Raw genomic sequence first — 57671 nt, 5'->3', positions numbered from 1 at the left:
CCATGACACTCTGTGGCTTGAGGAGAAACCTCTTCCATGGCCAATTCGGGGAAGGTGGACTGGAAAACATGGCGCAGTGGACTTCGGCGGTGGGAGCCGCCCAGCTTGCCCGGCTGCTCAACTCCCAGCAGGAGCGCCCCGCGGGCCCCGGCACGCGCCGCCCGCCCGCCTACCGTGCCCTCGCCGACGGTATCCGGCTGCTCGTCCTCGAAGGCCGGGTCCCCGTGGCCGCGCGACTGCCCGCCGAGCGCGAACTGGCCCTCTCCCTGTCCGTCAGCCGCACCACCGTGGCGGCGGCCTACGAGGCACTGCGCGCCGAAGGCTTCCTGGAGTCCCGCAGGGGCGCGGGCAGCTGGACCGCCGTACCGGCCGGGAACCCCCTGCCCGCGCGCGGCCTCGAACCCCTGCCGCCCGAGACCCTCGGCTCCATGATCGACCTGGGCTGCGCGGCCCTGCCCGCCCCCGAACCCTGGCTCACCCGCGCCGTCCAGGGCGCCCTGGAGGAGCTGCCGCCGTACGCCCACACGCACGGCGACTATCCGGCGGGGCTGCCCGCGCTGCGCCAGACCCTCGCAGACCGGTACACCCGGCGCGGCATTCCGACCATGCCCGAGCAGATCATGGTGACCACCGGGGCCATGGGGGCCATCGACGCCATCTGCCACCTCTTCGCCGGCCGCGGGGAGCGCATCGCCGTCGAGTCGCCCTCGTACGCCAACATCCTTCAGCTGATGCGTGAGGCCGGGGCCCGGCTGGTGCCCGTCGCCATGGCCGAGGGGCTCGCGGGCTGGGACATGGACCGCTGGCGCCAGGTGCTGCGCGACGCGGCACCCCGGCTCGCCTATGTCGTCGCCGACTTCCACAACCCGACCGGCGCGCTCGCCGACGAGGACCAGCGGCGGCAGCTCGTCGACGCCGCGCGGTCGGCCGGGACCGTGCTGGTCGTGGACGAGACCATGAGCGAGCTGCATCTGGACGAGGGCCTCGAACTGCCGCGTCCCGTCTGCGGGTTCGACCCGGCCGGATCGACGGTCGTCACGGTCGGCTCGGCCAGCAAGGCCTTCTGGGCCGGTATGCGGATCGGCTGGGTCCGTGCCGCGCCCGACGTGATCCGCAGTCTCGTCGCGGCGCGCGCGTACGCCGACCTCGGCACGCCCGTCCTTGAGCAGCTGGCCGTGAACTGGCTGCTCAGCACGGGCGGCTGGGAGCAGGCCGTGGACGTGCGGCGCGACCAGGCCCGGGAGAACCGGGACGCGCTGGTGGGGGCGCTGCGCCGGGAACTCCCGGACTGGGAGTTCGACGTGCCGCGCGGCGGGCTCACGCTGTGGGTGCGCACGGGGGGTCTGTCCGGGTCGCGGCTCGCGGAGGTGGGCGAACGGGTGGGTGTACGGGTGCCGTCCGGGCCGCGGTTCGGCGTGGACGGGGCCTTCGAGGGGTACGTGCGGCTTCCGTTCACCGTCGGCGGCGCGGTGGCCGATGAGGCGGCTGCGCGGTTGGGGGCGGCGGCGCGGATGGTTGCGACGGGGGTGAACGGGGGAGTGGAGGCGCCCCGCACCTTTGTGGCGTGACGCCTGTGTGTTGAGACGGGGTGCTCCCGGGCTCGCTCGTCGGCTGCGGGTCCGTCGTGGCTGGTCGCGCAGTTCCCCGCGCCCCTCAGAAGGGGCTGCGCCCCATCAGGGGCGCGGGGAACGGCGCAGTCTTTTCGCTTTTGGGGGCGCGGGGAACTGCGCAATCTGTTGTCTTTAGGGGCGCCGGGAACTGCGCGGTCCGCCACGACGGACCGCAGCGTGATGTCCGGCGGTCAGCCCTCCGCGGCCACGCCCACCTGGCCCGGTGACGTGACGCGTACCGGGTCCGCCGGAGGCGCGGGCGGCGCGTCCGCCGGGAGCAGCGCCAGGACCGCCCGGCGATGCGTCTCGCTCGTCGCCTCGTCGTACGGGTCCGGCGTGGCAGGCACCTGGAGGCGATGGACGGGGCCCGAGCCCAGCCGGGCGTACCCCCGCCCGGCCGGCACCTCGGGCGCGGGAGTCGTGTGCGGCGGCACCCCCAGCACCGCTTCGAGCTGCCTCGTCGAGGCCGGCCCGAGCACGACACGCGCGCGTGTGTGCCCCAGTACCGCCTCGCCGAGCGACTCCACGGTGTCGAACTGCTCGGCCACCACCACCGTGACCCCGGCGGCGCGGCCGTGACGCAACGGCACCTGGAGCAGCGTCTGCGGATCACTGCGGCTGTCGGCCGCCGCGAGATGGCCGAGCGCGGTCGGCCGGTCCAGGAGGAGCCACAGCGGACGCCGAGTGTCCTCCGGCGGGGTCAGCCCCGCCTGCCGGGACCGGTTCGCCGTGATGAGACGCCGCTCCGTCTCGTGCGCCGCCCATTCGAGGGCGGCCAGCGCGCCCGACAGACCGCATTCGATGCCCAGAACACCGTCGCGTCCCGTCAGGCACGCGTACTCGCCCGTACCGCCGCCCTCGACGATCAGTACGTCACCGTGCCGCAGGGCCTGCAGCGCGATCGAGCGCAGGAGCGTGGTCGTGCCGCTGCCGGGTCCGCCGACCGCGAGCAGGTGCGGCTCGGTGGAGCGCGCGCCGGTGCGCCAGACCACCGGGGGGACGTCCCGCTGTTCCTGGCCGAAGTCGAGGGGGAGGGTGCGCTGGACGCCGGCCGGGTCGGTGAAGCCGAGGACGGTCTCGCCCGGTGCCGTGACGAACCGCTGGGCGGCGATGTCGGTGGGCAGCGGAGGCAGGACGGCGACCGAGAGCTGGTTGCTCTCCTCGTCCCACGCGAAGCGGTACTCCCGGCCGCGGCCCGACTTGGCGTGCAGCAACTGCTCGATACGGGCCCGGGAGTCGGCCTCCCCGTCCCGGAAGTAGGCGGGGTAGCGCACGGAGAGCTGCGAGACCCGGCCGGTGTCGTCGAACTCGTACGCGTCGAAGGCCTTGCCCCACTCGCCGCCGTGGGCGTAGAGCGGGGCGGGGTCCTCGGGGACGGAGAAGTACGGAACGAGCGCCTCGTAGAGGGACTCCAGGCGCTTGCTCTGTGAGTCGTCGGGGCCGGTGGGCACGGCCGGGGCGCGGTCCCTGCCCTGCCAGGCGGCCGCCGCCATCAGGCTGATGACGGCGAGCAGCGGCCCGTACGGGATGAGGGCCACGATCAGGACGACCGAGGCCACCAGGAACAGCAGTGGACCGCGCCGGTCCTTGGGGGTCTCCGCCCATTTGCGCCGGCCGGCGGCCGCCAGCCGGCGCAGTCCACGGCTGATGGTGATCAGCGGGTGGAGGACGTCGGTGGCGCTGTCGGCGGCCGTCCGGGCCAGGTCCCTGCTGCGGGCGATCTGCGCGCTGCCGGTACTCAGAATGCGGGGGAGGGGGCGGCGGGCCACTGCTGTCTCCTGGAGGTGCGTGCGAACGGGGTGGAGGTCAGAACTTGATCCCGCCGAGCAGACCGGCCAGGCTCGCGCCGCCCGCCGTGATGCTCGGCGCGATGGCCGTGCCGGCGAGGTAGAACCCGAAGAGGGCGCTGACCATCGCGTGCGAGGCCTTGAGGCCGTCCTTGCGGAAGAAGAGGAAGACGATGATGCCGAGCAGGACCACGCCTGACATGGACAGGATCATGATTGTTTCTCCTGGATCGATGGGGACAGTCACCATGAGTACTTCCAGGCTCACAGGATGTATCCATACGATAAAAGGTGCAACTGGGTGAAATTCTGCTTATTTCACCCTGATGGGCCCGCTCGGCGGGGTCCCTGAGTGGCCCTCTCGATGATTTGTCGGTTTCGTGGTGATCTTTGCCTCGCGTGGGCCAGGTCATGTGCCCGCGAAGCCAGTACTCTGGCGATTCACCCGTACGGTCGCACCGCTATGGCCGCACGTCCCCGCAGTCCCGTTCTTCCAGTCCCGTTCTTCGTCGCACCGTTCCCGCGGTGCGAGTCCCCCAGTGAGAGGCGGTCCCGTCGATGAGTGAAGCGCCCGACCCCGAGGTCGTGGAGCTGGCGACCAAGATCTTCGATCTGGCCCGGCAGGGGCGGACCGAGGCGCTCGTGGCGTATGTCGACGCGGGTGTTCCGGCCAACCTCACGAACGACCGCGGCGACTCGCTCCTGATGCTTGCCGCCTATCACGGCCACGCCGACGCCGTGAGCGCCCTCATGGAGCGCGGCGCGGAGGCGGACCGCATCAACGACCGGGGCCAGACCCCGCTCGCCGGAGCCGTCTTCAAGGGCGAGGACGCCGTCATCCGCGTCCTCCTGACCGCGGGCGCGGACCCCTCGGCGGGGACGCCGTCCGCCGTCGACACGGCCCGGATGTTCGCCAAGGCCGAACTGCTCGACCTGTTCGGAGCACACTGAACCATCCGCCTTGACCAGGCGAAACAGCTTTTTTGGGGGAGGCGGAACGGGGCCGCCGGAAATGCGGTCGCGGCAGCGAGAACCGCTGGGTCATCATGACGTCGTGATTCACGGACGCGATGGCTGGGCAGGTGTTGCCGCACCGCGCGGACCGTGATGCGGCCCGCACGGGCCACCGACGAGAGGCAGAGGAAGATGGTCTACAGCAAGCAGGAAACGGCGGGCGCCCCGACGTGTTGTCACGCGGCCAGGTAGAGCAGGACCCCGGTTGCGTCGACGCTTGATGTGAGGCTGTTTCCCATGTTCGATCCGGTCATAGCGCCCAGCGGAACGCTGCTCGGCCTGCTCCAGAGGGGCCGCGGCGACGGCACGCTGCACGCGCTCACCGCACCGCGGGCCGAAGCGCTCGCGGCACTCGACCACTGTGTGCTGAGCGACCCCCGCCACGACTGGCAGGTGGAGAACCGCTCGCTCTACTACGCCCGTCTCCACCTCGACCTGGGTGGCGGCCTCGACGCGATCGAGGCCCACCTCTTCGACGCGGCGGACGTACTCGACACCGACGAGTCCCGTACGGGCCTCGCGCTCGCCGTCCTCGGCCACCTCGCCTCGTACGGCAGGCGGGACGCCCTGGAGCTGCTGCGGCGGTACGCCGCCCACGGCGCCAACTGGGCCTGGGCCCTCGACGAGCTGGCGCTGCGCGACGACGACGCCGGGCTGCGCGCGCTCGCGGCCCCCGTCCTCGCCCGCTTCCCCACCGATCCCGAGGGCGAGGCCGAGCTGGCCGCCGTCGTGCGGGACTCCTTCGAGCCGCGGCCCTGGCGGCTGTGGGCCGACGATCCGCGTGAATCCATCGGCACGCGCGTGCGTGCCGCCCGGGAAAGCGGTTCCTTCGATCGCTGGCAGCAACAGATGCGACCGTCCGGGCCCCGCCCCGGATGGAGCGTGCGGGCCGTCTTCGAATGGGCCCAGCAGGGCATCGAGCGCGGTGCCGCGCTCCATGTGCCCGCCGCGCGCTGCCTCACGGCCGTCGCAGGACCCGAGGACCGCCCCGAGATCGTCGAGGCCGCCCGCACCGGGGACGACGGCGCACGCTGCACCGCCCTGCGCTATCTCGCCGACAGCCACGATCCCGACGTACTGGATCTGGTGGAGGCCGCCCAGGCCGCCGGTTCACCCCTCGTGGTGGAAGCCGCCGTGGACGCCTTCGAACGGATGCGAAGCGTCGCCGCCGTGCAGCGGGCCCGCGGCTGGGCCCACCGGCCCGACGCCCTGGGAGAGGCCGCCGGACGCGTCCTCGCCTGCCGGGGCGGCGCACAGGACAGCGAACTGGTCCTGGGCGCCCTGCGCGAGGCCGTACGGGGCGAGGGGCCCGACGCGCAGACCCTGTGGACCCTCGTCGACGGCGCCGGACGGCTCGGCATCGCGGGAGCGGCGCCCGTCCTGCGGCACGTCTACCGCGAGACCGCCTCCTCCCATCTCCGCGGCCGGGCGGCCCGCGCCCTGGCCGCCACCGACCCCTCCTTCGCCGCGGGATTCGCCGTCGAATGCCTGTGGGACTGCGAGGAGACCACCCGCGAGGTGGCCGCACGGCACGCCGAGACCGGGGACGCCCGCGTGGTCGACCAGCTCCGCCGGCTCGCCGCCGACCCGGCCGAGGAGGCCGACGTACAGACCGCGGTCCGCAGCCGCATCGGACCGGACGCGTCCGCCGTGTGACACCGGCCCGCGGGTCGGACCGCGTGGAAGCAGCCAGGGGCGCGCGGAGTGGGACCGCGCCCGGTGACCCCCGAGCGCGCGGAGTGGGACCGCGCGCGGTGATCGTGGAGAGGCGCGGTGAGCGCCGTGCGCGCCGGTGTGCGCGACCGGCGTGTGAGCGTTCCGTCGTCGGCCCGTATCCCGTTGGTACGGGCCCGGACGCCGGAGCGTGACCGCTTCGTGATGAGAGGGCCCGCGGAGCCCAACGCTCATGGGACGTTCCTCATCCGGAAAGATCCACGTTGACGCGGCCACGTCCAGCACGACGACAACACCCGTATGCGTGTCGTCATCGTCACCGAGTCCTTTCCCCCCGATGTGAACGGCGTGGCCCACTGCGCGCTCCAGACCGCCCGGCATCTCGTCGAGCGCGGTCACACCCCCGTTGTCGTCGCTCCGGCAACCTCCCCCAAGCTCTCGACCCCCTCCGAACAGTCGGGCGCCTCCTTCGGGACCGCGTCCGAGTCCCTCGCGCCGTGCCCCGTCGTCCGCATCCCGTCCCTGCCGCTCCCCGGCTACCCCCAGGTCCGCGTCGCCCTCCCCAGCCGACGCGTCGCCGCCGCGATCACCGCACACCGCGCCGACATCGTGCACCTGGCCAGCCCCTTCGTCCTCGGCGTCCGCGGCATGGCCGCCGCCGGCCGCCTCGGCATCCCCGCCGTGGCCGTCTACCAGACCGACCTCGCCGGCTACGCCCGTACGTACATCAGCACGGGCGGGGCCACCGCTTGGCGCCGTATCCGCTCCGTCCACGCCGCCGCCGACCGCACGCTCGCCCCGTCCACCGCCGCCCTCCACGACCTGGAGGCGCACGGCGTGCCCCGGGTGCGGCTGTGGCCGCGGGGCGTCGACACCGTCCGCTTCCGGCCGCAGCACCGGGACGACGCCCTCCGCCGCGAACTCGCCCCGAACGGCGAGCTGATCGTCGGATACGTGGGCCGGCTCGCCCCCGAGAAGCAGATCGAACTCCTCGCCGGAGCCTGCGGTCTGCCGGGCGTACGCGTGGTCGTCGTCGGTGACGGCCCGAGCCGGCCGAGCCTCGACCAGGCACTGCCGGGGGCCGTCTTCCTCGGCCGCCGCACCGGCGACGAACTCGCCCGGATCTTCGCCTCCCTGGACGTCTTCGTGCACACCGGTCCGTTCGAGACCTTCTGCCAGACCGTCCAGGAGGCGATGGCCAGCGGCGTACCGGTCGTCGCCCCCGCCGCGGGCGGTCCGCTTGACCTCGTGGCGCACGGGCGCACCGGGCTGCTCGTCCCGCCGCGCGACGAGGCCGCCGTGCGCGACGCCGTCTGGTCGCTCGCCGCCGACCCCGCCCTGCGGGCCGCCTACGGCGCCGAGGCACGGCGTACCGTCGAAGGCCGCACCTGGGCCGCCGTCGGGGACGCGCTCATCGAGCACTACACGGACGTCCTCGCCGGACGGGCGGTGGTGGCGGCATGAACGAGTCCCTGAGCATCGTGCGGCTCGCCAACTTCGTCGCCCCCTCCTCGGGGGGCCTGCGGACCGCGCTGCGCGAACTGGGCGCCGGTTACCTGGCGGCCGGACACCGGCCCGTCCTGATCGTGCCCGGCGAACGCGCCTCCGACCGCGAGACCGAACAGGGCCGCGTCATCACCCTGCCGGGCCCGCTGCTGCCCGGCACCGGCGGCTACCGCGTCCTCACCGACAGGCGGCGCGTGGCGGCGCTCCTGGAGACGCTGGCCCCCGACCGTCTTGAGGTCTCCGACCGTACGACGCTGCGCTGGACCGGCGTCTGGGCGCGGCGCGCCCGGGTGCCCGCGGTGATGGTCTCCCACGAGACCGCCGACGGAGTGCTGCGCACCTGGGGCATGTCGCCGGGCCTGGCCCGGCGCACCTCCGACGCCATCAACCTCCGTACCGCGCACCACTACGCGCGGATCGTGTGCACCACGGAGTTCGCGGAGCGCGAGTTCGTCCGCATCGGCGCCCGCAATGTCGTACGCGCCCCGCTGGGCGTCGACCTGGAGGGGCGCCACCCCGCGCTGCGGGACCCGGCGATCCGGGCCCGGTACGCGCGCGTGGACCAGACCCTGCTGGTGATGTGCTCCAGGCTGTCCGTCGAGAAGCGGCCCGGTACGGCACTGGACGCGCTGGAGGCGCTGCTGCGGGGCGGGCGGCGCGCCGTGCTCGTCGTGGCCGGCGACGGACCGCTGCGGGCCCGGCTCGAACAGCGGGCGCGTGAACGGCGGCTGCCCGTCACCTTCCTCGGGCACGTCGCCGACCGTGCGCTGCTCGGCGGTCTGCAGGCCTCCGCCGACATCTGCCTGGCTCCCGGGCCCGCCGAGACCTTCGGGCTCGCCGCGCTGGAGGCCATGGCCTGCGGCACGCCCGTCGTCGCCAGCGCCACCTCCGCCCTCCCCGAGGTCATCGGCTCCGCCGGAGCCACCGCCGCGGACACCGGTACGGCCTTCGGCGCCGCGATCAGGATGCTCCTGGACCGGCCCGAGGACGAACGCCGGGAGGCCGCACGCGCGCGTGCCGCCTGTTTCGGGTGGCCGGCCGCCGTGGAGGCGTTCCTCGCCGCGCACGACGCGGCCGTCCGGGTGGGGGCGCCGCGGGAACCGCTCCCCACGACCGCTCTGCGTGCCGTGCCACGGCCCAGGGAGGGCGTCGTATGAGACCCCTGCGGTTCGTGGCGCTGGGCGACTCCCTGACGGAAGGGGTGGGCGATCCCGTGGGCGACGGGTGGCGCGGCTGGGCCGCGCTGCTCGCCGCGGGGCTGGCCCCGTCCGGGGCGTCGGTGGAGTTCCGCAATCTCGCGGTCAGCGGCGCGCAGACGCGTGACGTCCTGGAGCGCCAGCTGCCCGTGGCGCTCGCCGAGCGGCCCGACCTCGCCTCGGTCGTCATCGGTGTGAACGACACCCTGCGCTGCACCTTCGACATCCACGCCGTGGCCGAGCGGCTCGACGAGGTGTACGCGGCCCTCACCGGACAGGGCGCCGTCCTCCTCACCGCCTGCCTGCCCGACCCCGGGACGATGCTGGGGCTTCCCGGGGCGCTCGCGCGGCCGCTGGCACGGCGTCAGCGGGCCGTGAACGCGGTCGTGCACGCGCTGTCCGAGCGGTACGGGGCCGTTCATCTGCATGCCGCCGAGGGCGACTGGGTCGCGGAGCGGGGCATGTGGAGCGCGGACCGGTTGCATCCGGGCGAGCGGGGGCATCGGCAGCTCGCGCTGCACTTCCACGCGTTGCTGGTGGAGGCGGGGGTCGCCTCGGGGCCGGTGCCGAGCGCCGTGGCCGAGTTTCCCGGGCCCTCGCGGGCGGCCAGTCTTCGGTGGCTGGCGACGTCCGGGACCGGGTGGGTGGCTCGGCGGTGCACCGATCTGCTGCCGCAGCTTCTCGGGCTGGCCGCTTCCGAGGTGCGGCATCGGGTGCGGGGCACTGGCGTGCGGCTTGATCTTGCGGCTTCTCGGGCTGTGGCTTCCGCGTTGGCGGGGGTTGCGGTGGATTCCGCGGATGCGGCGTGAGGTTCTGAGGGTGGCTTCGCCTGGGGCGCGTTGTGGGGTGCGGGTTCGCTGTGGCTGGCCGCGCCGTTCCCCGCGCCCCTGAAAGGCAAAAGACTGCGCCGTTCTCCGCGCCCCCAACAGACGTAAAGATTGCGCCGTTCTCCGCGCCCCTGAAAGGCGAAAGATTGCGCAGTTCCCCGCGCCCCTGGGGGGCTCGCGGTCCTAGGTGTGGCTGGGGATGAAACGTACCGGGGTGCCCGGGGTGGACTGGGCTGTGGTGGGGAGGTCTTCGGGGTGGACCACCGCGATGACCGGGTAGCCGCCGGTGGTCGGGTGGTCGGCCAGGAAGACGACCGGGTGTCCGTCCGGGGGGACCTGGACGGCGCCCAGGACCATGCCCTCGCTGGGGAGTTCGCCGCCGATCGCCCTCTCCAGGGCGGGCCCCTCCGTGCGCAGGCCGATGCGGTTGCTGGCCGAGGACACCCGGTAGGTGTGCGTGGTGAACGTGCGCCAGGCAGCCGCCGTGAACCAGTCGTCACGCGGGCCCGGTGTCACCCGCAGGACCAGTTCGGCCGGCGGGGACGGCTGCGGAACGACGTCCACGCGCGCGGGGAGGCCGTACGGCTTCCCCAGGGGGAGGACGGTTCCGGCGGTGAGGGGCGGTGGGCCGAGGCCCGAGAGGAGGTCGGTCGAGCGGCTGCCCAGAACCTGTTCGACGGTCACCCCGCCCGAGACGGCCACATAGGCGCGTACTCCGGAGACGGCCGTTCCCACCGACAGCAGCGCTCCGGCGGGCACGCGCACCGGGGCGCCCCAGGGGGCCGGGCGGCCGTCCACGGAGACGGGGCACGGGGCGCCTCCCACGGCCACCGTGACCGCCGAACGCGACCGCAGGTCGCAGCCGTCGAGGGTCGTCTCCAGGAGGGCCGCCTCGGGCGGATTGCCGACGAGCCGGTTCATCAGGGCGGCGGCGGGCGCGTCCAGCACGCCGGAGCGCGGCACACCGAGGTGCGCGTGGCCCGGCCGCCCCCGGTCCTGCACGGTGGTCAGCGCCCCGGCCCGTACGACGACCAGCGCGCGGTCCGTCATCAGGAGTCCACCGGCACGAAGCGGACCGGTGTACCCGGCGACAGCAGCGCGGCCGGCACGCGCGCGTGGTCCCACAGGACGGCGTCCGTCGTGCCGATCAGCTGCCAGCCGCCCGGCGACGAGCGCGGGTACACGCCCGTGTACGGGCCCGCGAGGCCCACCGAGCCAGCCGGGACCGTCGTACGGGGTGTCGCGCGCCGGGGCGCCTCGTAGCGGGCCGGAAGCCCGGTCAGATAGCCGAAGCCGGGAGCGAACCCGCAGAAGGCGACCCGGAAGTCGGCCGCCGCGTGGATGCGCGCCACCTCGTCCGGGGACACGCCCCAGAGTCCGGCGACGTCCGCCAGGTCGGGGCCGTCGTAGCGCACGGAGATCTCCACGACCTCCGCGACGGGCGGGGGAACGGACGGGAGCCGTGTGCCGGACAGCTGCGCGGCCAGCCGGGACGGGTCGTCGAGGCCGTCCAGGAGGACCGTGCGGGCCGCGGGGACGATCTCGCGCACGGAGAGCGAGCCCTCCGCGCGACGGCGGAGCAGATCGGCGTGCAGGGCCTGTGCCTCCTCGTCCGTGGACACCTCGACGAGCAGAGCGCGGTCGCCGACCGGCAGTGCCCTCATACGAACGCCTCCACGCGGACGCCCGCCTCCTCCAGCCGTGCCCGGACCCGGCGGGCCAGGTCGACCGCGCCGGGCGTGTCGCCGTGCAGGCACAGGGAGCGGGCCCGTACGGGGATGTCACGGCCCGAATGGGACGTGACGACACCAGAACGGGCGAGGCCCACCGAGCGTTCCACGACGTCGTCCGGACGGGTGATGACCGCGCCCTCCCGGCCACGTGGCACGAGCGTGCCCTCGTCGGTGTACGCGCGGTCCGCGAACGCCTCGGTGACGACCGCCAGTCCGGCCTTCTCGGCCACGTCGAGGAACCGGGAGCCGGGCAGCCCGAGCACCGGCAGCGCGGCGTCGGCGAGCCGCACCCCGTCGACGACCGCCCTCGCCTGTTCCTCGTCGCGCACGATGCGGTTGTAGAGCGCGCCGTGCGGTTTCACGTACGCCACGCGCGCGCCCGCCGCGCGCGCGAAGACCTCCAGGGCACCGATCTGGTACGCCACCTCGGCCGCCAGTTCGTCGGGCGGCACGTCCATCGCGCGCCGCCCGAAGCCCGCCAGGTCCCGGTAGGAGACCTGGGCGCCGATCCGTACCCCGCGCCCGGCGGCGAGATCGCACACCCGCCGCATGGTGGAGGGGTCCCCGGCATGGAAGCCGCAGGCCACGTTGGCGCTGGTGACGACCGACAGCAGCTGTTCGTCGTCGGTCAGGTGCCAGCGGCCGAACCCCTCGCCGAGATCGGCGTTGAGATCGATCGGGGTACCGACGGGGGTACCGGTGGGGGTGCCGGTGGAGGTCATGGAGTGTCCGTTCTCCGGTCGGGCGGCTCTGGTGACTCACGCGACGCGGTACTGCTCGTCGCGGGCGTCGGTGAGGAACATCTGGCCCGGCGCGTGGGTGATCGCGAACGGCGGGCGCGAGGCCATCACCGCGGCCTGCGGCGTCACACCGCAGGCCCAGAACACCGGGATGTCGTCCGGCTCGAAGTCCACCGGATCACCGAAGTCGGGGCGGCCCAGGTCCTCGATGCCGAGGGTGCCCGGATCGCCGCAGTACACCGGGCTGCCGTGCACCGCGGGCAGCAGACTGGTCTCCCGGATCGCCACGGGCAGATGCTCGGGCGGCACCGGACGCATGGACACCACCATGGGCCCGTGCAGCCGCCCCGCGGGACGGCACTGGCGGCCGGTCACGTACATGGAGACGTTGCGTCCCTGCTCGATGTGGCGCATCGGGACGCCCGCCTCGGTCAGCGCCCACTCGAAGGTGAAGCTGCACCCGATGAGGAACGACACGAGGTCGTCGCGCCAGTGCGCCACCACGTCCGTGGGCTCCTCCGCCAGTTCGCCGTGCTCCCACACCCGGTAGCGCGGCAGATCGGTGCGCAGATCGGCGCCCTCGGCCAGGACGGTCGTCCAGGAACCGGCGTCGGTGACGTCCAGCACCGGGCAGGGCTTCGGGTTGCGCTGGCAGAACAGGAGCATGTCGTACGCCCAGTCGGCCGGCACCGAGATCAGGTTCGCCTGGGTGTGGCCCGCCGAGCAGCCCGCGGTGGGACCCGACACACCCGCACGGAAGCGGGAACGTGCCTCTGCCGGGCTCCACGCGTGCGCGTGGTCGTCGAGAAGGTTGAGCGGGCGGTGCCGAGTGCTCTGGGACCGGGTCACAGGAGCTCCTTCCCACGGGTCTCGGGCAGACCGATCAGGGCCAGTGCCGCGAGACCGTATCCGATCGCGCCGAAGACCAGCGCGCCCCCGACACCCCAACTGTCGGCCAGGAAGCCGACCAGGGTCGGGAAGACCGCGCCCACGGCACGGCCCGTGTTGTACGTGAAGCCCTGTCCGGTGCCGCGTACGGCCGTCGGATACAGCTCGCTGAGGAACGAGCCGAAGCCGCTGAAGATCGCCGACATGCAGAACCCGAGCGGGAAGCCGAGCACGAGGACGAGGGTGTTGGCGCCGCTCGGGATGTTCGCGTAGGCCAGGATGCAGATCGCCGAGAGGATCGCGAAGAGCAGGATGTTGCGTTTGCGGCCCAGTTTGTCGGTGAGATAACCGCCGGTCAGGTAGCCGATGAAGGCTCCGGAGATCAGGAACGTCAGATAGCCGCCGGTGCCGACGACGGACAGTCCGCGGTCCGTCTTCAGATACGTCGGTACCCAGGTGGCCAGCGTGTAGTAGCCGCCCTGGACGCCTGTGGAGAGCAGTACGGCGAAGATCGTCGTCTTCAGGAGTCCGGGTCGGGTGGCCGTGCCCCGCTTGAAGATCGTGGCGAAGGAACCCTTCTCGGGGCTCTCCTTGCGGCGCTCGGCCGCCTCCGGGGCGTCCTTGACCTGCCGGCGCACCCAGACGACCAGCAGGGCCGGCAGGGCGCCGGTCCAGAACATCACGCGCCAGGCGATGTCGTCGTCGAGGAACTGGAAGACCAGCGTGTAGACGACCACGGCGAGTCCCCAGCCGACGGCCCAGGCGCTCTGGACCGCGCCGAGCGTACGGCCCCGGTGCTTGGGGCTCGCGTACTCGGCGACCAGGATCGCGCCGACCGCCCACTCACCGCCGAAACCGAGCCCCTGGAGAGCGCGGAAGACCAGCAGGGTCTCGTAGTTGGGCGCGAAACCGCAGGCCACGGTGAAGACCGCGTACGTGATGACGGTGATCATCAGTGCCTTGACGCGCCCGATCCGGTCCGCGATGACACCCGCCGCGGCGCCGCCGATCGCGGACACGACGAGCGTGACGGTCGTGAACAGCCCGGTCTGGCCGCTGCTGAGACCGAAGTACGCGGCCAGGGCCACCATGCTCAGCGGCAGCGTGAAGTAGTCGTAGGAGTCCAGGCCGTAGCCGCCGAACGCGCCGCCGAAGGCGCGGCGGCCCCGCGGCCCTAGGGCCCGCAGCCAGGCGAACGCACCCTCGTCGGTGGTGGGTTCACCCGCTCCGGGGCGCGTTGCGGTGGGCAGGGCCTGCGGTGGAGGGGTCGTGCTCATGGGCACCTCGCAGATGAGGGACGGGAGGGTGCTTGGGGACTGAGCCGTGCCATGCCGTGCGGAAGCCGTCGGCGCCGGGACGAACGGGCGGTGCCCGGACGAGAGGGCGGTGCCGGGAAAACCGGCGCCTGACAAGCAAGGTAGAGGATCGTTGAACGATCCTTCAATACCCATGTTGTTTCGTTCTTGTATCTGCGGTTGAATTCGGGCGTGGCCGAACTGAACGGACTGGCGGACGACCGCGCGCTGCTGGGCCGCACCAGCACCGCCGAGCGGGTCTCGGACATCCTGCGGAGCCGGATCGCCGACGGGTACTTCCCGCCCGGCAAGCGCCTGTCCGAGGACAGCATCGGCGGCGCGCTCGGCGTCTCCCGCAACACCCTGCGCGAGGCGTTCCGGCTGCTCACGCATGAACGGCTGCTGGTCCACCAGCTCAACCGGGGTGTCTTCGTGCGGGTGCTGACCGTCGAGGACGTCGAGGACATCTACCGCACCCGCAGCCTCGTCGAATGCGCGGTCGTCCGCGGACTCGGCAAGCCTCCCTACGCGGTGGACGGCCTCGCCGGGTCGGTCGCGGACGGGCGGCGGGCGGCCCACGAGGGCGACTGGAAGGGCGTGGGCACGGCCAACATCCACTTCCACCAGGAACTGGTCGCCCTCGCCGCCAGCGCCCGCACCGACGAGCTGATGCGCAGCGTTTTCGCCGAACTCCGCCTCGCCTTCCACCTGGTGGACGACCCGAAGCGCCTCCACGAGCCGTACCTGGCCCGCAACGGCCAGATCCTCCAGGCCCTCCAGGACGGCGACCGCGAGGAGGCGGAGAACCTGCTCGCGGTCTATCTGGACGACTCCCGCCGACGGGTCACGGAGGTGTACGGCCGCAGAGTGGCGGAGCCCCTTTAGGGGTGCGGGGCTGTCTCATGTGCGGCTCCGCCGCGTGGGCGCAACCAGCCGTATCCGGCGCGTACCGGACATTCGAGCTGAAGTGCCCCACCGCACACAACGGAGCGTTTCGGTGGTTGTCAGACCAAGGACCTAGTCTGTGCACCGTGACTTCGCCTGCATCGACGGACAGCGTTCCGCCCCAGCTCAGCGCGGGGCCGCGCCCCGCGCCGGGCCCGGCCGCCGACGAAGGCCTGGCGCGCCGCCTGCGCGCGCTCGCCTGCACCGCGCCGCTGCACGACCTCGATGTGCGCAAGGCGAACCTCGCGGGTGAGTACTCGGTGTACGGCATGGCGGAGGTCGCCCTCGCCTCCATCGACCTCATCACACTGAACATGGACTTCGACACGGGCGCCGACCACGACCAGATAGTGGCCAGGCTCATCCCGCGCATCGCCGCCCAGGCCCCGCGCCGGCCCGTCGCCGAGCACGAGCGGGTGGCCCGCTGGGTCCTGGAGAACCTGATCAACGTCGGCAGCGTCGACCGCGGCTTCCGCGCCGTCTACGGCACGTTCGCGCCCGACGGCTCGTACGTGCGCCGCGACTACGACTTCAAGCTGATCGAGGAGGTCGCGGGCTACGGAGGGAGCGTGTACCTCCGTACGACGGACGAGGCGGTCAACGTCCTCGTGGGCGCCCTCGACACCGACGTCACCAGCGCGCAGATCGCCGCCGAGGTCAAGCTGGAGGTGCTGATCAGCCGGGGCCGTCTCGCGGACGCCCAGCTCGCCGCCGAGCAGGCCCGCTACCGCACCGTGCAGTACTCGGAGACGCTCCGCAGGGCCCTGGACGCGACCCGGCGCAACGTCCGGGCGGTGGACTGGCTGCAGGCCGTACCCGACATGATCGCCGAGGCCCTCGACCACGTGGCCGACCGCTACCGCCACGAGAACGCGATCCTCACCAACATCCGCAAGGCGCGCGACGAGTCGGAGGACCCCGAGCAGAAGCGCCGGGCCGCCGAGCTCGTCGACATCGTGAAGGACTGCATCCGGCGCCACACGCAGTTGCAGTCCCGGCTCCTGGAGGCCGGGCCGCTGTTCCGCGCCGAGCAGGACCGGCAGGCCTTCGCGACCCCGATGACGACCTCCGGGATAGACCTCTACGGCCATCTCGTCGCCCCCGTGCTGCCGCTGCCCCTGGAGCAGGCACTGCGGGTGACCGACGCCTTCTTCGCGCGCGGGACGGGGCTGCGCACCCCGGCGTCCGTCCGGGTCGGGGACCTCGTCGACCTGCTGCTGACGCCGCCGGTGGAGCGGGAGCACCTGGGCGCCGAGATGCCCGAACCGGATCTGATCGCCACGCCGGACGACAGCCGGTTCAGCGAGGAACAGCTCGGCGCCGCGATGGAGTTGCTCGACCTGCCGGCCGACGCGCCGCGCCGGCTGTCCGGGCTGCTCGCCGACGCGCGGCGGCAGGATCCTGAACTGCCCTATCTGGTCGCCCTGCTGGCGGTGCACGCGGCCAGCCCGCCGGTCGGCACCGCGTATCGGCAGGGCGAGGAGCGGCTGCTGTTCGCCGTGGACGACGGGGTCGAGCTGGACGATCCGGAGTTCGGCGGGGCGGATCTGATCGTGGGGATGGCTCTGCTGGACGTGGTCGGGATGACCGCGGGTCGGTCGGAGGTCGCGTGATGCCCCACCGGCCGTCGTTCCACTGCGGGCCGTCCGTGGCCGGTCGCGCAGTTCCCCGCGCCCCCGAGGGCGCCCCTGGCCCCGCCGATGAGTCGAAGGAGTTGCAGCAGTCGTGAGTGAGCAGGTCGAGTGGAGTGAGCCGGAGGCGGTCGCCGCGGCGGTGAGCGCCCCCGTCACCCCTGCCGACACCGCGGACGCGGCCCGGCTCGTGGCCTTCGGGCTGCAGCCCAAGACACAGCCCGCGCGGGACCAGGAGTACGCCGAGCTGCTGCGGCGGTACCGCGAGGATCCCCCCTTTGCGCGGCTCGCCGACGCCGTGGCCACCGGGCTCGGACTCGTCGTCCTTGAGGTGTCCCCCCGGGCCGGCATGGCGGTGACCGCCGCCGAGGACTCGGTGTTCGCCGTGCGTATGGGCGACTACGCGCGACGGGCGTCCGCCGACTCCGGCGACCGGTTCCTGCACGGCCTCGCCCACCTCTCCGTCGCCGCCCTGGCCTTCCCGCGGCCCGAGGACCTCGCGGACGACGGATACATCGGGCGCGTCTCGGTCAACGGCGTCGACGCGTTCGTACGGCAGGCCTGCCGGCGTCTGGAGGAGCGGGCCGAGGAGCAGGGGGAGAACACCGACCCGGCCACGGACGCGCCGGGTCTTGAGGCCGCCTGGCGGATCTGGGCGCGGCGCAGCTCCGCCGGGGCCACCAAGGACGCCCGAAGACTGGCCGGTTCCACCACCGGCATCGTCGGCAAGGCGGCAGCGTTCCTCACCGACTCCGGGTTCCTTCAGCGCACCGGGGACGACGCCGGGGGCACGTACCGCACGACCGCCCGCTATCAGCTCCAGGTGCGGGACATGGCGGGCAGCGCCGCCCTGGCCGAGCTGCTGGAGCTGGGGGTCGTGCCGGTGACCGACGGCACCGCGAGCCTGATGCCCGCGGACGACACCGACGATCTGGAGCTGGCCGCCGACGCCGGGCTGCCGTTCCACTCGTAACCGACCCGACCCGACCCGACTCCTCGACCCCCTCGCCCCCCGTCCCCTCACATCCCCCACACCGCTTACGACTACGAGAGTCCGCCATGTACGAGCTGTCCCGGGTCCGCCTCTACTCCATCGGGCCGGCCGGTGCGCGCTACGCCGACACCGTGCTGGACCTGCGCGGAGTCGGCGGGCTCGTGCCCGACCCCGCGCCCACGCAGGCGGAGTTCTTCCAGGAGGAGCCCGTCGGGCCGCCGCGCCGCCCCGCACCCGCCGGTGTGCTCTTCCTGGAGAACGGCGGCGGCAAGTCCGTACTGCTCAAGCTGATCTTCTCGGTGATGCTGCCCGGCCACCGCAACACCCTGGGCGGCGCCAGCTCCGGTGTGCTGCGCAAGTTCCTGCTCGCGGACGACTGCGGGCATGTGGCGCTGGAGTGGCAGCACACGATCACCGGCGAATGCGTCGTGGTCGGCAAGGTCAGTGAGTGGCGCGGGCGGCAGGTCTCCAACGACCCGCGGAAGTTCGCCGAGGCCTGGTACTCCTTCCGGCCCGGACCCGGGCTGAGCCTGGACAACCTGCCGGTCGCCGAGGGCACCGCCGTCCGGCCGCCCGTCGAGGGCGCCTCGGGCGCGCAGGGCCGGCGGCGCACCATGAAGGGCTTCAGGGACGCTCTCACCGAGGCCGGCAAGGCGTACCCGCACCTCGAAGTGCACTGGGAGGAGATCCACGACCGCTGGATCGAACACCTCGGCGACCTCGGCCTCGACCCCGAACTCTTCCGCTACCAGCGCGAGATGAACGCCGACGAGGGCGAGGCCGCCGGCCTCTTCGCCGTCAAGAAGGACTCCGACTTCACCGACCTGCTGCTGCGCGCGGTCACCGACACCCGCGACACCGACGGACTCGCCGACCTGGTGGGCGGATTCGGCAACAAGCTGGGACGACGGGCCGAGCTGATCGCCGAGCGCGAGTTCACCGCCGGGTCCGCGGACCTGCTCGGGCGGATCGTCGAGGCGGCCGGGGCGCGCTCCCGCGCGCGCGACATCCACACGGCCGCCGAGCGGCGTACGCGCACGCTGGCCAGGCGGCTCTCCGCCCGCGCCGTGCGGGAGCGGGGCCGCACCGGCGACCTCGCCCAGCAGGTCACCACCGCCGCCCACCGCGTCACCGAGGCGGAGGGCTCCCGGGAGCGCAGTGCGCTGATCGCGGCCGAACTGGCCTACCGGCACGCCTCGTTGGCGCTCGCCGCCGCCGAGAAGGGCGCCGCCGCGCAGAAGAAGGAACTCGCCGACGCGCGCACCCTGCACTCCGCGTGGCAGGCGGCGGAAGCCGTGCTGCGCCACCGCGCGGCGGCCGACCGCTCCACCCGCGTGGCCGCCGCGATCCTGGAGGCCGAGCGGGACGCCGCTCCCGCCCTCGCCGCCCGGGCCAGGGCCGCCGTCGACCTCGTACGCGCCCTGCACGCCGCCGCCGAAGGGGCCGAGTCGGTCGCCAACGAGCAGGAGGAGCGGTCCAGTTCGCTGCAGGAGGTCGGGGAGGCCGCCCACCGGGACGCGACGTCCGCCGCCACCGAGGCGCAGCGCGCCCGCAGCGAGGTCGGCCATCTGCGCCAGCGCCTCGGCGAGGTCGAGCAGGAGACCGCCGAGGCGGTGCGGGCCGGCTGGCTCGACGACACCGCCCCCGACGCCGACCCCGCCCGCGCCGCGCTCGCCGCGAGCGACGCCGAGAAGACGGCCGTCGCCGCCTGGGACACCGCGCGCGAGGCCTCCGGCCGCACCGCGGACCACGCCCGTGAGGCCGCGTCCACCGAGTCCCGGGCCGAGCTGACGGCGGCCCGCGCGGCCGACGCGGCCACGGCGGCCGAGCACGCGTACGACGCGGAACGGCGGATCGCCCAGGCCCTGGCGGGGGAGGAGCGGCTCGCCGAACTGCTCGGCCTGCCGGGAGCCTCCGGCGGCCCGGGAAACCCCGGGCGCCCGTCGCTGCCGGGGCCCCGGCACTCGGCCCCCACGGACACGAGCGCCGACAGCAGGGCGATCACCACCACGGCAACCGACGGCGGCGGGGAGGGCGACGGCCCCCTCACCCCCCGGGAGCTGGACCACTACGCCGACGAGCTCCGGCAGCTCCTCGACGACACCGTCACCTCCGCCGAACGACAGCTCTTCGAACTGCGGACCGCCGCCGCCGACGACTCCCGCATCCTCGGCGCGCTCGGTGACGGCGGGCTGCTGCCGCCCGGCCCCGACGTGCTCGCCACCGTGGAGTACCTGGGCGAGCACGGCATCCCCGCGCTGCCCGGCTGGCGCTACCTCGCGCAGGCCGTCGACCCCGTCGACCACGCGCGCGTGCTGGCCGCCCGGCCCGAACTGGTCGACGGCGTGATCATCACGGACCCGGACACCCACGCCAGGGCCCGCGACGCCCTCACCGACGCCGCGCTGCTCCCGCGCTCCACGGTGGCCGTCGGCACGGCCGCCGCGCTGCTCGCCCCGACCCCGGCCCCCGGCGCGGGCGGGGACGACGTCTTCCTCGTACCACCGAACCCGGCCATGCACGACGAGCACGCCGCCGACGAGGAGCGGCAGGCGCTGCGCAGGCGCGCGGCCGAGCGGGACGACGAGATCCGCGAGTCGGCGGCCCGGCTCGCCAAGGACCGGGAACTGGCCGCACGGCTCGCCTCCTGGCGCACGGGCTGCCCGGCGGGGCGGCTCACCGAACTCGCCACGGCGGCCGGTGACGCGCGCACGTTCGCCGAGGAGGCCGAGGCCGAGCTGGCCGAGGCCCGTGCCGTGCGGACCGAGGCCGACGAGGAGGCCGCCGAGGCGGCCCTCGTCCGGGACGAACGGCAGGAAGCCGCCCAGCGGGCCCGGCGCGCGGCCGACGCGCTCGCCGGACTCGCCTTCCGGCTGCGCGAGCGCGCCGGCTGGCAGGTCAAGGTACGTGAACTCGCCGACGACGCCGCCGAGTCGGAGGCCCGCGCCCAGTCCTGTCTGGAGCGGGCCCGCGCCGCCGACGAGGACCGGCGCGGCACCCAGCGCGCCGCCGACGACGCCCGGCGCACCGCCCGTGCGCTGCGCGCCGAGCGCGCGGAGATCGCGGGCGCCCCCGACGATCTCCCGGAGGAGGAGTCGGGAGCCGCGAAGTCGTCGCTGCCCGCCCTCCGTGAGGCCTACCGGGCCGCTTCCCAGCTGTACGAGAAGGTCGGGGTCGGCGCCGACCTGCGCGCCGAGCAGTCCCGGGCCGAGAGCGACGAGAGCACCGCGCTCACCGAGCTGAACCGGCTGACCAACAAGGTGCGCACCCGGGCCGCCCAGCTCCTGGAGTCCACCGACGGCTCCGACGGACCGTCCCGGCAGGCCGCCGTGGCCCGCGCCGAGGAACTGGTCCAGCTCCTCGAAGGCCGGGTGTCGACCGCGAGCGAACAGCTCGGCCGGCTGCGCGGCGAGGCCGAGCGGCACGCGCCCGAGGACGCCGACGCCCACACCGAGCTGCCCGACGACCTCGTGCCGCGCGACGCCGAGCACGCGCAGAGCCTGCTGCGCACCGCCACCGGCGAACTCGCCTCCCGTACCGACGCGTTGAGCCAGGCGCGCGCCGCGCACACCGAACTGCTCGACGCCCACCACGCCGCCGAGGACGCGGCCGGCGGCTTCGACGAGACGGCCGCCCTGCTCCGGGACCTCCTGCGGGAGCACACGGACGACGAACAGGAGGAGACCGAGCCCTACCCCGGCACGCTCGAAGAGGCCAGGCAGTCCGCCGCCGAGGCCCGCCGCTCCCTGCGCGGCTGCGCGGCCGACCTGTCCGCCGCCGAGGCGGCCGTGCGCGAGGCGAGCGACATCCTCGTACGGCACGCCAACTCCACGCGGTACGAGCAGGTGCGCACGCCCGCGCGTCAGCAGATCCGGGAGCTGCCCGCGTCCGCGCTGCCCGAGCACGCGCAGAAGTGGGCGGACGCCTTCGCGCCCCGACTGCGGGTCCTCACCGACGAGTTGGCGCAGCTGGAGCGCAACCGAGACTCGATCGTGGACCGGCTGCGCGGTCTGGTCGAGTCCGCGCTCGCCACCCTGCGGTCGGCCCAGCGGCTGTCCCGGCTCCCCGAAGGGCTGGGGGAGTGGTCGGGGCAGGAGTTCCTGCGGATCCGCTTCGAGGAGCCCGATCAGGCCACGCTCGCCGAACGCCTCGGCGAGGTCGTCGACGAGGCGACCAGGGCGGCCGTCAAGAAGAATTCCGACCTGCGCCGCGACGGGATGTCCCTGCTGCTCAGAGGGGTGGCCGCGGCGCTCCAGCCCAAGGGTGTCGCCGTCGAGATCCTCAAGCCCGACGCCGTGCTGCGCGCCGAGCGCGTCCCCGTCGGACAGATGGGCGACGTGTTCTCCGGTGGCCAGCTGCTCACCGCGGCGATCGCGTTGTACTGCACGATGGCGGCCCTGCGCTCGAACGACCGCGGCCGGGACAAGCACCGTCACGCCGGCACGCTGTTCCTGGACAATCCCATCGGGCGTGCCAACGCGACGTATCTGCTGGAGCTGCAGCGGGCCGTGTCCGACGCGCTCGGTGTGCAACTCCTGTACACCACGGGACTGTTCGATACGACGGCGCTCGCGGAGTTCCCGCTGGTGATCCGCCTGCGCAACGACGCGGATCTGCGGGCGGGGCTCAAGTACATCAGCGTGGAGGAACATCTCCGGCCGGGCCTGCCCCGGGAGGTTCCCGCGGGGGAGGCGGCCCACACGGAGATCACGGCGACCCGCATGTACAAGCGGCCCGCGCCGAGTGCCCCTTGAGGGGCGCGGGGAACTGCGCGACCGGCCCCCACCGGCCGTCAGTTTCCCCACCATCGCGCGGTTGCGGGTCACTGCGGGTCCGTTGTGGCTGGTCGCGCAGTTCCCCGCGCCCCTACGGGGCCCTTGAAGGGGCCCCTGACGGGGCCTACAGGGCGTCCTCCTTCAGGAGGTCCGCGCACTTTTCGCCGATCATCATCGTCGTGATGCACGGATTCACGCTGACAAGATCCGGCATCACCGACCCGTCCGCGACCCGCAGCCGCTCCACCCCCTTGACCCGCAACCGCGGGTCCAGCGGGGCGGAAGCGTCCCCCTCCGCACCCATCTTCACCGTGCACGACGGGTGGTAGACGGTGTTGTGGGTCTTGTGGATGTAGTCGAGCAGCTCGTCGTCCGTCCGGACGTCGGGCCCCGGGGCCAGCTCGGCCCCCGCCCACCCGCTCAGCGCGGGCTGCGAGGCGATCCGCCGGGCCAGTTTCAGCCCGTACGTCATCACGCGCGCGTCGTGCTCGTGCGTGAAGTACCGCGGATCGACCCTCGGCTTGTCCCGGTAGTCGCGGGTCCGCAGCCGTACCGTGCCCCGCGACTTCGCACGGGTGACGTTCGGCGTGAGACAGAACGCGTTCTCGGAGGTCGGATAGCCCCACCGCGCGGTGTTCATGTCGAACGGCACCGATCCGTAGTGGAACATCAGGTCGGGCCGGTCGAGGCCCGGTTCGGTGTCGTAGAAGATGCCCGCCTCCCACCACTGGCTCGAAGTGGTCGTCATGGGCTGCTTGGCGTCCCACATGATGACGCCCTCGGGATGGTCCTGAAGGTTCTCGCCGACGCCTGCCGCGTCCACCACCACGTCGACGCCGACCTCGCGCAGATGTCCGGCGGGCCCGATGCCCGACAGCATCAGCAGTTTCGCGCTGTCGATCGAGCCGCAGGACACGATCACCTCGCGCCTGGCCCGTACCGTCCGGGTGTGGATCAGGTCGGGGTCCAGGTACTCGGCGCCCACGCAGCGCCGCCCGTCCAGCACCAGTCTCTTGGCGCGCACCCCGGTGCGTACATCGAGGTTCGGGCGCTTGCCGAGGATCGGGTGCAGATACGCGACCGACGAGGACTGCCGGATGTTGTTCTCGTCGGAGTTGATCTGGAACCAGCTCGCGCCCCGGACGACGGTCCTGCCCGAGTTGAAGGGCGTCGTCGGGATGCCCTCCTGGACGCAGGCCTCCAGCAGGGCCGTCCCGCACGGGTCGTCGCTCTTGAGCGTACGGAGCTTCACCGGGCCGGTGCGGCCGTGGTGCTCGCCGGGGGCGTCGTTGTTCTCCAGCCGCCGGTAGAGCGGGAAGAGCTCCGCCGAACTCCAGCCCGTACAGCCCGCGGCGGCCCAGTCGTCCAGGTCCTCCGCGGGTGCCCAGAAGGCGATACAGGAGTTGTGCGAGGAGCAGCCGCCGAGCACCCTGGCGCGGGCGTGCCGCATGAAGCTGTTGCCGCTGGGCTGCGGCTCGACCGGGTAGTCCCAGTCGTAGCCGGACTCCAGCAGCCCCATCCAGCGCTCCAGCTTCATGACGGCGTCGTCGCCGACGTCACTGGGTCCGGCCTCCAGGACGCAGACCGTGACGGCCGGGTCCTCGGAGAGCCGGGCCGCGACCACATTGCCCGCGGTGCCCCCGCCCACCACGACATAGTCGAACTCGTCTTCCTGCATGGTGAGTTGACCTCCTTGGAGTCCTGGAGTCCTAGCACTTCTTGAGGAGTTGCGATCGTCGGTAGTCGGTAGTCGGTAGTCGGTCGTGGAGCGTGGGTCGTCAGTCGGCCGTGGGCGTGGCCGCCGGAGAGGCGGGCGGAAGCGGTGTGTCGGCGGCCTTGTACTGGTGCTCCGCGAGCACTCCGGTGCGGTGCCGCTGCACGAACCAGTAGTAGGCGAAGCCGCCACCCATCACGATGCCGACGAACAGGACGGCGCCCCACCGCAGATACCAGTGGTACGGGGCGGCGGCGTTGTAGACCGCGGCGCGCGGCCAGATCAGGTTGATCATCATGGCCGTGCCCCACACCACGGCGACGATGTTGACGGGCAGCCCCCAGCGGCCGAGCGAGAACCGGCCCTCGCCCGCGGGCTGCCACTTGCCGCGCAGCCTGGCCACCAGCATGGGCCCGGTGACCAGCAGATACGCGAGATAGATCAGGATGATGCCGATACTGGTGACCACGGTGAAGATCTGCGGCTGGCGGATGTTGACCACCAGGATCGCCAGCGCCAGGACCCCGATGATCACCGCGGGCAGGATCGGGGTCTGGAAGCGCGGGTGCACCTTGGCCAGCTTGGAGGAGGCGGGCAGGTTGTTGTCCCGCGCCATCGCGAAGGCCAGCCGGATCGCTGCCGTGTGCACGGCCAGGGCGCACACGGTGACCGCGATGAACACGCACCACAGCATGGCCTTGCCCGCGTCCTCACCGAGCACGTTGAGGACGACGTACTGCAGGCCGTCCGTGGAGAGCCGGTCGCCCTTCAGGCTGGACACGCTCATCAGCGCGAGCAGCAGGACGAGTCCGCCGAGGACGAACGAGGCGACGATGGCACGGATGATCGCGCGCGGCGCGTTGCGCGACGGGTCGAGGGACTCCTCGCCGAGCGAGGCGGCCGTGTCGAAGCCGTACATCACGTACGCGGACGCCAGCGACGCGACCAGGAACGCGCCGAAGTAGTCGCCGGGCTGACCCGCGCCCGTACCGTTCGTCTCCAGCACGACCCCCGGACCACGGGTGATGTGCACGGCGAACAGCACGATGAGTACGACGGTGGCGATCAGCTCGATGAAGACGCCCGCCGTGTTGATCCGGGCCATCAGCTTCACACCGAGGGCGTTCACCAGAGTGGTGAAGACGATCAGGACGGAGGCCAGCAGCACGGCGTTGGTGGCCACGTCGTACTTGCCCGTGCCGTCGCCCACGAACTGGAACGCGGAGGAGATCTGCGGAAGCGTCAGCTGGTAGGCGAGGGCCACGGCCGCGATCGACACGACCGAGGCGATCAGCATGGTCCAGCCGGCCAGCCAGCCTATGTGCGGATTGCCTATCTTCTTGGACCAGTTGTAGACGGAACCGGCCACGGGATAGCGGGCGGCGAGTTCCGCGAAACAGAGCGCGACCATGAACTGGCCGATGAAGACCATGGGCCAGGACCACCAGTAGGCGGGCCCGCCGCTGCCGTAGCCGAAGTAGAAGAGCTGGAAGGTGCCGGTGAGGATGGAGATGTAGCTGATCCCGGCGGCGAAGGTGTGGAAGTTGCCGAGCGTGCGCTTGAGCTCGGGCTTGTAGCCGAACTCGTTGAGTTCGGAGTCGTCGTGACTGTGCTTGTCGTCGTGACCGTGCGGACCGGCTGGTTGCTCCGATGGTTGCTCGGTGGTGGTCATGAGCGGCCTCCTGGGAAGGGGGAGTTCTCCCGGGCGGGAGGGGGAGTGCGGCTCGTGCGGGGTCGTCGGTGAAGACTGGATCTTATGGCGCCGGCGGCCGGATCCGTACGGTGAAGTGCGGTGGATTCTGCGGTGGTTGTCGGCAGCCCCCCCCAAGTCAGCCGCTGCGGTCGCGGAGTCGGTCGCGGCGGCGGTTCACGAGAACCAGCCCTGTGGACTCGGATTCGTGGTCCGCCAGATGTGCTTGGTCTCGCGGTACTCGGCGAGGCCCGCGGGTCCGAGTTCCCGCCCGAACCCGGACTGCTTGTAGCCTCCCCACTCGGCCTGCGGGACGTACGGGTGGTAGTCGTTGATCCAGACCGTTCCGATGCGCAGCGCCGACGCGACGCGCTGCGCCTTCGCCTCGTCGGACGTGAAGATGCCGCCGGCCAGTCCGTAGATCGTGGCGTTGGCCAGCCGTACGGCCTCCGCCTCGTCGGTGAACCGCTCCACGGTCAGGACCGGCCCGAAGGACTCCTCCTGGACCACGGTCATGTCTCCGGAGCACTCGTCGAGCACGGTCGGCGGGTAGTAGAAGCCCTCCGGGTGCGGGGGCTCGGCCGGCCGGCCCCCTCCGCAGCGCAGGACCGCCCCCTCCTCCAGCCCCTTGGCCACGTACGCCTCGACCTTCGCCCGGTGGGCCGCCGAGATCAGCGGCCCGGTCTGTGCCCGCTCGTCGAACGGCCCGCCCAGCCTGATCAGCCGGGCCCGGCGGACGACCTCGTCGACGAAACGGTCGTGCAGGGAGTCCTCGACCAGCAGCCGCGCCCCGGCCGAGCAGACCTGCCCGGAATGCAGGAAGACGGCCGTCAGCGCCATGTCGACGGCCGTCTCGAAGTCGGCGTCGGCGAAGACGATGTTCGGGTTCTTGCCGCCCAGTTCGAGGGCGACCTTCTTCACCGTCCCGGCCGCCGCGGCCATCAGCCTGCGTCCGGTCTGCAGACCGCCGGTGAAGGAGACCAGGTCCACGTCGGGATGGTCGCCCAGCGGAGCGCCCGCCTCCGGACCGGCGCCGAGAATCAGGTTCGCCACCCCGGCGGGCACCCCGGCCTCCTCCAGGAGACGCATCAGATGGATCGCGGTGTGCGGGGTCAGCTCGCTCGGCTTGAGGACGAAGGTGTTGCCCGCGGCCAGCGCGGGGGCGACCTTCCACGCGGTCTGGAGCAGCGGATAGTTCCAGGGGGTGATCAGCGCGCACACCCCGACCGGTTCGTGTACGACCCGGCTGTCGACGCCCTCGGTGCCCGTCTCCACGACCCGGCCGGACTCGCTGGCGACGAGCCGTCCGAAGTAGCGGAAGCAGTTCTCGATGTCGTCGATGTCGTACTCGCTCTCCACCAGGCGTTTGCCGGTGTCGAGGGACTCCGCGCGGGCGAGTGCGGGCTTGTCGCGGGCGAGCAGGTCGGCGACGCGGAGCAGCACATCGCCGCGTTCGTTCGCGGGGGTCCGCGGCCAGGGGCCCTCGTCGAAGGCGCGGCGCGCGGCTGCGATCGCGTCGACGGTGTCCTCGCCGCCCGCCTCGTCGACGACAGCGACGAGCGATCCGTCGGCCGGACAGCGGATCTCACGCGTGCGTTTCTCCCGCGCGCTCGTCCAGGTGCCGCCGATGTAGAGATCCGCCATCCCTGCCTCCCAGCATGCCTATGAGCCACTCGTGGAACATCCCGATGTGGTGCTCGGTGGGCACCAGCACCCCGCCCCTGCGGTAGGCGCGGGACGCCATGGCGGGCTGCGTTCGCTCGCACGCCTCGAAGTCCTGGGCGTTGACCCGGTGGAAGAGCTCCACGGACCTCGACACATCGGCGCCCGACTCGACGACCTCGGGGGCGTAGAGCCAGTCGCACTCCACGATCGTCCGGTCCTCGGCGAGGGGGAACATGCGGTGCAGGATGACATGGTCGGGGACGAGATTGATGAACACGGTGGGTTTGACCGTTATCGCATAGTAACGACGGTCCTGATCCTCCGCGACCTCAGGCAGCCTGCCGAATCCCTCGCTGCCGTCGACCGTGAAGCCCTTGATCCCCTCGCCGAACTCGGCGCCGTGGCCGACGTAGTACTGGGCGGCGTAACCGTCCGCGAACTCCGGCAGCACCTCCGTCAGTTCGGGGTGGATGGTCGCGCAGTGGTAGCACTCCATGAAGTTCTCGACGATCAGTTTCCAGTTGGCCCGCACGTCGTAGGTGATGCGTTTGCCGAGGGCGAGGTTCTCCGTGCCGTAGTGCTCGACGGCCGCCACGTTCCCGAGCCGTTCCACGGCCGCGCCCATCACCGTCTCCTCGAAGGACGGCGGCTCGTCGGCCAGACACACCCAGGCGTATCCGAGCCACTCCCGCAGCGCGACGGTGACCAGCCCGTACTCCGTGCGGTCGACGTCCGGCATCTTCACCAGGTTCGGCGCCGCGATCAGCTTCCCGTCCAGGCCGTACGTCCAGGCGTGGTACGGGCACTGGAGGTTGCGCCGGACCTCGCCGGCCTCCTCGGTGCAGAGCCGGGCACCGCGGTGGCGGCAGATGTTGAGGAAGGCCCGCAGCTCGCCCGTACGGGACCGGGTGATCAGGACGCTCTCACGGCCCACCTGGACCGTACGGAACGCACCCGGTTTGGCCAGGTCGGCGCAGCGGACGGCGCAGAACCACATCGACTCGAAGAGGTGCTCCTGCTCCTGCCGGAAGATCTCCGGATCGGTGTAGTAGTGCCCCGGCAGTGTGCTGATCAGACTGGGGGGCAGCTGGGCGGAGGCGGCGGGGGAGACGGATGCGGGGGCGGCGGATACGGGGGTCGTCGACACGAGCGTGCTCCTCAGGCGGGCGCGGCGGCGAGGCGGTGGGGGTCGAACAGGCCGATCGGGTGACCGGTGGTCCCCGTCAGGGCCAGATCGGCGAGGATCTCGCCGACAACCGGCACGAACTTGAAGCCATGGCCGGAGAAACCGCAGGCCACGGTCACGGACTCGGGATGCGCGGGATGCCGGGCGATCACGAAGTGCTCGTCCGGAGTGTTGGAGTACATGCAGGTGGCGGCCTTGAGGAAGGTGCCGGGCAGATCGGGGATGCAGCGGGACATGTGGTCCGCCATCGCCCGGATCTCGTCCTCGTGGACCGTGCGGTCGATGGTCTCCGGGGTGCAGATCTGCCCCTTGCGGAAGAACGCCACCTTGGCGCCCAGCTCCGGCCCGTCGATGGACGGGAAGCCGTACACCTGGACGTCGTCCGCGTCCTCCCAGATGTAGATCGGGTGGTTCTCGGGCACGAAGGGCCGGACCCCGCCCCTGGGCTGGAACCAGTACATGACCTGCCGTTCGATGGTGAACGGCACCCCGAGGTCGGTGAGCAGCTGCGGCGCCCAGGCGCCCGGACAGATCACCAACTGGCCCGCCGTGTACGTGTTCTCGGCGGTGTGCACGCGTACGCCGTCCCGGTACGGCTCCCAGCGGGTCATCGGCTCGTCGAAGTGCAGGTCGGCGCCCTGCCGGGTGGCGAGTTGGAGATGCGCCGCGACCATGTTCTCGGGGCGGACCAGGCCGGCCTTCCTCTCGAAGAGCCCGACCTCGTCGTCCCTCGGAGCGAGGGTGGGGAAACGACGGCGGATCTCGGCCGCGTCGAGCATCTCGTGGGGCAGGTCCCACCGGGCCGCCGAGCGCAGCGAACCGGAGACGGTCAGCGAATCGGGTCGGCCGATCATCACACCGCCGCACAGGGTGGCGATGTCCCGCCCGGTGGCCCGCTCCACGTCCTCGTACAGCTCATAGGCGCGCAGCAGCAGCGGCACGTACGCCGGGTCCTCGAAATAGGACTGCCGGGTGATCCGCGAACCCCCGTGACTGGACCCACGGTTGTGCACGGGCCCGAACTTCTCAAGACCGAGCACCCGCACACCACGCGAGGACAGATGATGAACAGCGGCACTACCCATACCGCCAAGACCGATGACGACGACGTCGTAACTGGGGGACACGGGGACCTCCGTCTTTCCGGGGGCGCGGGGAACGGCGCAATCTTTTGTCTTTGAGTCGCGCGGGCAACGGCGCGGACTTCCGCCGTTCAGGGGCGCGGGGAACGGCGCAGTCTTTTGCTTTTAAGGGGCGCGGGGCCGTATCGAGATGCGGCTCGGCCGCGGGGCGCGACCAGCCCCCACGGACCCGCAGGCTGTCCACGGTCTCTCCCCGGAGGGACGATCACCGTCGAATACGGCTCATCTTCGGATCGAAGATCGGCTCGTCGACGACAGTCGCCCCCACCTTCTCCTCGAAGTACTCGACAGAGACCCCCGCCCCCACGGGCAACACCGGCAACCACGCATACGCCACACACCGCCCCACCGTGTACCCGTACGCCGCACTCGTGACGTACCCCGCAGGGGAGCCGTCGACGTACACGGGCTCCTTGCCGAGCACCACGGCCGACGGATCGTCGAGCAACAACGGTGTGAGCCGACGCCGAGGCTGACCCACACCGCCCCCGCCGCGCCCCTCCAGCGCCCCCATCCCCAAGAACTCCCCCTTGTCCAGCCGAACGGCGAACCCCACCCCCGCCTCGTACGGATCGTGTTCGTCGGTCATGTCGACGCCCCACGCCCGGTACCCCTTCTCCAGCCGCAGGCTGTTGAACGCGGAGCGCCCGGCCGCGATCACACCGTGCTCCCGGCCCGCCTCCCAGAGCGTGTCCCAGAGGCGGAGCCCCAGGTCGGCGCTGGTGTAGAGCTCCCAGCCCAGCTCCCCGACGTAGCTCAACCGCATGGCGGTGACGGGGACATGGCCGATGTACGTCTCCTTGGCGCGGAAGTAGCCGAAGCCCTCGTGCGAGAAGTCGTCGCGGGTGAGCGGCTGCACGAGCGCGCGGGCGAGCGGCCCCCAGACCCCGACGCAGCACGTACCGGACGTGATGTCCCGGAGATGCACGCCGTCGGGGGCGTGCCTGGCCAACCAGTCCAGGTCCGCGGGGGAGTTGGCGCCCACCTGGAAACGGTCGGGGCCCAGGCGCGCGACGGTGAGGTCGGAGCGGATGCCACCCGTGTCGTCCAGGAGCAGGGTGTAGGTGACGGCGCCGGGCTTCTTACGGAGGTTGTTCGTGGTCATGCCGTGCAGGAATTCGAGGGCGCCGGGGCCGGTGACTTCGAGGCGGCGCAGGGGAGTCATGTCGTAGAGCGCGACCTTCTCCCGGGTGGCCCGCGCCTCGGCCGCGGCGACGGGCGACCAGTACCGCGCCGACCAGGCGTCCCGCGCGGGCACGTCGAGCCCGGCGGCGAGCGGCGCGTTCGCCTCGTACCAGTGCGGACGCTCCCAGCCGCCGCCCTCCAGGAAGTACGCGCCCAGTTCCTGCTGGCGTGCGTGGAAGGGGCTGACCCGCAGAGGCCGCGGCCGTTCCATCGGCTGGAGCGGATGCAGGACGTCGTACACCTCGACGAACTGCTGCGAGCCGCGCTCCCTGATGTACGAGGGTGAGCGCTGGGCCTCCTCGAAGCGCGTGAGGTCGCACTCGTGGGCGTCGATCTCGGGGCGGCCGTCGATCATCCACTCGGCCACGGCCTTGGCGACACCGGCCGAGTGGGTCACCCACACGGCCTCCGCCAGCCAGAAACCCCGCAGCGCACGCGATTCGCCGAGAACCGGCATGCCGTCGGGGGTGAACGAGAAGACGCCGTTGAAGCCCTCCTCGATCTCGCTCCGGCGCAGGGCGGGCAGCAGCCTTCGGCAGTCGTCCCAGCTCGGCGCCCAGTCCTCCTCGGTGAAGGGGAACGACGACGGCATCTCCAGGTCGTTCGCACGCGCCTCGTCGTAGCCGAGGACCGCGAAGGGGTCCACGGGGAGCGGCCGGTGGGCGTAACTGCCGATGCCGATGCGGTCACCGTGCTCACGGAAGTAGAGGTCGCGGTCCTGGAAACGGAGGATGGGCCGCGACGCCTCCGCGACCGCCCGTGCCCCGGTGTCCGCCTGCGCCTCCGTGTGGGCAACGGCCAGTTCGGGCAGCGGCTTCGTCCGCGCGTACTGGTGGGCGAGCGGCTGCAGAGGTACGTCGACCCCGGCCATGCGGCCGATCACCGGCCCCCAGAATCCGGCCGCCGAGACGACGTGGTCGGCGGGGAAGACGCCCTGGTCGGTGACGACGGCGGTGACCCTGCCGTCCTCCTTCTCGATCCCGGTGACGGTGTGCCGGTCCAGGAAGCGGGCACCGCGGCTCTCGGCCCGTTCCTTCTGGGCGTGGGCCGCGAGCAGCGCGCGGGCCAGACCGTCGTCGGGGGTGTGGAAGCCCCCGAGGACCATCGATTCGTCGATCAGGGGCCAGAGTTCCTTGCAGCGGGCCGCGCTCACGATCTCGCCGCGTACGCTCCAGGAGGCGGCGTAACCGGCCTTGCGGTGCAGCTCGGCGAGGCGCTCGGGCGTGGTCGCGAGTTCCAGGCCGCCCACCTGGTTGAAGCAGGAGACGCCGTCCACTTCCAGGGAGTTGAACTTCTCGACCGTGTAGCGGGCGAAGGCCGTGAGGGTCTTGGACGGACTGGTCTGGAAGACGAGGCCCGGTGCGTGGGAGGTGGAGCCGCCGGGAGCGGGGAGCGGCCCCTGTTCGAGGACGGTGACGTCGGTCCAGCCGCGGGCGGTCAGTTCGTCCGCGAGGGAGCAGCCGACGATGCCGGCGCCCACGACGACCACACGGGGCACGACGGCGGCACGGGGCACGGCGGCCGCACGGGGCACGACGGCCACATCGGGGCTGTTGGACTCGTGGCCGCTCACAGGACCACCACCGAGCGCAGCACCTCACCGCGGTGCATGTTCGACAGGGCCTCCTCGACCTGGTCGAGCGCGATGGTCTCCGAGACGAACGCGCCCAGATCGAGGAGCCCGTAGAGGTACTGGTCGATGAGGAACGGGAAGTCGCGGCTGGGCAGACAGTCGCCGTACCAGGAGGACTTGATCGCGCCGCCGCGGGAGAACACGTCGATCAGCGGCAGCTCTATCCTCATCTCCGGCGTCGGGACACCGACCTGCACCAGCAGCCCCGCGTGATCGCGCATGTAGAAGGCCTGCTCGAACGTCTCCGGGCGGCCCACGGCGTCGATGGCGATGTCGACCCCGAAACCGTCGGTGAGGGCGCGCACGGCCTCGACCGGGTCGGTGCCACGCGAGTTGACCGTGTGGGTGGCGCCGAACCTCTCCGCCCGGTCGAGCTTCTTGTCGTCGATGTCGACGGCGATGACCTTCATGGCGCCGTTGAGGCAGGCGCCCGCGATGGCCGCGTCGCCGACACCGCCGCAGCCGATGACGGCGACCGTGTCACCGCGCCCGACGTTGCCGGTGTTCACCGCGGCGCCGTAGCCGGCCATCACCCCGCAGCCGACCAGGCCCGCGGCCTCGGGGCGGGCCGCGGGGTTGATCTTCACGGCCTGGCCCGCCGCGACCAGGGTCTTCTCGGCGAAGGCGCCGATGCCGAGCGCGTTGCTGAGCGGGGTGCCGTCGAGGAGGGTCATCGGCTGGGTGGCGTTGCGCGAGTCGAAGCAGTACCAGGGGCGGCCACGGCGGCAGGAGCGGCACGCACCGCAGGGGGCCCGCCAGGCAAGGACCACGTAGTCGCCGGTCCTGAGGTCGGTGACGCCCTCACCGACCGCCTCGATCGTGCCGGCCGCCTCATGGCCCAGCAGGAACGGGAAGTCGTCGCTGATCGCGCCCTCGCGATAGTGCAGATCCGTGTGGCAGACCCCGCAGGCCTGCACGGTGACGAGCACCTCGCCAGGACCGGGATCGGGAACGACGATCGTCCGCACCTCGACGGGTGCGCCCTTCTTCACAGCGACTACGGCACGGACCTCGTATGGCACGACCTAGCTCCTCTGCTGTTGCGCAATGCACTATGGGTTGCGCTATGAGGAACATAGTGAGAACGCCTCCAGGGGGCCGTCAAGAGGTGCGGGTTAACCCTTGGCAAAAGGAACCGGCGCCCCGAAATCTGTCCGACACACAGAAGCGCGGGGCCAGATGTTCCTGACCCCGCGCCGTGTTCCGGCCGGCTGTTCGCGCCGTGTTCCGTGTCCGCGCGAAGCCCGGTGCCCGGCTCGGGTTCGTGTCCGGACCACCTCCGCCGGAGCCCGCTGCGCGACCCGGCTCCGTGGCCGGTTCCGTGCCCGTACGAGTTCGGCCTCCGGCTCGGTTCCATGGCCGGTTCCGTGCCGGCCCGAGGAGGCGCCCCCGCTTCCGTCAGAAGCCGTAGCCCATCCGGCGCGAGAGGTCGGACGCGGCCGCGACCGTGCGCTTGGCGAGCTCCGGCAGCCGGTCCGGCTCCAGCCGGTACACCGGTCCGGAGACGCTGATCGCGCCGATCACCTTGCCGTCGTGCGCGCGCACCGGAGAGGCCGTGGCGGCCAGCCCCAGCTCCAGCTCCTCCAGGGCGAACGCGTACCCCTGCTCGACCACGGCCTCCAGCTCCGCGCGCAGCGCGGCCGTCCCGGTGATCGTGCGCTCGGTGAAGCGCGGCAGGGTCCTGGCCAGCAGCCCTTCGCGGAGCGTCGGCGGCAGGTGGGCCAGCAGCACCTTGCCGCTGGAGGTGGCGTGCAGCGGGGTGCGTCTGCCCAGCCAGTTCTGCGCGGTGACCGACGCGGCGCCACGGGCCTGCATGATGTTGACCGCCGCGTTGTCGTCGAGGACCGCGATGTTGACGGTCTCGCCCAGCTCGTCCGCGAGTTCGCGGCAGACGGGCACCCCTTCCTGCGAGATGTCCAGCCGCACTGCCGCCGCCCCCGCCAGGCGTAGTACGCCGGCCCCCAGGAAGTACTTCCCGCGGTCCTTCGCCTGGGCGACCAGGCCGCGGTTCTCCAGCACCCCGAGGAGCCGGAAGGCCGTGGACTTGTGGACCTCAAGCTCGTCGGCGATCTCGGTGACGCCCGCCTCGCCGAGCCGGGCGAGGATCTCCAGCACGCTCACCGCGCGGTCCACCGACTGGACGGCGCTCCCCGCGCCTCTGCTCTGCTTCTCCGGTGTCTCCCCTGTGCCGTCAGCCTGCTTCTGAGTGCGGGTCATAGCTCAACTCTCACCACCTGGCGGCCCGGTTTGAGCCGCATCTGCCGGAAGCCCTTGACGTGACGGGCATCCCGCGCGGATTCTGTTGCGCATAGCGCTCCCTCGTGCGCCATACGAAACATCATGTTACCGAAGAGTCCGTGACCGGGAAGGTCTCGGACCGCACCGGACCTGTGAGGACCAGGACTGTGGGTCCTGGACCGAGAGGGGGGCCCGTGATTCCCGTCTGCCGCCTTGATGACCTCCCCGCGGGCGAATCCGTCCGTGTCGACACCATGCCGCCCATCGCCGTGTTCAACGCCGACGGCGAGCTGTACGCCATCGACGACACCTGCACCCATCAGGACGCGTCGCTCTCCGAGGGGTGGCTGGAGGGCTGCCTGGTCGAATGCCCCTTGCACGCCGCCTCGTTCGATCTCCGCACGGGACTGCCGACGTGTCTGCCCGCGCGCCGCGCCGTCCGCACCCACCGCGTCACCGTCGACGACGGTGTCATCCATGTCCACGTGGCAGCGAAGGAGGACACGGCGGCATGACGATCCCCCACGCGAGGGGCACCACAGCGCGCCCCTGTGGTCCCCACCTTTTCATGGGCTCCGCCCGGCACACAGGTGAGAGGCCCACGCGCCTCCCTGCTCGGGCGGTGACCGGCGCCGCACCGGTTCCCGGAAGCACGACGCCGTCCGCGCCCGCCGTCCGGAAGGAGCCGGCCGTATGAGGACCGTCATCGTCGTCGGGGCCTCGCTCTCCGGGCTGTACGCGGCCCGTGAGCTCCGTGCCCAGGGGTTCGACGGGCGGCTGGTGGTCGTCGGGGACGAACCGCACCGCCCCTACGACCGCCCGCCCCTGTCCAAGGACTTCCTCACCGGCCGGTCCGGCGAGGACGCACTGGCCCTCGGCGACACCGGGGAAATGGCCGAACTCGACGCGGAATGGCTCCTCGGCACCCGCGCCCGCGGCCTCGACACCCGAGGCCGCACCGTCCTCCTGGACGACGGCCGTACGGTCTCCGGCGACGGCGTCGTCATCGCCACGGGCGCCTCGGCGCGCCGGCTGCCGGGTCCCGGACTCGCCGGGGTCCACACCCTGCGCACCCTCGACGACGCCCGCGCCCTGCGCGCCGAACTGACCACGGGTGCCCGCCGTGTCGTCGTGATCGGCGGAGGCTTCATCGGCGCCGAGACCGCGTCCTCGTGCGCCGGACTCGGCCACGACGTCACCGTCGTGGAGGCGGCTCCCCTGCCGTTGGTGCCCCAACTCGGCCCCGAGATGGCGGCCCTGTGCGCGGCGCTGCATCGTCGTGGCGGCGTCGGCCTGGTCACGGGCACGGGCGTCACCGCACTGCGCGGTCGGGACGCGGTCACCGCAGTGGAACTCTCCGACGGCCGTCTCCTCCCCGCCGATGTCGTGATCGTCGGCATCGGCGCCGTCCCCAACACCGGCTGGCTGGCGGGCTCGCCGCTCGCGCTCCACGACGGCGTGCTGTGCGACGACGGCTGCGCGACGGCTCTGCCCCAGGTGGTCGCCGTCGGAGACGTGGCCCGCGTGGGCGGAATCCGCGCCGAGCACTGGACCAGCGCCACCGAGCAGCCCCGGATCGCCGTGCGCAACCTCCTGGCCGGGTACACCGCGGAGACCGTGCGCCCGCTGCCCTACTTCTGGTCCGACCAGTACGGGGCGCGGATCCAGTTCGCCGGACGGCGGCTCGACACCGACACCGTCCGCATCGCGGAAGGCACGGTCACCGACGGGGCACCGGGCGAGGACGGCCTGCTCGCGCTGTACGAGCGCGAGGGCCGGACGACCGCGGTGCTGTCCGTCAACCGCCCCCGCCCGTTCATGCGGGCCCGACGTGAACTGGGCCGCGGGGCCGACGCGATGGAGGCGGTCTCCTAGGGCCTGTCGTCAAATTCCCGCCTGCCGGGCGACGCCTGGCACGCTCCCCCAGCCTCCGGCCGGGGGGACCCCACTCGCTGCACCGGGCGAAAGCCCAAGTACGTCCAGTACGCGGACTTCCGCCCGGCACACCGAGAGCACGCACCAGACGCCGCCCGACCCGCCCTCCGGGCGGACGCCGGGAATTTGACGACAGGCCCTAGGCCGGACACGACCCGGGACACGGCGGAGCCGGTGTCCCAGGACGCGTGACGTGTCAGGAGTGCGACAGCTGGCCCGCGCCGCCGCCCCGACGGCGTATCCGCTCCTTGGTCCGCTCCGCGGAGCGTTCCTGACGCCGGATCTTGCGCCGCTCGCGCCGCAGGGCCCGGGCGGTGCTGCTCGGCTCCGACACCACGCCGTTGCGCTGGTTCCACACCTGGCGCGTCACCCAGACGTCCAGCGCGCCCCAGGTGGCCACCACCGTGCTCGCCACGCTGCTCAGCACCATGGGGAACGCGAGCCACGAACCGGCCAGCGTGCACAGGAAGGCGACCATCGCCTGGATCAGCGTCACGGCGATGATGATGACGGCGCGCACCGCCGACGTACGCACGGGATCGGGCAGCCGACGCCTGTCCGCGGGCTCCTCGACCCACAAGGGCCGGTAGTACGCCTGCTCTTCGGGCTCCGTGACGTACTGCTCCCCGGTCTGCGGCACCCGGTCGTCCCCGCTCCTCGCGAAGGGCTTCGCCCCGGCTTCCGTCACAGCCCCCGGCCTGCTCTCTCCCGCAGTCCTCGTGCCCGCCTGCGCGGCAGACACGGCCTCTGCCTCTGCCACAGCTCCTGCCCCTGTCACGGGCGCGGTTCCGGCCCCCGCCGCAACCGCGGACCTCCACCTGGCCTCCGCCACACGGTCCGCTTCCGCGGCCGCGCGGTCCATGGCTGCGAGATCGGCCGCGATGTCGGCCGGAATGTCCCGACGGGGGATCTGTGACCCCCGCTCCGCCTCCGCGATCGTCGTGGCGCCCGTCCCGGGTGCCCCGTACCGCTCCGCCGTGCCCATCAACCTGTCACTCCCCACCGCCCGACAGCCGCTCGCTCCGGTGTCACGAGACTCCGGCTCCCCATCGGCTGCCCGGCTTGCGCTGTTATACGCCCCCTGGGCGCGGCATCCGGCACCTGCAGCCGATTCCGCCTCCAACTTCCATACAGACAGACGATCGGCGTAAGCCGAAGATTCCCGGCGATCGAAAAATTTCGGCCAAGTGGTGCGCCGAGCGGACCCGGTTCCGCTCTTTTCCCCGTGTCGGTTTCAGGGAGGCAATCTCCCGCAATGAACGGACAACTGCGGATGTCTTGTTCCGGATACGCGCCGCGTCGGTCCGGACAGGCTCGGACAGGCCTTCGAGATACCTGTGCGTCGGTAGTAGGCTCACGCCGTTTGTTGCCGTACATGTGTGCCCCCGTCCCCGGGGGTCGAGCTGGGGGAGGCCATGCGCTTTCGCGGGAAGTCCATCCGCCGGAAGATCGTGGCGCTGCTTCTCGTGCCGCTGGTTTCCCTGACCGGGATCTGGGGCTTCGCCACCGTACTCACGGGCCGCGAGGTCAACCAGCTGTTCGACACGACCTTCATCGTGCAGGAGATCGGCTACCCCACCGAGGACGTCATCAGCGTCCTCCAGGCCGAGCGCCGACAGACCCTCGTCTATCTCGCGGACCCCCGGGCCTCCGACGCCCTCACCGACCTGCGCCGCACCCGGACCGCCACCGACGAGGTCGTCTCGAAGATCCGCAGGAACGCCAGGAACTCCGAGGTACGCGACGAGATGGGTTCCGACACCACCGAGCGTCTGACCGCGATCCTGGACGCCTTCGACGGCGTGGGGTCGCTGCGTCAGAGCGTCGAGGACAACACCGTCACCCGCGCCCAGGCACTGGACCTCTACAACCGCCTGGTGGACCCCTGTTACATCCTCCTGGCCAACCTCCAGGTCCTCGACAACGTGGACGTGGACAAGCAGGGACGCGCCCTCGTCAACATGTCGCGCGCCCGTGAGCTGCTGGCCCGCGAGGACGCCCTGCTCGGATCCGCCCTCGTCGTCGGCAAGGTCACCCGCGAAGAGGCACGCGACATCTCCGACCTCGTGGCCCAGCGCACGATCATGTACGAGATCAACCTCCCGCAGCTGCCCTCCACGGAGCGCGTCCGCTACGAGCGCTACTGGAAGAACGCCGCCACCGCGCCCCTGCGCGTGGCCGAGCAGTCCGCCCTCGCCTCCGCGCCGGGCACCCCGCGCGGCGTCACCGCGAAGAGCTGGGACGGCCTCGCCGACGGGGTCCTCGACGGCCTCGACAAGTTCAACACCCAGGCGAGCGACCGCTTCCAGGACCGTGTCCGCCCCGTCGCGGTCGGCGTCATCGTCAAGGCGGCCATCGCCGGGGTGCTCGGCCTGGCCGCGGTGCTCTTCTCGCTCTTCATGTCCGTACGCATCGGCCGGAGCCTCATCCGCGACCTGCGCCGGCTCCGCCAGGAGGCCCACGAGACCGCGGGCGTCCGGCTGCCCAGCGTGATGCGCCGCCTCTCCGCGGGCGAACAGGTCGACGTCGAGACCGAAGTCCCGCGCCTGGAGTACGAGAAGAACGAGATCGGCGAGGTCAGCCAGGCGCTCAACAGCCTCCAGCGGTCCGCCGTCGAGGCCGCGGTCAAGCAGTCCGAACTGCGCAGCGGGGTCTCCGACGTCTTCGTGAACCTCGCCCGCCGCAGCCAGGTCCTGCTGCACAAGCAGCTCACGCTCCTCGACACGATGGAACGCAGGACCGAGGACACCGACGAACTCGCCGACCTCTTCCGCCTCGACCACCTGACGACCCGTATGCGCCGCCACGCGGAAGGCCTGGTCATCCTCTCCGGAGCGGCCCCCTCCAGGCAGTGGCGCAAGCCCGTCCAGCTGATGGACGTCGTACGCGCCGCCGTCGCCGAGGTCGAGGACTACGAACGCATCGAGGTCCGGCGGCTGCCGCGGATGGCGGTCACCGGCTCCGCCGTCGCCGACCTCACCCACCTGGTGGCCGAACTCCTGGAGAACGCCACGGTGTTCTCGCCGCCGCACACGGCCGTACAGGTCCTCGGTGAGCGCGTCGCCAACGGCTTCACCCTGGAGATCCACGACCGCGGCCTCGGCATGGCCGCCGAGGCACTTCTCGACGCCAACCTCCGCCTCGCCGAGACCCCCGAGTTCGAACTGTCCGACACCGACCGGCTCGGCCTCTTCGTGGTCAGCCGGCTCGCCCAGCGGCAGAACGTACGCGTCTCCCTGCAGCCGTCCCCGTACGGCGGGACGACCGCGGTGGTCTTCGTGCCCGACGCGCTGCTCTCGGACGACGTGCCCGACACCAACGGCGTCGGATTCCGGCTCGACCGGGCGGCTCCCTCCAGGAACGCGAAGAACGAGGCCGACGAAGGCCGCAGGGCCGCCCTGTCGCAGGTGCCGGTCACGCTGCCCGGCCTGTCGGCGTCGATCCTCGACGGACCGGTCGAACTGGAGGCGCCCGTCGGCCTGGACGCCCTCGAAGACTTCCCCGGCGCCCTCGACGACGAGGACGGCGAACGCGGCGGCATCTTCCGCCCGCGCCGCTCCATCGCCGGGCCGGCGGGGGACGAGACGCGTGAGGCACCGCGTGAGCCGGCACCCTCCTCCGAGGACGACGACGAGCGGCCCGGTGTCTCGCTGTCGCGCCGCCGCACCCCCAAGCTGGTCAGCTCGCACGGCCGCCCCGTGACCCACGGCAGGTCGCGGCGCGACGAGATCACGGACCGCCCGGACACCGGTGAGGTCACGGAACTGCCCCAGTCGGCCCAGGCTCAGGACCGGACCCGGTCCCAGGAGACGTCCGAGCGCTCCGGCGTGCTCGAAGAGCTGCCGAAGCGGTCGAGGGGCGCCAGGCGTGGGCCGGGACGCCGGGAGACCGGGGACCCGCTCACCGTGCGCAGGGGCGAGGCCGACGACTGGCCCGCGGGAGTCGGCGCGGGCCCGGCGGACCGCGAGCGCCGCCCGGCCCCCGAGCGTGGCGCGGACCGCGGAGCCGAGCCGGGCGGAGTGACGGGCGGAGCGGTCGTGCGCGGCCCCGGAGCCGCGGACGGCGGACCCGGTGAAGCCCCGGCCCTGCCGCAGCGCGGATCGCGCCGCGGGATCGAACCGAACGGCACGCGTCCCGGCGCCCCGTCGCCCGGCATCCCGGGCGCCCGCACCGCCGGACCGGCCGGAGGCCCTGCTTCCGGTCTGCCCCGCCGGGTACGGCAGGCCAATCTGGCCCCGCAGCTGAAGGAAGGGCCCGACCTGCGCACCACGCGCGCCCCGGCCCGTACGACGGACCCCTCGGAGCGTGACGCGGACGAAGTACGCAACCGGATGGCCTCGCTGCAGCGTGGTTGGCGGCGTGGGCGCGAGGAGAACGCCGCGGGCGACGAGGCCCAGGACGGCACAGCACCAGGAACGACTAAGGGAGACGGCCGATGACCGCACCGAAGGCCGCCGGCCACACCACGACCACCACGGCGACGGGGGAGCTCAACTGGCTCCTCGACGACCTGGTGGCGCGTGTCGCCAGCATCCGCAAAGCACTCGTGCTCTCCGGAGACGGCCTCCCCACGGGGGTCTCGACCGATCTGACGAGGGAGGACAGCGAACACCTCGCCGCCGTCGCCTCCGGATTCCACAGCCTCGCCAAGGGCGTCGGCCGCCACTTCGACGCGGGCAGCGTCCGGCAGACGGTGGTCGAACTGGACGAGGCGTTCCTGTTCGTCACGGCCGCCGGTGACGGCAGCTGCCTCGCCGTCCTCTCCGACGCCGACTCCGACGTCGGCCAGGTCGCGTACGAGATGACGTTGCTCGTGAAGCGCGTCGGCGTACATCTCGCCGCCGCTCCGCGCACCGAACTGTCCTCGGGCGGGTAGTGAGTCGGCATGAGCGGAGACGGGCAGGAGCTGTCCCACTGGTTCGACGACGAGGCCGGACCTGTGGTCCGTCCGTATGCCATGACACGAGGCCGCACCACCAGCCCGAACCAGCACCGCCTCGACCTGATCGCGGTGGTGGTGACGGAGGAGTACGCCTCCGACCCCGAGGCGGACAACTCCCTGTCCCCGGAACACGTGGACATCGTCGAACTCTGCCGTGACGCCCCCCAGTCGGTCGCCGAACTGGCCGCCGAACTCGACCTGCCCATCGGGGTCGTACGGGTTCTCATCGGCGACCTCGTCGAAGACGAACTGGTCCATGTGACCCGTCCGGTACCCCCGGCGGAGCTGCCGGACGAAAGCATTCTGCGTGACGTGATCAGCGGCCTCCGGGCTCTGTGAACCGCGTGCCACCACAGCGGCAACGAGACACCACCTGAGCGAGCGAGAAGCGAGAGAAGAGATCGATGATCTTCGGGCGCACTGAACGCGGCAAGGCCCCGGTCGAGCCCGTCACTCTCAAGATCCTCGTGGCGGGCGGCTTCGGCGTCGGCAAGACCACCCTGGTCGGCGCCGTCAGCGAGATCAAGCCGCTGCGCACGGAGGAACTGCTGACCGAGGCGGGCCGTCCGGTCGACGACACGAGCGGTGTGGAGGGCAAGCACACCACCACGGTCGCCATGGACTTCGGCCGCATCACGCTGCGCGAGGACCTCGTGCTGTATCTCTTCGGCACGCCCGGCCAGGACCGCTTCTGGTTCCTGTGGGACGAGCTCGCGACCGGCGCCCTGGGGGCGGTCGTGCTCGCCGACACCCGCCGTCTGGAGGACTGCTTCGCGGCGGTCGACTACTTCGAGCGGCGCTCCATCCCCTTCGTGGTGGGCGTCAACTGCTTCGAGGGCGCCTCCCGTTACCCCGCCGAGGACGTACGCCAGGCCCTCGACCTGGACTCCGCGGTCCCCGTGGTCCTGTGCGACGCACGCGGCCGGGAGTCGGTCAAGGAAGTCCTCATCGAGGTCGTCCAGCACGCGATGGCGTACGCCGCCGAACGCCGGCACACCGTCACCGGCTGAAGCACACGACGGCCCGGGGGCCGCGCTTCCGCTTCTTTTCGTGCTCCACGCACGCGTGGAGCACGAAAAGAAGCGGTACGGCAACGGAACTCAGTGCGCGTCGTCGTGCCAGCCGAAGCTCTTCTCCACCGCCTTGCGCCAGTTGCCGTACTCGCGGTCACGGACCGACGCCTCCATGGACGGTGTCCACTCGGCGTCCTTCTGCCAGTGCGTCTTCAGCTCGTCGAGGTCGTTCCACACCCCGGTCGCCAGACCGGCCGCGTACGCCGCACCCAGGCACGTCGTCTCGGAGACCTTCGGGCGGATCACCGGCACGTCGAGCACGTCCGCCTGATGCTGCATGAGCAGATTGTTCTTGGTCATGCCGCCGTCGACCTTCAGGGTCGTGATCTGCACCCCGGAGTCCTGGAACATCGCGTCCACGACCTCACGCGTCTGCCAGCTCGTCGCCTCCAGGACGGCCCGCGCCAGGTGCCCCTTGGTGACGTACCGGGTCAGCCCCGTGACGACCCCGCGCGCGTCGGAGCGCCAGTACGGCGCGAACAGACCCGAGAACGCGGGCACGATGTACGCGCCTCCGTTGTCGTCGACACTCGTCGCCAGGGTCTCGATCTCGTCGGCGGTACGGATGATGCCGAGCTGGTCGCGGAACCACTGCACCAGCGCACCCGTGATCGCGATGGCCCCTTCCAGGCAGTAGACCGGTGCCTCCGTGCCGATCTTGTACCCCATGGTGGTCAGCAGCCCGTTCTTCGAGGGCACGGGCCGGTTCCCGGTGTTGAGCAGCAGGAAACTGCCCGTTCCGTACGTGTTCTTGGCCGTGCCCACGTCGTAGCAGGCCTGCCCGAACACCGCCGCCTGCTGGTCGCCCAGCGCGGAGGCCACCGGGACCCCGGCGAGCTGGCCCACGGCCGTCCCGTACACCTCGGAGGAGGACTTGATCTCGGGGAGGACCGCCTCGGGGACGTTCATCGCGGAGAGGATGGACTGGTCCCACTGCAGTGTTTCGAGGTTCATCAGCATGGTGCGGCCGGCGTTGGTGACGTCGGTGACGTGCCGGCCGCCGTCGGTGCCGCCGGTGAGGTTCCAGATCAGCCAGGAGTCGATCGTGCCGAAGGCGATCTCACCGCGCTCGGCGCGGGCCCGCAGCCCCGGCACGTTGTCCAGCAGCCAGGCCGCCTTGGGGCCGGAGAAGTAGCTGGCCAGCGGCAGCCCCGTCTGCTCGCGGAAACGGTCCTGCCCGTCCGTGCCGCCGAGTTCGTTGCAGAGCGCGGAGGTACGGGTGTCCTGCCAGACGATCGCGTTGTGCACGGGCTTGCCGGTGGCCCGGTCCCACAGGACCGTCGTCTCCCGCTGGTTGGTGATGCCCAGCGCGCTGAGCTGGTCCGCGCGCAGCCCGGCCTTCGCGATCGCGCCCGCGACCACGGCCTGTACCTTCGACCAGATCTCGGTGGCGTCGTGCTCCACCCAGCCGGGCTTGGGGAAGATCTGGCGGTGCTCACGCTGGTCGACGGCGACGATCGCGCCGTCCTGGTTGAAGACGATGCAGCGGCTCGACGTGGTGCCCTGGTCGATCGCGGCGACGAACTTGTCCGTCATGACGTCCCCTTCGTCGGATTCTGCGTAGGGCGGCAGCGGCTCCCCCCGTCACCTACTCGATGCCCGCCGACCGACCGGCACCGGGAAGGTGACGACCGGGCCTAGAAGGCCGCGTTGAAGATGACCCCGGCCAGCGCTCCGCCGATCAGCGGCCCCGCCACCGGAATCCACGAGTAACTCCAGTCCGACGTACCCTTGTTGGGGATCGGCAGGATGGCGTGGGCGATACGCGGGCCCAGGTCGCGGGCCGGGTTGATGGCGTACCCCGTCGGCCCGCCGAGCGACAGACCGATGCCGACCACCAGGAACGCGACGATCAGGATCGCGGTACCGGACTGGCCGAGCCCCTCGGTGAGCCCGAAGGCCAGGATCGGCAGGACCAGAGCGACGGTCGCGATGATCTCGGTGATGAGGTTCGCCACGGGATTGCGTATCTCGGGCGCGGTGGAGAAGATCCCGAGCGTCGGCTGCGCGATCTCCTCCTCGGCATTGGCCTGGAACTGCGCGAAGTAGACCAGCCAGCACAGCACCGCGCCGAGGAACGCGCCGACCATCTGCCCGGCGATGTAGATGTGGACCTGGTCCCAGTCGCCGGTGTCGATCGCGATGCCGATCGTCACCGCGGGGTTGAGGTGCCCGCCGGACAGCGGCGCGGCGGTGTACGCGCCGGCCAGCACGCCGAAGCCCCACCCGAAGGCGATGACGACCCAGCCGGCGTCCTTCGCCTTGGAATAGTTGAGTACGACAGCGGCGACGACTCCGGCGCCGAAGAGGATGAGTATCGCTGTGCCGATGACCTCACCGACGAAAACATCTCCGTTGCTCATGGCGGCTCCTAGGCCCAAGCCCGGGGCGATCCGCCCCGGTCCACCGTGCAGGGTGCGTTCCCATGGCTACTTCAGCCGAGGGCAGGGAGATCCCGCGCCCCGCCCGGCGTCCGTGACGAGCGTGCCGTAGCAGTCGAATCGCCGGTGGGGGATGGCCCGTTGGCGCGGACGAGGACCGCGCGGCGCAGTGCCTGAATACGCCGAATTGCGGCGACGCCGACTGACACCGGAAGTGTTCACCGGCACTGATGGAGCGTCAAGGTCGCGGGCGAGAACGGTTCGCACCCACCCCTCGCACCGGTCGCGTGCCGTCGCGAAGCCCTGTACCGCAGGCCCCGTCCGACGCCGGCGAGGAGCAGCCCGCCGTCTCATCTGACGGCGATCACGGCCGAACCGTGCCCGAACAGGCCCTGGTTCGCGGTGACTCCGACCCGGGCGCCCGCCACCTGCCGGTCGCCCGCCGCTCCCCGCAACTGCCGCGTGAGCTCGCAGACCTGGGCGATGGCCTGGGCGGGAACGGCCTCTCCGAAGGAGGAGAGTCCGCCGCTCATGTTCACGGGTATGCGGCCGCCCGGCGCCGTCGCGCCCTCCCGCAGGAGCTTGGCCGCGCCGCCCTCACCACACAGCCCCAGGTCCTCGTACCACTGCAGTTCCAGGGCCGTGGACAGGTCGTAGACCTCGGCGAGCGAGAGGTCCTGCGGACCGATCCCCGCCTCCTCGTAGGCCGCCCGCGCGATCGACGCGCGGAACGTCCCGTCCGCGGGCTCCACCGCGACCGCCGAGTCCGTCGCGATGTCGGGCAGGTCCAGCACGGTGGTGGGATAGCGGGGCGTCACCGTGGACACCGCGCGGATCCGCACCGGGTCCGCGGCCCCGTGCCGGCGCGCGAACTCCATGCTGGACAGCACCAGCGCCGCCCCGCCGTCCGAGGTGGCGCAGATGTCGAGCAGCCGCAGCGGATCGGCGACCACGGCGGAGGCGGCGACCTCCTCCGCGGTGACCCGCTTGCGGTAGCGCGCGTTCGGATTCAGCGCTCCCATGGCCGCGTTCTTCACCTTGACCTGCGCGAAGTCCTCCAGGGTGTCCCCGTGGACCGCCATCCGCCGACGCGCGTACAGCCCGAAGTACGTCGGATTCGTCGCCCCCAGGACCCGGAACCGCAGCCAGTCCGGATCGTCGGCCCTGTCCCCGCCCGCGGGCCGGAAGAACCCCTTCGGCGCGGCGTCCGCACCCACCACGAGCACCACGTCCGCGAGCCCCGAGAGGATCTGCGCCCGTGCCGTGTCGACGGCCTGCGCCCCCGACGCGCACGCGGCGTACACACTCGCCACCCGGGCCCCCTGCCAGCCCAGCGCCTTGGCGAACGTCGCTCCGGCGACATATCCCGGATAACCGCCACGCACCGTGTCCGCGCCGACGATCGAGCCGACCTGCCGCCAGTCGAGCCCCGCGTCGGCCAGCGCCTCGCGCGCCGCCACCGTCCCGTACTCGACGAACGACCGCCCCCACTTGCCCCACGGGTGCATACCCGCGCCGAGCACCGCCACCTCACCCGTCATGCCGTCACCCCCGTCGGCCGCCAGTGCCAGGTCGTCCAGGTCGTCTCCGCGTCCTCGTTCAGCACGCCCGGGACGACCTCCACCTCCATGCCCACCGTCAGATCGGCGACGGCGACACCGGGAACCGTCTGCCCGAGCACCACGAGGCGCTCGGCCGCCAGCTCCACAGCGATCAACGCGTAGGGCTGCCATTCGAGTTCCCGGTCGGACACGTAGGGTGACGGCGGCCGGTACCGGCTGTCCGTGTAGGACCAGATGCGGCCCCGCCTCGACAGCGGTATCTCCACGAGTTCGCCGCCGGAGCAACCCGGATTGCGGCAGAAGGCGTCTTCCCGGGGGAAGAACACGGACGCGCAGACCGAGCAGCGCGTGCCGAGGAGCCGGAAGTCGTCTCCCTCGCCGGCGAACCAGCCGGTGACGACGGGTGTACGAGTGCGCGACAAGGTTCCTCCACGACACTGGATCTGCTGGATCTGACGGAACGTCAGAAGTCTGCCACGGGCCACGCCGATTGGGCAGTGTGCAGGGAGCACGCCGCCCGGTGCGGAGAACCGCGGGTGACCGCGGAGAACCGGCGCGGGCCTCCTGGGCGTCCGGCCATCGGTAGGGACGACCGGGGCCCACGGGGGTGGTCCCGGCCGTCCCTCACCCGGAACCACCCGATCCGGCCGCCCGGATCCCCTCCCTCCGGGGCACGACCCGGCCCGCCGATCGGGCGCGGACCGTATCCGATCACTTCCCCCGGGCAACCCGCGCCTGATAGACGCATGGGTCATGACCCGACTCACCACAGCGGTACGCGGTCTCGTCACCGCGCTCGCCGCCCTGCTCGCCGTCAGCGCCGCCTCCGCCACCGCGACGGCGACACCCGAGCCGAAGGCCCCCGGGGACTTCGTGGCACTCCGGTCCGTGGACCGCACGATCATCCAGGAGATCCGCTACTTCACCCCGCACAACTTCGTGGGCGAGCGCATCGACGGCTACCGCGAGCCGCTGTGCATCCTCACGAAACCCGCCGCCGAAGCCCTCCACGAGGCCCAGCGGCAACTCCTGCCCCAGGGCTACTCCCTGAAGGTGTACGACTGCTACCGGCCCCAGCGAGCCGTCGACCACTTCGTCCGCTGGGCCAAGGACCTCGACGACCAGCGCATGAAGGACGAGTTCTACCCGAACGTCGACAAGACCCGGCTGTTCGAGGACGGTTACATCGCCGAGAAGTCCGGCCACAGCCGCGGCTCGACCATGGACCTCACGATCGTGAAGCTCCCGGCGAAGCCGACCCGGCCGTACGTCCCCGGAGAACCCCTCGTGCCCTGCTTCGCGCCCCGGAGTGACCGCTTCCCCGACAACTCCGTGGACATGGGGACGGGCTACGACTGCTTCGACACCCTGTCCCACACGCTCGACCCGCGCATCCAGGGTCAGCAGCGAGCCAACAGGCTCCTCCTCAAGGACACGCTCGAAAACCTGGGCTTCGTGAACCTTGCGGAGGAATGGTGGCACTTCACCTTCAAGCCCGAGGCCTACCCCGACACCTACTTCGACTTCCCGGTCTCGACCCACTCCCTCGTCACAACCCATTGAGCAGGCGCTGGGCAGGTACTGAGGAGGCGCTGAAACACCACTGGGGCTGCCAACCGAAAACAACCTTCTGATCATCGGATACAGTCCCGGGCGTGTCTTCAACCCATATCCCGTCCGCCAACTCCGCGCCGGGCACCCATTGTTCGAGTTGCGGCGCACCCTACGGAGAAGGCGTCTCCGGCTGGCCCCGTACCTGCGCCTCCTGCGGCGGTGTGGCCTACCGCAACCCGTTGCCGGTCGCCGTGGCCCTGCAGCCCGTGTACGACACCAAGGGGGCGGCCCTGGTCGTCATCACCAGAACGATCGACCCCGCGCGCGGGGGAGTCGCTCTGCCCGGCGGGTTCATCGACCACCGGGAGGACTGGCGGCAGGCCGTCGTCCGTGAGCTCAAGGAGGAGACGGGCATCGTCGCGGCGAGCCGCGACGTACGCCTCGTCGACGCGCTGAGCTCTCCCGACGGGCACCTGCTGCTCTTCGGAGCCCTCCCGGAGCGCCCCGCCGACGACCTGCCGCCGTCCGCCGCGACGGACGAGACCGAGGGCTGGCACCTGCTGCGCAGGTCGACCGAACTCGCCTTCCCGCTGCACACCATGGCGGCCAAGGCGTGGTTCGACGGCCGGTACATCTGAGGGACCCCGGGATTCTCGGAGCCGGCTCGTCAGGGCCTCGGCCCCAGCCCCCGCACCCGTACGGGAAGGGACGGCTCGACCGGGCCGTCCTCCCCCTCCCGCTCGACGACCACGCGCGCCCCCTGCCGGCGCGTCACATACCGCTCGATCTCCGGCTCCTCCGAGCCGTCCCCGGAGTCGCTGACCACCAGCCCGCCCCCGGTCCGCCCGTGGGCGGGCGCCCACACCTCCAGCTCCGGAGAGCCGTCGTCGCCGCGTACGGGCAGCACGGCACCCGCGCGGACCAGAACCGGGATCCGTGACAGCGGGGCGTCGACCAGCACCTGCGCGGGCCCTTCGTACACCCTCTCGGTCTCCACGTCGTACCAGCGGCCCCGCGGCAACCGCACGGCACGCCGGTCCGACCCCGGCTCCAGCACCGGAGCCACCAGGAGACAGTCACCCAGCAAGAAGGCGTCCTCGCAGTCGCGCAACGCCCTGTCCTCCGGGACGCCCCACCACAGAGGCCGCACATAGGGCGCACCCGTACGCCGTGCCAGATGCGCCAGCGTCATGAAGTACGGCAGCAGCCGCCGCCGCTCGACGAGCGCCACGCGCGCGTGCTCCAGAACCTCGTCACCGAACTCCCAGGGCTCCCCGTGCCCGGCCCGCGGACCCGCGTGCGTACGGAAGAGCGGCAGATACGCGCCCAGCTGGAGCCACCGCAGATACAGCTCGGGGGAGGGCTCCCCGCCGAAGCCGCCCACGTCCGGACCCGAGTACGGCACTCCGCACAGCCCCAGTCCCAGCACCAGCGACAGCGAGGCCCGCAGACCGGGCCAGCCCGTGGCCGGCTCCCCGGACAAGGTCCCTCCGTAGCGCTGCGTCCCGGCCCACCCGGAACGCGAGAACAGGAACGGCCGCTCAAGGGGGACCAGTTCGCCCAGCCCCTCGTGGGCGGCCCTGGCCATGGTGAGGGCGTACACGTTGTGCGCCTCGCGATGGTCGCCGCCGCGGCCCTCCAGGTCGTGCCGCGCCGAACGGGGCAGCGTGGACTCGCCGAAGGCGGTGAGGGACAGGGGTTCGTCCAGGTCGTGCCAGAAACCGGCGAACCCCTGGGAGAGCCGCTCCTCGTAGAGCCCGCCCCACCACCGGCGCGTACGCGCGCGCGTGAAGTCCGGATAGACCGCCTCGCCCGACCGGACCACCCCGCGCACCACCTCTCCGGCGGAGTCCCGCACGAAGGCGTCCTCGGCGGTTCCGGTGTCGTACACGGAGTTGCCGGGTTCGGTCCTGACAGCCGGTTCCACGATCGACACCAGCCGGATCCCGTCCCGGCGCAGTTCCTCCGCGAGCACCGGCAGCTTCGGGAAGCGGTCCCGGTCGACCGTGAACGTCCGCTGCGCGTCGAAGTGGTCGACACCCAGGTGCACGGCGTCCAGCGGCAGCCCGTGCTCGTGGTACCCGCCCACGACCCGCCGCACCTCCTGCTCGCTCCCTGCGCCCCGCAGCACGTGATGGTGCCCCAGGGCCCAGGCAGGCGGCAGCGCGGCGGCACCCGTCAGAGACGCCCAGGTCTGCAACACGCGCGCGGGAGTGCCCACCACCACCCAGCAGCGCAGCGGCCCGCCCTCCATGCGCAGATCGCTCGCCCCGGCCCGGTCGTGCCCGGACCCGGCACCCTCCTCGCCCTCGCGCAGGGTCACGGTGCCGTCCCAGGAGCTGTCGTGGAACACCAGGTGCGTGGCCGCGTCGGCCACCACCATCTGCACCGGCATGGTGAGGTGCAGCGGATCGTCACCGGAACCGAAGGCGTGCCCGGCACCGGCGTTCCACAACCGGTACGTCCCGCCGCGCAGCCGGAGCCCCGAAGCACGCCCGCCCAGGCCGAAGAAACGCGCGTCCGCGGCCACTTCGGAGCGCTGCATCCAGCGCGCCACGCCACCCCCGACCGGCTCCCACCACCGCGGCGGCAGTTCGCGCCGCAGACTCACCCCGCCCGGCGTCCGCACCTCCACGGCACCGAGCCGCGACACGACCACCGTCATCCGCTCCGCCACCACCCGCCAGGCGCCGTCCTTGTCCGGCTCCAGCACGGCCCGGGGATCCGCCTCGGGAACACCGCCCGCGAGCGCGTACGAGGGCTCGGGCCCCGCCCCGTCCCAGCCCCAGAAGACCGCTCCACCCGCCGTGACGGTGATCCGCAGCTCCGACCGGGTGAACCGGACGACGCCGCCGCCGGGCGCGGGTTCCGCGGCCAGCACGGGCCCGGGAACCCGCGCCCGTTCGGCCCCCCGCACCGGCAGCCCGACGGCGTCGATACGCCTCCTGCGCCACGCGGCCCGCACGGTGAGCAAGCCCTGGCCCGCCCCCGCAGAACCGACCGCCTTCATCGAACGCACCAGGTCACGACCGTTCATGCTGCTCAGCCTGCCACCCGAATGGACCCATGAGTGTTCCGTTCAACTTCCGTTCACCCATGGCCCCACCACATGTTCACGGGGCGGACTATGTGGGACCAACCCTGGTGCCAAAGTCGATCACATGGCATCGTCCGTCTCAGCCGCGTGACGCGCACACCCCAGCCCGTGCGCGGTACACGCACACGACGCGCGCAGTCCGGGAGCCGACCCATGACCTCATCGAACCCCTCGCCGCTCTGGCAGCCCGACCGGGAACACATCGCCCAGGCGCAGATCACCCGATTCCAGACCTGGGCGGCCGAGCACCACGGAGCCCCCGCCGAGGGCGGCTACGCCGGTCTGCACCGCTGGTCCGTGGACGAACTGGACACGTTCTGGAAAGCCGTCACGGAGTTTTTCGACGTACGGTTCACCACCCCCTACGCGCGCGTGCTGGGCGACCGCTCGATGCCGGGAGCCCAGTGGTTCCCCGGAGCCACCCTCAACTACGCCGAGCACGCGCTGCGAGCGGCCGACACCCGAGCGGACGAACCGGCCCTCCTGTACGTCGACGAGACCCACGAGCCCCGTCCCGTCAGCTGGTCCGAACTACGCCGGCAGGTCGGCTCCCTGGCCGCCGAACTGCGTGCCCTCGGCGTACGCCCCGGAGACCGCGTCAGCGGCTACCTCCCGAACATCCCGCAGGCCGTGGCCGCCCTCCTCGCCACCGCCGCCGTCGGCGCGGTGTGGACGTCCTGCGCCCCGGACTTCGGCGCCCGCAGCGTCCTGGACCGCTTCCAGCAGGTCGAACCCGTCGTCCTCTTCGCGGTCGACGGCTACCGCTACGGAGGCAAGGAACACGACCGCCGGGACACCGTCGCCGAACTGCGCCGCGAACTGCCCACCCTGCGCGCCGTCGTCCACATCCCGCTGCTCGGCACCGAGGCCCCCGAAGGCGCCCTGGAATGGTCCGCCCTCATCTCGGCGGACGTGACACCCGTCTACGAAGAGGTGCCTTTCGACCACCCGCTCTGGGTGCTCTACTCCTCCGGCACGACCGGCCTGCCCAAGGCCATCGTCCAGTCCCAGGGCGGCATCCTCGTCGAGCACCTCAAACAACTCGGCCTGCACTGCGACCTGGGACCCGAGGACCGCTTCTTCTGGTACACCTCCACCGGCTGGATGATGTGGAACTTCCTCGTCTCCGGCCTCCTGACCGGCACCACGATCGTCCTGTACGACGGCAGCCCCGGCTTTCCGGACACCGGCGCCCAGTGGCGCATCGCGGAACGCACCGGCGCCACCCTGTACGGCACCTCGGCGGCCTACGTCATGGCGTGCCGCAAGGCGGACGTGCACCCCTCCCGCGACTTCGACCTGTCCCGGATCAAGTGCGTCGCCACCACCGGTTCGCCCCTGCCGCCCGACGGGTTCCGCTGGCTGCACGACGAGGTGCGCGACGACCTGTGGATCGCCTCCGTCAGCGGCGGCACCGACGTGTGCTCCTGCTTCGCGGGAGCGGTCCCCACCCTCCCCGTCCACATCGGCGAACTCCAGGCCCCGGGCCTCGGCACCGACCTCCAGTCCTGGGACCCGAGCGGCAAACCCCTCATCGACGAGGTCGGCGAACTCGTCGTCACCAACCCCATGCCGTCCATGCCGATCCGCTTCTGGAACGACCCCGACGGCAGCCGCTACCACGACAGTTACTTCGACACGTATCCCGGAGTCTGGCGCCACGGCGACTGGATCACCCTCACCTCGCGCGGCTCCGTCGTCATCCACGGCCGCTCGGACTCCACCCTCAACCGCCAGGGCGTCCGCATGGGGTCGGCCGACATCTACGAAGCGGTCGAACGCCTGCCGGAGATCCGCGAATCCCTCGTCATCGGCGTCGAACAGCCCGACGGCGGCTACTGGATGCCGCTCTTCGTCCACCTGGCACCGGGAGCCGAACTCGACGACGACCTCCTCGGCCGCATCAAGCGGACCATCCGGGAACAGCTCTCCCCCCGCCACATCCCCGACGAGGTCATCGAAGTCCCCGGCATCCCCCACACCCTGACGGGCAAGCGCATCGAGGTCCCGGTCAAACGCCTCCTCCAGGGCACCCCCCTCGACAAGGCCGTCAACCCCGGCTCCGTCGACGACCTGGACCTGCTCCACTTCTACGAGCAACTGGCCCGCGACCGCGCCTGACCGCCCCCTGCCGCGACCGCCTCGGACACCCCGGGGCGGATTGTCAGTGCCGCCGGTTACGGTGAGTGAGCATTGATCACCGCGCACAGGGGGAAAGATGGCGCACACCCAGCACCAGACCATGCGACGCGTCCTGCGCCGCGAAGTCGCCGGAACGATCGGCCTGCTGACCGACGAGCAGGACTTCACCGCCATGCGACGCCGCTACCGCACCTTCGCCTTCGACGACCACACCAACTATCTCCGGCAGGTGGAGGCACTCCTCAGGACACTCGCGTCCGAGGGCGGCCACACCACGGTGGCACTCTTCGACCCCGAGGAGTACGCGGAGTTCTGCGCCGAGCACGCACTCGACCCCGACACCGCCTCCAGCCGCACCCGCTTCACGGCCGAACTCGCCACCACCGGCGCGACCGTCCCCTACGAAGGCCAGACCCTCGACACCCTCGTCCCCGACCTCATCGACGAAGCGGTCCGCCGGGCCACCTGGGAGTACGCGACCACGCTCCTGGCCAGGAGCGGCAGTTGCGCGTCCTGCGGCGAGGACATCGGCCGAGCCGCCTTCCAGCGCGCCTCGGATCTGCTCGTCCGCATCCTCCAGGCCTCGGGCCCCGGGGAGCGGCACCTCGTGTGCAGTGTCTCCACGGAACCCGAGGCACTGGTGGCCGTCCTGCGCACCGACGACGACCAGTACGGAACACCGCACCTGGACGAGGCGGAGGCACTCGAATTCACCACGGTGCTCGCCCTGGGCATCGCCACCCGGTGCGCAGGCGGCCTCGTGATGCGCACCGCCGCGCCCGACGCCACCGACCAGGTCTACGGCTGGCGTCTGCGCGGCGAGGCACTGGAACCCCTCACCGCGGGAGAGGTCTTCGACGCCTACTGCACGGACGCCGAATCGGGCGACCTCGTCTCCCCGGAGTCGGGCGTCGACTACTGCGCGCCACCGGACCTGGGCGACGACGGCCACACGACCGCGCACACGCACTGAACACGCCCACCGAACACGCGAGGGGCGCCCCACCCTTCGGTGGAGCGCCCCTCGATCACGGATGACTACGCCCGACTACTCGCCGGACAGCACTGCCTGAGCCGCCGTGCGCGCCTCTTCGGCGCTGTCGCAGGCACGCGCGGCCGCCGCGGCCCGCTCGCACTGCGCCAGCGTGTACTTGGCCAGCGTCGCGCGGACGTAGGGAATCGACGCCGCACCCATGGAAAGGGAGGTGACACCCAGACCCGTCAGCACACACGCGAGCAGCGGGTCCGAAGCGGCCTCGCCGCAGACGCCACAGCTCTTGCCCTCGGCCCGGGCCGCCTCGGCGGACATCGCGACCAGGTCGAGCAGCGCCGGCTGCCACGGGTCCTGGAGCCGGGACACGGCGCCCACCTGACGGTCGGCGGCGAAGGTGTACTGCGCGAGGTCGTTGGTACCCAGCGACAGGAACTCGACCTCCTGCAGGATCGAGCGCGCCCGCAGAGAGGCCGACGGAATCTCGACCATGGCACCGAACTTCGCCTGCAGGCCCGCGGCACGGCACGCGTCGGCGAACGCCTTGGCGTCCGCACGGTCGGCGACCATCGGCGCCATGACCTCAAGGTGGACGGGCAGGCCCTCGGAAGCCTTCGACAGTGCCGTCAGCTGCGTACGCAGCACGTCGGGGTGGTCGAGCAGCGACCGCAGACCACGCACGCCCAGCGCCGGGTTCGGCTCGTCGGCGGGCGTCAGGAAGTCGAGCGGCTTGTCGGCGCCCGCGTCGAGCACACGCACCACGACCCGCCCCTCGGGGAAGGCCTCAAGCACCGTGCGGTACGCCTCGACCTGCTTCTCCTCCGACGGCGCGTTCTTGCTGTCGTCGAGGAAGAGGAACTCGGTGCGGAACAGACCCACGCCCTCGGCACCGGCCTCGACCGCCGCCGGAACGTCGGCCGGGCCGCCGATGTTGACCAGCAGCGGAACCTTGTGTCCGTCGGAGGTGGCCCCGGGCCCGGTCGACCCGGCGAGCGCCGCCTTGCGCGCGGCAGCCGCGGCCTCCAGCTCGGCCTTCTTCTCGGCGCTCGGGTTCACGAAGATCTCACCGGAACTGCCGTCCACGGCGACCATCGTGCCCTCGGCCAGCTCACCGGCTCCCGGCAGTGCCACCACGGCGGGTACACCGAGAGCCCGCGCCAGGATCGCGCTGTGGCTGGTCGGCCCGCCCTCCTCGGTGACGAAACCGAGGACCAGCGTCGGGTCCAGCAGCGCCGTGTCGGCCGGCGCGAGGTCACGGGCGATGAGGACGTACGGCTCGTCGCTGTCGGGAACTCCCGGCATCGGAACACCGAGCAGCCGGGCGACGATACGGTTCCGCACGTCGTCGAGGTCCGCCACCCGGCCCGCGAGGTACTCACCGGCGTTCGCCAGGAGGGCGCGGTACGAGGCGAACGCGTCGTACACCCCGCGCTCCGCCGTGCTGCCGACGGCGATACGCCGTTCGACGTCGGCCATGAGCTCCGGGTCCTGGGCCATCATGGCCTGCGCCTCAAGAACGGCCTGGGCCTCGCCGCCCGCCAGATTGCCGCGCGCCATCAGATCGGCGGCCACGGCTTCCACGGCCTTACGGGCGCGGCCCTGCTCGCGCTCCGCGTCCTGCACCGGTATCTGCTTGGCAGGCGGTTCGAGGACCGCCGTTCCCATGTGCCGAACTTCGCCGATCGCCACACCGTGGCTCACGCCGACGCCTCGCAGCGTTGTCTCCATGTCACCAGTCTCCGATAGGGCGGCGGCTCCTGCCGCCGTGATGTCGTGCCGTGCCTGCCGTCGCTGACGGCGATGAGGTCAGTGCCAGCTGAAGAGAGCGTCGCCAGCCTTCACTTCGCCGTCAACGCTGACGTCGGAGAGGGACTCTGCCGTGGCTTCGAGGGCCACGATGGGACAGATGGGGGACTTGCCGGCCGCTTCGACGGCGGCGGGGTCCCAGCGCACCACGGCCTGCCCGCGCTGCACGGTGTCGCCCTTGTTGACGAGCAGCTCGAAACCCTCGCCGTTGAGCTGAACGGTGTCGATGCCCAGGTGCGTCAGCACTCCGTGACCCTCGTCGTCGACCACGACGAAGGCGTGCGGGTGAAGGGAGACGACGACGCCGTCGATGGGCGAGACCGCCTCGGAGGCCTCCCGTACGGGGTCGATCGCGGTCCCGGGGCCCACCATGGCCCCGGAGAAGACGGGGTCGGGTACAGCGGTGAGTCCGATGGTGCGTCCTGCAAGAGGGGACGTCACGTTGGTCATGGGAAGCCTCCCGGGGGGCGGGGATTCATATGGGCCGTCACTGCCTGTCCCGGACGGCGCACTGTTGAGCAGCGTAAGTCATGAGAAGTGACGGTTCCGCGCCAAGAGGAGCTGGTGAGCCGGTTGGCGGTCGTCGTGCTCGACGGAAACGATTTGCGCCCGCTCCGGAGCCCCGTGTACTGTCGTACTCCTGCTTGAGGCTGAGGGACGCGAAAGTGTCCGTGCCTGGCAGCACCCAAACTTGTCAGATCCTCTCTCGGGGTCTGGTTCTGCATGTTCGCAGAATCGGTGGTCAGGGAGACGGAAATTCACTGATAGAGTTTGGGAACACGAAGGGAAGCGCCCGGAGGAAAGCCCGAGAGGGTGAGTACAAAGGAAGCGTCCGTTCCTTGAGAACTCAACAGCGTGCCAAAAATCAACGCCAGATATGTTGATACCCCGTCCATCACCGCATGGTGGTGGGTGGAGGTTCCTTTGAAAAAGTCCTGCCGGGGTTACACCTGGTAGGCGCATCAGCGAGGACGCTGTGAACGGCCTTCCTTATTCCGGTTGGTCGTTCCGCTCTCATGATGTGGACCGGATTACCGGTAAACATTCACGGAGAGTTTGATCCTGGCTCAGGACGAACGCTGGCGGCGTGCTTAACACATGCAAGTCGAACGATGAACCA

44 protein-coding genes and 1 rRNA gene (1 of these 45 running past the window's edge) are annotated in these 57671 nt (G+C 71.7%); 21 read left to right on the top strand and 24 right to left on the bottom strand.

Features of this window, described 5'->3' with window-relative positions; genetic code table 11:
* Positions 1-38 carry the 5' end (the start) of a YitT family protein gene (locus ACFVH5_RS07695; protein WP_385832642.1) on the bottom strand. It extends 706 nt beyond the left edge of the window, so the window shows 38 of its 744 coding nt (coding positions 1-38); the start codon lies at positions 36-38; its stop codon lies off the left edge, out of view.
* 30 nt (positions 39-68) lie between these two features.
* Here ACFVH5_RS07695 and ACFVH5_RS07690 point away from each other — a divergent pair, with 30 nt between their 5' ends.
* Positions 69-1568, top strand: a complete 1500-nt coding sequence (locus tag ACFVH5_RS07690; RefSeq protein ID WP_385832641.1) for a PLP-dependent aminotransferase family protein — start codon at positions 69-71, stop codon at positions 1566-1568.
* A gap of 233 nt (positions 1569-1801) precedes the next feature.
* Here ACFVH5_RS07690 and ACFVH5_RS07685 read toward each other — a convergent pair whose 3' ends face one another.
* Both ACFVH5_RS07685 and ACFVH5_RS07680 read right to left on the bottom strand, forming a co-directional pair.
* Positions 1802-3379 carry a hypothetical protein gene (locus ACFVH5_RS07685; RefSeq protein ID WP_385832639.1) on the bottom strand — a complete coding sequence of 526 codons (1578 nt, stop codon included), beginning with the start codon at positions 3377-3379 and terminating at the stop codon, positions 1802-1804.
* 37 nt (positions 3380-3416) lie between these two features.
* On the bottom strand, positions 3417-3611 hold the full coding sequence (locus tag ACFVH5_RS07680) for a hypothetical protein (RefSeq protein WP_041991757.1): 195 nt from the start codon (positions 3609-3611) through the stop codon (positions 3417-3419).
* 344 nt (positions 3612-3955) lie between these two features.
* On the opposite strand from ACFVH5_RS07680, the gene ACFVH5_RS07675 reads away from it, so the two are divergent.
* The 5 genes from ACFVH5_RS07675 to ACFVH5_RS07655 all read left to right on the top strand — a co-directional run bounded on the left by ACFVH5_RS07675 (position 3956) and on the right by ACFVH5_RS07655 (position 9596).
* Complete coding sequence (locus ACFVH5_RS07675) at positions 3956-4348, top strand: ankyrin repeat domain-containing protein (protein ID WP_384812087.1); 393 nt, start codon at positions 3956-3958, stop codon at positions 4346-4348.
* Between the two features lie 300 nt (positions 4349-4648).
* A complete protein-coding gene (locus ACFVH5_RS07670; protein ID WP_385832638.1) occupies positions 4649-6067 on the top strand; it encodes a HEAT repeat domain-containing protein in 1419 nt (472 codons plus the stop codon).
* A gap of 318 nt (positions 6068-6385) precedes the next feature.
* On the top strand, positions 6386-7549 hold the full coding sequence (locus tag ACFVH5_RS07665; protein WP_385832637.1) for a glycosyltransferase family 4 protein: 1164 nt from the start codon (positions 6386-6388) through the stop codon (positions 7547-7549).
* Positions 7546-8748: a glycosyltransferase gene (locus tag ACFVH5_RS07660; protein ID WP_385832636.1), complete on the top strand. Its 1203-nt coding sequence runs from the start codon at positions 7546-7548 to the stop codon at positions 8746-8748. The genes ACFVH5_RS07665 and ACFVH5_RS07660 overlap by 4 nt, the downstream gene beginning before the upstream one ends.
* A complete protein-coding gene (locus ACFVH5_RS07655; protein ID WP_385832634.1) occupies positions 8745-9596 on the top strand; it encodes an SGNH/GDSL hydrolase family protein in 852 nt (283 codons plus the stop codon). The genes ACFVH5_RS07660 and ACFVH5_RS07655 overlap by 4 nt, the downstream gene beginning before the upstream one ends.
* 201 nt (positions 9597-9797) lie before the next feature.
* Here the strand turns inward: ACFVH5_RS07655 and ACFVH5_RS07650 are convergent, their stop codons facing one another.
* From ACFVH5_RS07650 to ACFVH5_RS07630, 5 genes are read right to left on the bottom strand one after another with little or no spacing between them, the layout of a single operon-like run.
* Complete coding sequence (locus ACFVH5_RS07650) at positions 9798-10664, bottom strand: biotin-dependent carboxyltransferase family protein (RefSeq protein ID WP_385832633.1); 867 nt, start codon at positions 10662-10664, stop codon at positions 9798-9800.
* Positions 10664-11278, bottom strand: a complete 615-nt coding sequence (locus tag ACFVH5_RS07645) for an allophanate hydrolase subunit 1 (RefSeq protein ID WP_385832632.1) — start codon at positions 11276-11278, stop codon at positions 10664-10666. Before ACFVH5_RS07645 ends, ACFVH5_RS07650 begins: the two co-directional genes overlap by 1 nt.
* A complete protein-coding gene (locus ACFVH5_RS07640; RefSeq protein ID WP_385832631.1) occupies positions 11275-12069 on the bottom strand; it encodes a LamB/YcsF family protein in 795 nt (264 codons plus the stop codon). The genes ACFVH5_RS07645 and ACFVH5_RS07640 overlap by 4 nt, the downstream gene beginning before the upstream one ends.
* A gap of 36 nt (positions 12070-12105) precedes the next feature.
* A complete protein-coding gene (locus tag ACFVH5_RS07635) occupies positions 12106-12936 on the bottom strand; it encodes a putative hydro-lyase (RefSeq protein WP_385832630.1) in 831 nt (276 codons plus the stop codon).
* Entirely contained in the window at positions 12933-14252 is a 1320-nt protein-coding gene (locus ACFVH5_RS07630; protein ID WP_385832629.1) for an MFS transporter, read from the bottom strand. The genes ACFVH5_RS07635 and ACFVH5_RS07630 overlap by 4 nt, the downstream gene beginning before the upstream one ends.
* A 210-nt stretch (positions 14253-14462) precedes the next feature.
* Between ACFVH5_RS07630 and ACFVH5_RS07625 the strand changes: the two genes are divergently transcribed.
* The 4 genes from ACFVH5_RS07625 (at position 14463) to ACFVH5_RS07610 (ending at position 22594) form a co-directional block, all read left to right on the top strand.
* Positions 14463-15155 (top strand): GntR family transcriptional regulator, encoded by a 693-nt coding sequence (locus ACFVH5_RS07625; RefSeq protein ID WP_384812114.1) that lies wholly within the window; start codon positions 14463-14465, stop codon positions 15153-15155.
* Positions 15156-15301: 146 nt separating this feature from the next.
* Complete coding sequence (locus ACFVH5_RS07620) at positions 15302-16828, top strand: hypothetical protein (RefSeq protein WP_385832627.1); 1527 nt, start codon at positions 15302-15304, stop codon at positions 16826-16828.
* A 112-nt stretch (positions 16829-16940) separates the two neighbouring features.
* On the top strand, positions 16941-17819 hold the full coding sequence (locus tag ACFVH5_RS07615; RefSeq protein WP_384812120.1) for a hypothetical protein: 879 nt from the start codon (positions 16941-16943) through the stop codon (positions 17817-17819).
* Positions 17820-17905: 86 nt separating this feature from the next.
* Positions 17906-22594, top strand: coding sequence for a hypothetical protein (locus ACFVH5_RS07610; RefSeq protein ID WP_385832626.1), 4689 nt, complete (start codon positions 17906-17908; stop codon positions 22592-22594).
* Between the two features lie 145 nt (positions 22595-22739).
* Here ACFVH5_RS07610 and ACFVH5_RS07605 read toward each other — a convergent pair whose 3' ends face one another.
* The 8 genes from ACFVH5_RS07605 to ACFVH5_RS07570 form a co-directional block, all read right to left on the bottom strand.
* The gene (locus tag ACFVH5_RS07605; protein WP_385832625.1) at positions 22740-24293 is read right to left on the bottom strand and encodes a GMC family oxidoreductase; all 1554 of its coding nucleotides are present in this window, start codon (positions 24291-24293) and stop codon (positions 22740-22742) included.
* A 100-nt stretch (positions 24294-24393) separates the two neighbouring features.
* Positions 24394-26001, bottom strand: coding sequence for an APC family permease (locus tag ACFVH5_RS07600; RefSeq protein WP_385832623.1), 1608 nt, complete (start codon positions 25999-26001; stop codon positions 24394-24396).
* 195 nt (positions 26002-26196) lie between these two features.
* A complete protein-coding gene (locus ACFVH5_RS07595; protein ID WP_385832622.1) occupies positions 26197-27663 on the bottom strand; it encodes an aldehyde dehydrogenase family protein in 1467 nt (488 codons plus the stop codon).
* Positions 27605-28831: an aromatic ring-hydroxylating dioxygenase subunit alpha gene (locus ACFVH5_RS07590; RefSeq protein ID WP_385832621.1), complete on the bottom strand. Its 1227-nt coding sequence runs from the start codon at positions 28829-28831 to the stop codon at positions 27605-27607. The genes ACFVH5_RS07595 and ACFVH5_RS07590 overlap by 59 nt, the downstream gene beginning before the upstream one ends.
* A gap of 11 nt (positions 28832-28842) precedes the next feature.
* On the bottom strand, positions 28843-29997 hold the full coding sequence (gene solA, locus ACFVH5_RS07585; RefSeq protein ID WP_384812136.1) for an N-methyl-L-tryptophan oxidase: 1155 nt from the start codon (positions 29995-29997) through the stop codon (positions 28843-28845).
* 220 nt (positions 29998-30217) lie between these two features.
* On the bottom strand, positions 30218-32731 hold the full coding sequence (locus ACFVH5_RS07580) for an FAD-dependent oxidoreductase (RefSeq protein WP_385832687.1): 2514 nt from the start codon (positions 32729-32731) through the stop codon (positions 30218-30220).
* A gap of 35 nt (positions 32732-32766) precedes the next feature.
* Complete coding sequence (locus ACFVH5_RS07575; protein WP_385832620.1) at positions 32767-33852, bottom strand: S-(hydroxymethyl)mycothiol dehydrogenase; 1086 nt, start codon at positions 33850-33852, stop codon at positions 32767-32769.
* A 376-nt stretch (positions 33853-34228) separates the two neighbouring features.
* Positions 34229-35047 (bottom strand): IclR family transcriptional regulator, encoded by an 819-nt coding sequence (locus ACFVH5_RS07570; protein WP_385832619.1) that lies wholly within the window; start codon positions 35045-35047, stop codon positions 34229-34231.
* A gap of 215 nt (positions 35048-35262) precedes the next feature.
* On the opposite strand from ACFVH5_RS07570, the gene ACFVH5_RS07565 reads away from it, so the two are divergent.
* Together ACFVH5_RS07565 and ACFVH5_RS07560 are read left to right on the top strand one after the other, a co-directional pair.
* Positions 35263-35583, top strand: coding sequence for a bifunctional 3-phenylpropionate/cinnamic acid dioxygenase ferredoxin subunit (locus ACFVH5_RS07565; RefSeq protein WP_384812145.1), 321 nt, complete (start codon positions 35263-35265; stop codon positions 35581-35583).
* A 178-nt stretch (positions 35584-35761) separates the two neighbouring features.
* Complete coding sequence (locus ACFVH5_RS07560; protein WP_385832618.1) at positions 35762-36943, top strand: NAD(P)/FAD-dependent oxidoreductase; 1182 nt, start codon at positions 35762-35764, stop codon at positions 36941-36943.
* Between the two features lie 256 nt (positions 36944-37199).
* On the opposite strand, the gene ACFVH5_RS07555 is transcribed toward ACFVH5_RS07560, so the two are convergent.
* The gene (locus tag ACFVH5_RS07555; RefSeq protein WP_384812189.1) at positions 37200-37643 is read right to left on the bottom strand and encodes a hypothetical protein; all 444 of its coding nucleotides are present in this window, start codon (positions 37641-37643) and stop codon (positions 37200-37202) included.
* A 775-nt stretch (positions 37644-38418) separates the two neighbouring features.
* On the opposite strand from ACFVH5_RS07555, the gene ACFVH5_RS07550 reads away from it, so the two are divergent.
* The 4 genes from ACFVH5_RS07550 to ACFVH5_RS07535 all read left to right on the top strand — a co-directional run bounded on the left by ACFVH5_RS07550 (position 38419) and on the right by ACFVH5_RS07535 (position 42955).
* Complete coding sequence (locus ACFVH5_RS07550; protein ID WP_385832617.1) at positions 38419-41442, top strand: nitrate- and nitrite sensing domain-containing protein; 3024 nt, start codon at positions 38419-38421, stop codon at positions 41440-41442.
* Complete coding sequence (locus tag ACFVH5_RS07545; protein WP_384812154.1) at positions 41439-41879, top strand: roadblock/LC7 domain-containing protein; 441 nt, start codon at positions 41439-41441, stop codon at positions 41877-41879. The genes ACFVH5_RS07550 and ACFVH5_RS07545 overlap by 4 nt, the downstream gene beginning before the upstream one ends.
* Before the next feature lie 9 nt (positions 41880-41888).
* A complete protein-coding gene (locus ACFVH5_RS07540) occupies positions 41889-42284 on the top strand; it encodes a DUF742 domain-containing protein (protein ID WP_107019590.1) in 396 nt (131 codons plus the stop codon).
* 65 nt (positions 42285-42349) lie between these two features.
* A complete protein-coding gene (locus ACFVH5_RS07535) occupies positions 42350-42955 on the top strand; it encodes an ATP/GTP-binding protein (protein ID WP_107019589.1) in 606 nt (201 codons plus the stop codon).
* 90 nt (positions 42956-43045) lie between these two features.
* On the opposite strand, the gene glpK is transcribed toward ACFVH5_RS07535, so the two are convergent.
* The 4 genes from glpK to ACFVH5_RS07515 form a co-directional block, all read right to left on the bottom strand.
* Positions 43046-44554, bottom strand: a complete 1509-nt coding sequence (gene glpK, locus ACFVH5_RS07530; RefSeq protein WP_384812156.1) for a glycerol kinase GlpK — start codon at positions 44552-44554, stop codon at positions 43046-43048.
* A 101-nt stretch (positions 44555-44655) separates the two neighbouring features.
* Positions 44656-45381, bottom strand: coding sequence for an MIP/aquaporin family protein (locus ACFVH5_RS07525; protein ID WP_385832616.1), 726 nt, complete (start codon positions 45379-45381; stop codon positions 44656-44658).
* A 368-nt stretch (positions 45382-45749) separates the two neighbouring features.
* Entirely contained in the window at positions 45750-46940 is a 1191-nt protein-coding gene (locus ACFVH5_RS07520) for a lipid-transfer protein (protein WP_385832615.1), read from the bottom strand.
* On the bottom strand, positions 46937-47383 hold the full coding sequence (locus ACFVH5_RS07515) for a Zn-ribbon domain-containing OB-fold protein (protein ID WP_385832614.1): 447 nt from the start codon (positions 47381-47383) through the stop codon (positions 46937-46939). Before ACFVH5_RS07515 ends, ACFVH5_RS07520 begins: the two co-directional genes overlap by 4 nt.
* A 331-nt stretch (positions 47384-47714) precedes the next feature.
* Between ACFVH5_RS07515 and ACFVH5_RS07510 the strand changes: the two genes are divergently transcribed.
* Both ACFVH5_RS07510 and ACFVH5_RS07505 read left to right on the top strand, forming a co-directional pair.
* Positions 47715-48524, top strand: a complete 810-nt coding sequence (locus ACFVH5_RS07510) for a M15 family metallopeptidase (protein WP_384812167.1) — start codon at positions 47715-47717, stop codon at positions 48522-48524.
* Positions 48525-48616: 92 nt separating this feature from the next.
* The gene (locus ACFVH5_RS07505; protein ID WP_385832613.1) at positions 48617-49153 is read left to right on the top strand and encodes an NUDIX domain-containing protein; all 537 of its coding nucleotides are present in this window, start codon (positions 48617-48619) and stop codon (positions 49151-49153) included.
* A gap of 29 nt (positions 49154-49182) precedes the next feature.
* Here the strand turns inward: ACFVH5_RS07505 and ACFVH5_RS07500 are convergent, their stop codons facing one another.
* Positions 49183-51552 (bottom strand): glycoside hydrolase family 31 protein, encoded by a 2370-nt coding sequence (locus tag ACFVH5_RS07500; RefSeq protein WP_385832612.1) that lies wholly within the window; start codon positions 51550-51552, stop codon positions 49183-49185.
* Positions 51553-51765: 213 nt separating this feature from the next.
* Between ACFVH5_RS07500 and ACFVH5_RS07495 the strand changes: the two genes are divergently transcribed.
* Positions 51766-53733, top strand: coding sequence for an acetoacetate--CoA ligase (locus tag ACFVH5_RS07495; RefSeq protein WP_385832611.1), 1968 nt, complete (start codon positions 51766-51768; stop codon positions 53731-53733).
* A gap of 97 nt (positions 53734-53830) precedes the next feature.
* A complete protein-coding gene (locus ACFVH5_RS07490) occupies positions 53831-54727 on the top strand; it encodes a hypothetical protein (RefSeq protein WP_385832610.1) in 897 nt (298 codons plus the stop codon).
* Between the two features lie 75 nt (positions 54728-54802).
* Here the strand turns inward: ACFVH5_RS07490 and ptsP are convergent, their stop codons facing one another.
* Both ptsP and ACFVH5_RS07480 read right to left on the bottom strand, forming a co-directional pair.
* Positions 54803-56473 (bottom strand): phosphoenolpyruvate--protein phosphotransferase, encoded by a 1671-nt coding sequence (ptsP, locus tag ACFVH5_RS07485; RefSeq protein ID WP_385832609.1) that lies wholly within the window; start codon positions 56471-56473, stop codon positions 54803-54805.
* Between the two features lie 78 nt (positions 56474-56551).
* Positions 56552-57001, bottom strand: coding sequence for a PTS glucose transporter subunit IIA (locus ACFVH5_RS07480; RefSeq protein ID WP_384812184.1), 450 nt, complete (start codon positions 56999-57001; stop codon positions 56552-56554).
* 594 nt (positions 57002-57595) lie between these two features.
* Between ACFVH5_RS07480 and ACFVH5_RS07475 the strand changes: the two genes are divergently transcribed.
* Positions 57596-57671 (top strand): 16S ribosomal RNA (locus tag ACFVH5_RS07475); the annotation flags it as partial.

The sequence above is a fragment of the Streptomyces sp. NPDC127119 genome (genome assembly GCF_042677425.1).
GTDB lineage: Bacteria > Actinomycetota > Actinomycetes > Streptomycetales > Streptomycetaceae > Streptomyces.
This window is presented reverse-complemented; position numbering and strand designations above follow the sequence as displayed.

What these genes read in the sequence shown, in the direction of transcription:
- ACFVH5_RS07525 (WP_385832616.1), bottom strand. Translation starts at nt 45,381, where the DNA reads ATGAGCAACGGAGATGTTTTCGTCGGTGAGGTCATCGGCACAGCGATA.
- ACFVH5_RS07610 (WP_385832626.1), top strand. Translation starts at nt 17,906, where the DNA reads ATGTACGAGCTGTCCCGGGTCCGCCTCTACTCCATCGGGCCGGCCGGT.
- ACFVH5_RS07640 (WP_385832631.1), bottom strand. Translation starts at nt 12,069, where the DNA reads ATGACCTCCACCGGCACCCCCACCGGTACCCCCGTCGGTACCCCGATC.
- ACFVH5_RS07650 (WP_385832633.1), bottom strand. Translation starts at nt 10,664, where the DNA reads ATGACGGACCGCGCGCTGGTCGTCGTACGGGCCGGGGCGCTGACCACC.
- ACFVH5_RS07535 (WP_107019589.1), top strand. Translation starts at nt 42,350, where the DNA reads ATGATCTTCGGGCGCACTGAACGCGGCAAGGCCCCGGTCGAGCCCGTC.
- ACFVH5_RS07665 (WP_385832637.1), top strand. Translation starts at nt 6,386, where the DNA reads ATGCGTGTCGTCATCGTCACCGAGTCCTTTCCCCCCGATGTGAACGGC.
- ACFVH5_RS07520 (WP_385832615.1), bottom strand. Translation starts at nt 46,940, where the DNA reads ATGACGGGTGAGGTGGCGGTGCTCGGCGCGGGTATGCACCCGTGGGGC.
- ACFVH5_RS07690 (WP_385832641.1), top strand. Translation starts at nt 69, where the DNA reads ATGGCGCAGTGGACTTCGGCGGTGGGAGCCGCCCAGCTTGCCCGGCTG.
- ACFVH5_RS07480 (WP_384812184.1), bottom strand. Translation starts at nt 57,001, where the DNA reads ATGACCAACGTGACGTCCCCTCTTGCAGGACGCACCATCGGACTCACC.
- ACFVH5_RS07600 (WP_385832623.1), bottom strand. Translation starts at nt 26,001, where the DNA reads ATGACCACCACCGAGCAACCATCGGAGCAACCAGCCGGTCCGCACGGT.
- ACFVH5_RS07630 (WP_385832629.1), bottom strand. Translation starts at nt 14,252, where the DNA reads ATGAGCACGACCCCTCCACCGCAGGCCCTGCCCACCGCAACGCGCCCC.
- ACFVH5_RS07655 (WP_385832634.1), top strand. Translation starts at nt 8,745, where the DNA reads ATGAGACCCCTGCGGTTCGTGGCGCTGGGCGACTCCCTGACGGAAGGG.
- ACFVH5_RS07645 (WP_385832632.1), bottom strand. Translation starts at nt 11,278, where the DNA reads ATGAGGGCACTGCCGGTCGGCGACCGCGCTCTGCTCGTCGAGGTGTCC.
- ACFVH5_RS07510 (WP_384812167.1), top strand. Translation starts at nt 47,715, where the DNA reads ATGACCCGACTCACCACAGCGGTACGCGGTCTCGTCACCGCGCTCGCC.
- ACFVH5_RS07495 (WP_385832611.1), top strand. Translation starts at nt 51,766, where the DNA reads ATGACCTCATCGAACCCCTCGCCGCTCTGGCAGCCCGACCGGGAACAC.
- ACFVH5_RS07605 (WP_385832625.1), bottom strand. Translation starts at nt 24,293, where the DNA reads ATGCAGGAAGACGAGTTCGACTATGTCGTGGTGGGCGGGGGCACCGCG.
- ACFVH5_RS07560 (WP_385832618.1), top strand. Translation starts at nt 35,762, where the DNA reads ATGAGGACCGTCATCGTCGTCGGGGCCTCGCTCTCCGGGCTGTACGCG.
- ACFVH5_RS07545 (WP_384812154.1), top strand. Translation starts at nt 41,439, where the DNA reads ATGACCGCACCGAAGGCCGCCGGCCACACCACGACCACCACGGCGACG.
- ACFVH5_RS07500 (WP_385832612.1), bottom strand. Translation starts at nt 51,552, where the DNA reads ATGAACGGTCGTGACCTGGTGCGTTCGATGAAGGCGGTCGGTTCTGCG.
- ACFVH5_RS07680 (WP_041991757.1), bottom strand. Translation starts at nt 3,611, where the DNA reads ATGATCCTGTCCATGTCAGGCGTGGTCCTGCTCGGCATCATCGTCTTC.
- ACFVH5_RS07490 (WP_385832610.1), top strand. Translation starts at nt 53,831, where the DNA reads ATGGCGCACACCCAGCACCAGACCATGCGACGCGTCCTGCGCCGCGAA.
- ACFVH5_RS07660 (WP_385832636.1), top strand. Translation starts at nt 7,546, where the DNA reads ATGAACGAGTCCCTGAGCATCGTGCGGCTCGCCAACTTCGTCGCCCCC.
- ACFVH5_RS07675 (WP_384812087.1), top strand. Translation starts at nt 3,956, where the DNA reads ATGAGTGAAGCGCCCGACCCCGAGGTCGTGGAGCTGGCGACCAAGATC.
- ACFVH5_RS07540 (WP_107019590.1), top strand. Translation starts at nt 41,889, where the DNA reads ATGAGCGGAGACGGGCAGGAGCTGTCCCACTGGTTCGACGACGAGGCC.
- ACFVH5_RS07670 (WP_385832638.1), top strand. Translation starts at nt 4,649, where the DNA reads ATGTTCGATCCGGTCATAGCGCCCAGCGGAACGCTGCTCGGCCTGCTC.
- ACFVH5_RS07550 (WP_385832617.1), top strand. Translation starts at nt 38,419, where the DNA reads ATGCGCTTTCGCGGGAAGTCCATCCGCCGGAAGATCGTGGCGCTGCTT.
- ACFVH5_RS07595 (WP_385832622.1), bottom strand. Translation starts at nt 27,663, where the DNA reads ATGGCGGATCTCTACATCGGCGGCACCTGGACGAGCGCGCGGGAGAAA.
- ACFVH5_RS07570 (WP_385832619.1), bottom strand. Translation starts at nt 35,047, where the DNA reads ATGACCCGCACTCAGAAGCAGGCTGACGGCACAGGGGAGACACCGGAG.
- glpK (WP_384812156.1), bottom strand. Translation starts at nt 44,554, where the DNA reads ATGACGGACAAGTTCGTCGCCGCGATCGACCAGGGCACCACGTCGAGC.
- ptsP (WP_385832609.1), bottom strand. Translation starts at nt 56,473, where the DNA reads ATGGAGACAACGCTGCGAGGCGTCGGCGTGAGCCACGGTGTGGCGATC.